Annotated in this window: 45 protein-coding genes, 2 pseudogenes and 1 riboswitch (1 of these 48 running past the window's edge); of the genes and pseudogenes, 25 read left to right on the forward strand and 22 right to left on the reverse strand. The window is 66.6% G+C overall.

The window, feature by feature from the left end:
- Both GFD32_RS14275 and GFD32_RS14280 read left to right on the forward strand, forming a co-directional pair.
- Positions 1-617, forward strand: the 3' portion of a protein-coding gene (locus tag GFD32_RS14275) for a sulfite exporter TauE/SafE family protein (RefSeq protein WP_240455664.1). Its footprint begins 154 nt before the window's first position; 617 of the gene's 771 nt are visible here — the last part of the coding sequence; its start codon lies beyond the left edge, outside the window; the stop codon is at positions 615-617.
- A gap of 99 nt (positions 618-716) precedes the next feature.
- On the forward strand, positions 717-1,145 hold the full coding sequence (locus GFD32_RS14280; protein ID WP_163577274.1) for a hypothetical protein: 429 nt from the start codon (positions 717-719) through the stop codon (positions 1,143-1,145).
- A gap of 10 nt (positions 1,146-1,155) precedes the next feature.
- Here the strand turns inward: GFD32_RS14280 and GFD32_RS14285 are convergent, their stop codons facing one another.
- The 3 genes from GFD32_RS14285 to GFD32_RS14295 all read right to left on the reverse strand — a co-directional run bounded on the left by GFD32_RS14285 (position 1,156) and on the right by GFD32_RS14295 (position 4,692).
- The gene (locus tag GFD32_RS14285) at positions 1,156-1,347 is read right to left on the reverse strand and encodes a DUF2061 domain-containing protein (RefSeq protein ID WP_163577275.1); all 192 of its coding nucleotides are present in this window, start codon (positions 1,345-1,347) and stop codon (positions 1,156-1,158) included.
- Between the two features lie 133 nt (positions 1,348-1,480).
- Positions 1,481-2,395 (reverse strand): LysR family transcriptional regulator, encoded by a 915-nt coding sequence (locus tag GFD32_RS14290; RefSeq protein WP_163577276.1) that lies wholly within the window; start codon positions 2,393-2,395, stop codon positions 1,481-1,483.
- A gap of 149 nt (positions 2,396-2,544) precedes the next feature.
- Positions 2,545-4,692: a TonB-dependent receptor domain-containing protein gene (locus GFD32_RS14295; RefSeq protein ID WP_163577277.1), complete on the reverse strand. Its 2,148-nt coding sequence runs from the start codon at positions 4,690-4,692 to the stop codon at positions 2,545-2,547.
- A 221-nt stretch (positions 4,693-4,913) separates the two neighbouring features.
- On the opposite strand from GFD32_RS14295, the gene GFD32_RS14300 reads away from it, so the two are divergent.
- On the forward strand, positions 4,914-5,156 hold the full coding sequence (locus GFD32_RS14300) for an ABC transporter ATP-binding protein (RefSeq protein WP_163577278.1): 243 nt from the start codon (positions 4,914-4,916) through the stop codon (positions 5,154-5,156).
- Here GFD32_RS14300 and GFD32_RS14305 read toward each other — a convergent pair.
- The 3 genes and pseudogenes from GFD32_RS14305 to GFD32_RS14315 all read right to left on the reverse strand — a co-directional run.
- Positions 5,074-5,847: pseudogene (locus GFD32_RS14305) on the reverse strand (ATP-binding cassette domain-containing protein); the annotation flags it as partial. The gene GFD32_RS14300 and the pseudogene GFD32_RS14305 sit on opposite strands and share 83 nt — an antisense overlap.
- Before the next feature lie 52 nt (positions 5,848-5,899).
- The gene (locus GFD32_RS14310) at positions 5,900-6,961 is read right to left on the reverse strand and encodes a FecCD family ABC transporter permease (RefSeq protein WP_163577280.1); all 1,062 of its coding nucleotides are present in this window, start codon (positions 6,959-6,961) and stop codon (positions 5,900-5,902) included.
- Positions 6,958-7,905 (reverse strand): heme/hemin ABC transporter substrate-binding protein, encoded by a 948-nt coding sequence (locus GFD32_RS14315; RefSeq protein WP_163577281.1) that lies wholly within the window; start codon positions 7,903-7,905, stop codon positions 6,958-6,960. The genes GFD32_RS14310 and GFD32_RS14315 overlap by 4 nt, the downstream gene beginning before the upstream one ends.
- 232 nt (positions 7,906-8,137) lie before the next feature.
- On the opposite strand from GFD32_RS14315, the gene GFD32_RS14320 reads away from it, so the two are divergent.
- The 5 genes from GFD32_RS14320 (at position 8,138) to GFD32_RS14340 (ending at position 14,784) form a co-directional block, all read left to right on the forward strand.
- Entirely contained in the window at positions 8,138-10,189 is a 2,052-nt protein-coding gene (locus GFD32_RS14320; RefSeq protein ID WP_163577282.1) for a TonB-dependent receptor plug domain-containing protein, read from the forward strand.
- 28 nt (positions 10,190-10,217) lie between these two features.
- The gene (hutW, locus tag GFD32_RS14325) at positions 10,218-11,624 is read left to right on the forward strand and encodes a heme anaerobic degradation radical SAM methyltransferase ChuW/HutW (RefSeq protein WP_163577283.1); all 1,407 of its coding nucleotides are present in this window, start codon (positions 10,218-10,220) and stop codon (positions 11,622-11,624) included.
- Between the two features lie 34 nt (positions 11,625-11,658).
- Positions 11,659-12,207, forward strand: coding sequence for a heme utilization cystosolic carrier protein HutX (hutX, locus tag GFD32_RS14330; RefSeq protein ID WP_163577284.1), 549 nt, complete (start codon positions 11,659-11,661; stop codon positions 12,205-12,207).
- A 282-nt stretch (positions 12,208-12,489) separates the two neighbouring features.
- Complete coding sequence (locus tag GFD32_RS14335; RefSeq protein WP_163577285.1) at positions 12,490-13,797, forward strand: D-alanyl-D-alanine carboxypeptidase; 1,308 nt, start codon at positions 12,490-12,492, stop codon at positions 13,795-13,797.
- Between the two features lie 111 nt (positions 13,798-13,908).
- Complete coding sequence (locus GFD32_RS14340) at positions 13,909-14,784, forward strand: DMT family transporter (RefSeq protein ID WP_163577286.1); 876 nt, start codon at positions 13,909-13,911, stop codon at positions 14,782-14,784.
- Positions 14,785-14,795: 11 nt separating this feature from the next.
- Here GFD32_RS14340 and GFD32_RS14345 read toward each other — a convergent pair whose 3' ends face one another.
- Positions 14,796-15,458, reverse strand: coding sequence for a DUF1826 domain-containing protein (locus GFD32_RS14345; protein ID WP_320416221.1), 663 nt, complete (start codon positions 15,456-15,458; stop codon positions 14,796-14,798).
- 106 nt (positions 15,459-15,564) lie between these two features.
- On the opposite strand from GFD32_RS14345, the gene GFD32_RS14350 reads away from it, so the two are divergent.
- The 7 genes and pseudogenes from GFD32_RS14350 (at position 15,565) to thrS (ending at position 22,022) form a co-directional block, all read left to right on the forward strand.
- Complete coding sequence (locus tag GFD32_RS14350; protein WP_163577287.1) at positions 15,565-15,990, forward strand: TraR/DksA family transcriptional regulator; 426 nt, start codon at positions 15,565-15,567, stop codon at positions 15,988-15,990.
- Positions 15,990-17,210 (forward strand): zinc metallochaperone GTPase ZigA, encoded by a 1,221-nt coding sequence (gene zigA / locus GFD32_RS14355; protein WP_163577288.1) that lies wholly within the window; start codon positions 15,990-15,992, stop codon positions 17,208-17,210. Before GFD32_RS14350 ends, zigA begins: the two co-directional genes overlap by 1 nt.
- 3 nt (positions 17,211-17,213) lie before the next feature.
- Entirely contained in the window at positions 17,214-18,287 is a 1,074-nt protein-coding gene (locus GFD32_RS14360; protein WP_163577289.1) for a CobW family GTP-binding protein, read from the forward strand.
- Positions 18,288-18,311: 24 nt separating this feature from the next.
- Complete coding sequence (folE2, locus tag GFD32_RS14365; RefSeq protein ID WP_163577290.1) at positions 18,312-19,208, forward strand: GTP cyclohydrolase FolE2; 897 nt, start codon at positions 18,312-18,314, stop codon at positions 19,206-19,208.
- Positions 19,208-19,615, forward strand: coding sequence for a phosphoribosyl-AMP cyclohydrolase (gene hisI / locus GFD32_RS14370; protein ID WP_163577291.1), 408 nt, complete (start codon positions 19,208-19,210; stop codon positions 19,613-19,615). Before folE2 ends, hisI begins: the two co-directional genes overlap by 1 nt.
- Positions 19,616-19,672: 57 nt before the next feature.
- Positions 19,673-19,852: pseudogene (locus tag GFD32_RS14375) on the forward strand (cysteine--tRNA ligase); the annotation flags it as partial.
- A 148-nt stretch (positions 19,853-20,000) separates the two neighbouring features.
- Positions 20,001-22,022, forward strand: a complete 2,022-nt coding sequence (gene thrS, locus GFD32_RS14380; RefSeq protein ID WP_163577292.1) for a threonine--tRNA ligase — start codon at positions 20,001-20,003, stop codon at positions 22,020-22,022.
- A 38-nt stretch (positions 22,023-22,060) separates the two neighbouring features.
- Here the strand turns inward: thrS and GFD32_RS14385 are convergent, their stop codons facing one another.
- Together GFD32_RS14385 and GFD32_RS14390 are read right to left on the reverse strand one after the other, a co-directional pair.
- Positions 22,061-22,873, reverse strand: coding sequence for a metal ABC transporter permease (locus GFD32_RS14385; RefSeq protein WP_163577293.1), 813 nt, complete (start codon positions 22,871-22,873; stop codon positions 22,061-22,063).
- On the reverse strand, positions 22,873-23,637 hold the full coding sequence (locus tag GFD32_RS14390) for a metal ABC transporter ATP-binding protein (RefSeq protein ID WP_163577294.1): 765 nt from the start codon (positions 23,635-23,637) through the stop codon (positions 22,873-22,875). The genes GFD32_RS14385 and GFD32_RS14390 overlap by 1 nt, the downstream gene beginning before the upstream one ends.
- Positions 23,638-23,777: 140 nt before the next feature.
- Here GFD32_RS14390 and GFD32_RS14395 point away from each other — a divergent pair, with 140 nt between their 5' ends.
- Together GFD32_RS14395 and GFD32_RS14400 are read left to right on the forward strand one after the other, a co-directional pair.
- Positions 23,778-24,773, forward strand: a complete 996-nt coding sequence (locus tag GFD32_RS14395; RefSeq protein WP_163577295.1) for a zinc ABC transporter substrate-binding protein — start codon at positions 23,778-23,780, stop codon at positions 24,771-24,773.
- A gap of 65 nt (positions 24,774-24,838) precedes the next feature.
- Positions 24,839-25,552, forward strand: coding sequence for a ZinT family metal-binding protein (locus GFD32_RS14400; protein ID WP_163577296.1), 714 nt, complete (start codon positions 24,839-24,841; stop codon positions 25,550-25,552).
- Positions 25,553-25,626: 74 nt separating this feature from the next.
- Here GFD32_RS14400 and thiE read toward each other — a convergent pair whose 3' ends face one another.
- From thiE to dauA, 3 genes are all read right to left on the reverse strand, one after another.
- Positions 25,627-26,241, reverse strand: coding sequence for a thiamine phosphate synthase (gene thiE, locus GFD32_RS14405; RefSeq protein WP_163577297.1), 615 nt, complete (start codon positions 26,239-26,241; stop codon positions 25,627-25,629).
- On the reverse strand, positions 26,231-27,040 hold the full coding sequence (gene thiM / locus GFD32_RS14410) for a hydroxyethylthiazole kinase (protein WP_163577298.1): 810 nt from the start codon (positions 27,038-27,040) through the stop codon (positions 26,231-26,233). The genes thiE and thiM overlap by 11 nt, the downstream gene beginning before the upstream one ends.
- A gap of 33 nt (positions 27,041-27,073) precedes the next feature.
- A riboswitch (TPP riboswitch) is annotated at positions 27,074-27,173 on the reverse strand.
- An 88-nt stretch (positions 27,174-27,261) separates the two neighbouring features.
- Positions 27,262-29,013 (reverse strand): C4-dicarboxylic acid transporter DauA, encoded by a 1,752-nt coding sequence (gene dauA / locus GFD32_RS14415; protein ID WP_163577299.1) that lies wholly within the window; start codon positions 29,011-29,013, stop codon positions 27,262-27,264.
- A 183-nt stretch (positions 29,014-29,196) separates the two neighbouring features.
- Between dauA and GFD32_RS14420 the strand changes: the two genes are divergently transcribed.
- On the forward strand, positions 29,197-29,394 hold the full coding sequence (locus GFD32_RS14420) for a CopG family transcriptional regulator (RefSeq protein ID WP_163577300.1): 198 nt from the start codon (positions 29,197-29,199) through the stop codon (positions 29,392-29,394).
- 85 nt (positions 29,395-29,479) lie between these two features.
- Here the strand turns inward: GFD32_RS14420 and GFD32_RS14425 are convergent, their stop codons facing one another.
- From GFD32_RS14425 to GFD32_RS14440, 4 genes are all read right to left on the reverse strand, one after another.
- Positions 29,480-29,932 carry a C40 family peptidase gene (locus tag GFD32_RS14425; protein ID WP_240455667.1) on the reverse strand — a complete coding sequence of 151 codons (453 nt, stop codon included), beginning with the start codon at positions 29,930-29,932 and terminating at the stop codon, positions 29,480-29,482.
- A gap of 151 nt (positions 29,933-30,083) precedes the next feature.
- Positions 30,084-30,821: a dioxygenase family protein gene (locus tag GFD32_RS14430; protein ID WP_163577302.1), complete on the reverse strand. Its 738-nt coding sequence runs from the start codon at positions 30,819-30,821 to the stop codon at positions 30,084-30,086.
- 160 nt (positions 30,822-30,981) lie between these two features.
- Positions 30,982-32,001, reverse strand: coding sequence for an asparaginase domain-containing protein (locus GFD32_RS14435; RefSeq protein WP_163577303.1), 1,020 nt, complete (start codon positions 31,999-32,001; stop codon positions 30,982-30,984).
- Positions 32,002-32,003: 2 nt separating this feature from the next.
- Positions 32,004-33,482 (reverse strand): alanine/glycine:cation symporter family protein, encoded by a 1,479-nt coding sequence (locus GFD32_RS14440; protein WP_163577304.1) that lies wholly within the window; start codon positions 33,480-33,482, stop codon positions 32,004-32,006.
- A gap of 161 nt (positions 33,483-33,643) precedes the next feature.
- Here GFD32_RS14440 and GFD32_RS14445 point away from each other — a divergent pair, with 161 nt between their 5' ends.
- Positions 33,644-34,450, forward strand: a complete 807-nt coding sequence (locus tag GFD32_RS14445) for a helix-turn-helix domain-containing protein (RefSeq protein ID WP_163577305.1) — start codon at positions 33,644-33,646, stop codon at positions 34,448-34,450.
- 15 nt (positions 34,451-34,465) lie between these two features.
- Here GFD32_RS14445 and GFD32_RS14450 read toward each other — a convergent pair whose 3' ends face one another.
- The 6 genes from GFD32_RS14450 to GFD32_RS14475 all read right to left on the reverse strand — a co-directional run bounded on the left by GFD32_RS14450 (position 34,466) and on the right by GFD32_RS14475 (position 43,892).
- Positions 34,466-35,614 (reverse strand): lipocalin-like domain-containing protein, encoded by a 1,149-nt coding sequence (locus GFD32_RS14450; protein WP_163577306.1) that lies wholly within the window; start codon positions 35,612-35,614, stop codon positions 34,466-34,468.
- Entirely contained in the window at positions 35,611-38,112 is a 2,502-nt protein-coding gene (locus tag GFD32_RS14455) for an FtsX-like permease family protein (protein WP_163577307.1), read from the reverse strand. Before GFD32_RS14455 ends, GFD32_RS14450 begins: the two co-directional genes overlap by 4 nt.
- On the reverse strand, positions 38,112-38,792 hold the full coding sequence (locus tag GFD32_RS14460; protein ID WP_163577308.1) for an ABC transporter ATP-binding protein: 681 nt from the start codon (positions 38,790-38,792) through the stop codon (positions 38,112-38,114). Before GFD32_RS14460 ends, GFD32_RS14455 begins: the two co-directional genes overlap by 1 nt.
- 12 nt (positions 38,793-38,804) lie before the next feature.
- A complete protein-coding gene (locus GFD32_RS14465; protein ID WP_163577309.1) occupies positions 38,805-39,983 on the reverse strand; it encodes a UbiH/UbiF/VisC/COQ6 family ubiquinone biosynthesis hydroxylase in 1,179 nt (392 codons plus the stop codon).
- 253 nt (positions 39,984-40,236) lie between these two features.
- The gene (locus GFD32_RS14470; protein ID WP_163577310.1) at positions 40,237-42,045 is read right to left on the reverse strand and encodes an ABC transporter ATP-binding protein; all 1,809 of its coding nucleotides are present in this window, start codon (positions 42,043-42,045) and stop codon (positions 40,237-40,239) included.
- Complete coding sequence (locus GFD32_RS14475; protein WP_205599136.1) at positions 42,042-43,892, reverse strand: ABC transporter ATP-binding protein; 1,851 nt, start codon at positions 43,890-43,892, stop codon at positions 42,042-42,044. The genes GFD32_RS14470 and GFD32_RS14475 overlap by 4 nt, the downstream gene beginning before the upstream one ends.
- Before the next feature lie 340 nt (positions 43,893-44,232).
- Here GFD32_RS14475 and fepB point away from each other — a divergent pair, with 340 nt between their 5' ends.
- From fepB to GFD32_RS14505, 6 genes are all read left to right on the forward strand, one after another.
- A complete protein-coding gene (gene fepB / locus GFD32_RS14480; RefSeq protein WP_205599137.1) occupies positions 44,233-45,258 on the forward strand; it encodes a Fe2+-enterobactin ABC transporter substrate-binding protein in 1,026 nt (341 codons plus the stop codon).
- 26 nt (positions 45,259-45,284) lie between these two features.
- Entirely contained in the window at positions 45,285-46,355 is a 1,071-nt protein-coding gene (locus GFD32_RS14485) for a FecCD family ABC transporter permease (RefSeq protein WP_163577311.1), read from the forward strand.
- Positions 46,352-47,413, forward strand: coding sequence for a FecCD family ABC transporter permease (locus GFD32_RS14490; protein ID WP_163577312.1), 1,062 nt, complete (start codon positions 46,352-46,354; stop codon positions 47,411-47,413). Before GFD32_RS14485 ends, GFD32_RS14490 begins: the two co-directional genes overlap by 4 nt.
- A gap of 237 nt (positions 47,414-47,650) precedes the next feature.
- Positions 47,651-49,771 carry a TonB-dependent receptor gene (locus GFD32_RS14495; RefSeq protein ID WP_205599138.1) on the forward strand — a complete coding sequence of 707 codons (2,121 nt, stop codon included), beginning with the start codon at positions 47,651-47,653 and terminating at the stop codon, positions 49,769-49,771.
- Between the two features lie 72 nt (positions 49,772-49,843).
- Positions 49,844-50,794, forward strand: coding sequence for an ABC transporter ATP-binding protein (locus tag GFD32_RS14500; RefSeq protein ID WP_320416222.1), 951 nt, complete (start codon positions 49,844-49,846; stop codon positions 50,792-50,794).
- Positions 50,781-52,025: an MFS transporter gene (locus GFD32_RS14505; RefSeq protein WP_163577313.1), complete on the forward strand. Its 1,245-nt coding sequence runs from the start codon at positions 50,781-50,783 to the stop codon at positions 52,023-52,025. Before GFD32_RS14500 ends, GFD32_RS14505 begins: the two co-directional genes overlap by 14 nt.
- The last annotated feature ends 408 nt before the right edge of the window (positions 52,026-52,433 follow it).

A 52,433-nucleotide genomic window follows, 5' to 3' on the forward strand; every position in this document is an offset into this window, starting at 1 on the left:
CCGCGGCGGTGATTCCGGTGCACGGCATGGTGCAGCTGGGCTCCAACGTGGGACGGGTGGCGCTCACCTGGCGTCACGTCGACCGTGCCGTGATGGCCGCCTTCGTGCCCGGTGTGGTGCTCGGCGCGCTGCTCGCTGCCTGGCTGCTGGTGCGCCTGCCGCCGGGGGTGCTGGAGCTGTGCATCGCCGCCTTCGTGCTCTACTCCTGCTGGGGCTGGGGGCTACCCAAGCGCGCCCTGGGCGGCGCCGGCACTTTCGTGGCCGGGACGGCCACCACGGTGCTTTCCAACTTCGTGGGAGCCAGCGGCCCGCTGGTGGCGGCTTTCATCAAGGAGGGGCGAGCCGAGCGGCTGCCGCGGGTGGCCACCTTCTCGGCCTGCATGACCGTGCAACACCTGCCCAAGGCGGTGATATTCGGCGCGGCGGGGTTCGTGTTCCGCGACTGGCTGGCCTTCATCCTGGCGATGGTCGCGGCCGGTTTCGTGGGCACCTGGCTGGGCCTGCGGCTGATGCAGAGGGTCAGCGACCGGCGCTTCGATGCGCTCTTCAAATGGGTGCTGACGCTGCTCGCCCTGCGCCTGATCTGGCTGGGTGGCCAGCGCCTGTGGGGGGGCTGAGACCTGCGAGGAAACGTCTCGCGGGCGGCGGGGAGCCGTCTCCCCCGTTCGCGGGTCTCAGGGTCGTGCTTCACCGTTGATTCGATAGAGGAGAGAGCCATGCAGCGTTGGACGAGACGTCTCGCCCTAGTTGCCCTGTTGGGGGTGCTGACCGGCTGTGCCGCTACCCAGGATCCTCGCGATAGGGCCATCGAATTGCGTCCCGGCGAGTCCTACGAGGTGATGGCGCCGGGGGCCTATCTCTTTACCTTCACGTTAGATACCCGTTCGCGGGTGGTGCTGGAAAGCGAGACCCGTCCCGGTGACTTCGTCACCTCGCCGGCCGGCGTGCTGCTCGACGGTGAGGGCCGGGAGGTCACCCGCGACTGGACCAGCGGGCGCGGCAGCAATTTCCGCATCGAAAAGGCGTTGCCGGCCGGCACCTGGTATCTGCGCACCCGCGACCCGCATGCGTGTCTCTCGGTGCGCCACTGCACCGATCGCGACAACCGCTACCGGGTGCATTTCAGGCTGGATGAGATGCCCTGAGAAGGGGTGCTCAGCTCGTCTGGAGGGCGCGCCGACGACCGATACGTTCCCACGCCTTCTCATGGAAGAAGTAGGCCACGGTGTTCGCCGCGGGTTCGATCAGGGCGACCATGCCGCCGAGCACCCAGCTGCCGGTGAGCAGGTAAGTGACGCTGAAGGCCACGCAGAAGTGCACGAGGGCGAAGGTGGCGGTCTTCTTCATGGCATAGCTCCAAGAGTGAGAATCATGTGCATAGCCTAGGGTGGCTTTGGCGATGATTGAAGCGGATTGCCTGGATGGTTTCGATAGCTTCATTCAATGGCTGTGCCAGGCTTCCCGCTCGTCGGTCAGCGGGTCAGACCAAGGCCTCCTGTGGCTGCCACTCTCTGGGTGCGGCCTTGCGCAAGAATTCGAGCAAAGTGGTGATGCGGCGTGGCCGCTGGCCATAGGGATAGAGCAGGGTGACCGGTAACGGCTCCGGCTGCCAAGCCGGCAGGCAGGGGGTGAGTTCGCCGGGATGGTGCTTCTCGCGGGCGGCCACCAGCCAGTCCGGCAGCACGCCGATTCCACGGCCATGGGCGATGGGGTCCATGTGCAGTACGGGTAGGTCGACCCGCAGTCGTGAGCACGGCGGACGAAACTGGAAACAGCCCCGCGTGGCGTGATGCAGAGTCAGGCCCTCGTGGGTGGTGCCCAGCAAGTCGATCCAGGCGTGCTGGGCCAGTTCGCGGGGATGTCGGGGTTCACCGTGATGCGCGAGATAGTCGGGATTGGCATACAGCCGCCGCGTCAGCCGGCCCAGCGGCTCCTGCTTGAGCCCCGAGGCCGGTAGCTCGCCCACCCATACGTGCACGCAGTGGCTGTCCGGCGCGTTGGGCGCATGCTCTCGGGTGTGTAGGGTCAGCTCCACATCCGGATGGCGGGTCAGAAAAGCGTCGATCACCGGGGCTGCCCAGCTACGCGCCAGGGTAGAGTGGACCTCGAGGGTCAGGCGTCCGCTGATCGCCTCGGAGAGTTCGGCCAGCGCCTCGCGGCTGCGGTTGGCCAGGGCCAGCATCTCCTGACAGTAGTCGTGAAACAGCAGTCCCGCTTCGGTGGGAATCAGCCGGTTGGCCTGGCGGCGCAGCAGGGGCTGGCCCAGCCGCGCTTCCAACTGGCTGATGCGCCGGCTCAGTGTCGATTTGGCCAGTCCCTGCTCCTGTGCGCTGCGCGTCAGGCTGCCGGTAGCCATCACCGCATCGAAGGCGGCCAGTTCGTCGAAGTCGTGCATAGGGCGGACGGTTGCGGCTGGTGGTGACAGCGAGTTTGCCATACCAAGCATAATAATGAAAATTATTGTCATTTGAAGGGCGGGAGCGACGAAAACCCCGGCGTGGCCGGGGCGAAGGGTCGAGGTCGAAACAGGATGCGGAGATACCGTCAGAACTCGTAGCGAGCGGAGAGCCAGAGACGGCGCCCCTCTTCGCTGTTGGCGTAGCGGTTACCGTAGGAGTCACGCGGCCCACTGCGTGTCTGCGCGACATAGTGGCCGTAATCGATGAAGTTCTTGTCGAACAGGTTCTGAACGGTGGCGCTGACGGTGAAGGCGTCGGTGACCCGGTAGCTGCCACCCAGATGGAACAGGGTGTATGACTTGAAGTCGCCCAGGTCGTCATAGGATGCCCCGCCGCGGATTTGCTCACGGGCACGATAGCGCTCGCTGCGGTACTCGCCAGATAGCCAGGTACTCAGTCTATCGGTGGCCTGCCAGCGCAGGGTGCCGTTGATGGCGTGCTTCGGGGTGTCGGTCAGTGGCTCGCCTTGCTGCTCGCCACTCTTCTGCTCGCTGTCCGTGTAGGTGTAGTTGAGGTTCAGGTTGACACTCTCCGACAGTTGGACGCGGGTGGCGAGTTCGATGCCCTGGGTCTCGGCCTCGTCGACGTTGATATCCTGGGCGTAGACTCCATCCGGAATCTGGGGGTTGCCGCTGACGACGATATCGGGACCGGCGGCGATCTTGTCATCGAAGCGGTTGTGGAACAGCGTGGCGCTAGCCATGAAGCCCACGCCGTTGTCGTATTGAGCGGAAATCTCGCTGCTGGTGCTCTTTTCCGGCTGCAGGTCGGGGTTGCCGATGGTCAGGATGGTACCCTGGCCGGTTACGCCATTGACTCCGTCGTGCAGGTCGTTGAGCGACGGCGTCTTGTAGCCACGGCTAATGCCACCCTTCAGTGTCCAGTCGTCGGTGGCGCTCCACACCAGGTAGCCGCGCGGGCTGAACTGGCTGCCGAAGGCGTCGTGATGGTCGTAGCGGCCGCCCAGGGTCAGCGCCCAGTCCTCGGCTAGCCACCACTCATCTTCGGTGAAGAGTGCCCAGGTAGTCTGAGAGAACGTCTCGGTAGCCAGCCCGTCGGTCAGCTCGGAATCCATCCACTGGCCACCCAGGGTCAGCATGTGGTCACCAAGCGGCATCACATACTTGCTGTCGAGCACGGTGTTGGTGGTCTCGAGCTCGCGGTCATCGCCGCCCACGATCTCCGGGAAGCCCGCGTACGACTGCCCCAGGGTGCCGGGGATGGTGCGCCCTTTGGTTTCGGTGGTGTTGTGCATCAGGCTCGATTCCAGGGTGCCGGAGGCGAAGCGCCCAGTGTGGCCGATGGCGACCTGGTCGCGCTCGAAGCGCAGCTCGTCGCTGTAGCCGTTGGCCTCGCCTGGTGCAGGTTCGCAACTGCGGGTGCGCCCGTCGAGGGTGCCCAACTGGCAATTATCATTATTGAAGCGCTGGCGGCTGGTCTCGCCGTCGAGCCACAGATCATGATCCTGGTGCGGGGTCAGGGTGAGCTTGGCGCCCAAACTATAGATATCCCCCTCGACAGGGCTGGGGCCACGCTGGCTGACGGGCTGTTCATCGCCGTTATCGTCGATGTAGGTGAGGTTGGACGCGTCGCGGTCGTAGAAACGGCCGCGTACCTGTAGCCCCAGAGTCTCCTCGACCAGCGGGCCGCTGACATGGACGCTGGTCTCGCGGCTGTCACCATATTCGTTGTGCTCGTTGAGGCTGGTTTCGGCCTGTACCGAGCCACTCCACTCGTCGCTCACCTTGCGGGTGATGATATTGATCACGCCACCCATAGCGTCGGAGCCGTAGAGGGTCGACATCGGCCCGCGGATTACCTCGATGCGCTCGATGGCCGAAACCGGCGGCATGAAGTTGGTGGAGGTCTCGCCGAAGCCGTTGGGTGTGACGCTGCCGGCGGTGTTCTGGCGACGGCCGTCGATCAGAATCAACGTGTAGTCGCTGGGCATGCCGCGGATGCTGATGTTGCGACCGCCGGTTTTGCCCACCTGGCCGCCTACGTCGACACCTTCCACACCCCGCAGGGCGTCGGCGATGTTGGTGACCCGTTTCTCTTCTAGTTCCTGACGAGTGACCACCGAGATGCTGGCCGGTGCCTCGGCCATGGCCTGCTCGAAGCCGGCGGCGGTGACCACGATGTTGTCCAACTGCGGGCTCTCCTGGGCCAGGGCGGAGGAGGAGGCGGCCAGGGCCACGGCGCTGGCCAGGGCTTTGGGGGCGATGCGGTTCATGGCATTCCTTGAATGATATTGATTATCAAAAGCGTGGAAATTCTAGGGGAGAAAGTTCACCAGATGATAGGTATTTTCATGAAACGCCATGTTGCATGAACTGGAACGCTGCCGTGGCCCGTGACTAAGCCCGGCATGGTGGGGCCGATCGGCTTGGAGATCGCTCGCTTGCTGCCGTCGCCGCGCTGCTGTTCGCCTCGGCCCTGGCCGACGCCCTGGTGATGGTGCTGCACGACCTCACCAGCGTCAGCCGCTATGCCGATCATCTGCTGGCCCTTTACGAAGGGCGGCTGGTGGCCGCCGGGTCGCCGCGGGAGGTGGTGGCGGAGGCACTGGTACGGCGGCTCTACGGCATCGACTGCACTCGGGTACGCGACCCGGTCAGCGGTGCGCCGCTGCTTGCCGACCTGCGGCGCGCCGGGGCCGGTCGTCGGGAGACAGGCAGGCGGCATAGTCGGGCGTGACGGCCAGGGTGTCGCCCAGATCGCGGACCGAGATCGGCATGTCGTACAGCTCGCTGAGGCGCCGGTGCGTCAGGACCCGGTGCGCTGGGCCTTCGTCGAGGATGCGGCCATCCTTGAGCAGCAGCAGGCGGTCCGCCACGCTGGCGGCCAAGGTAGGGTCATGCAGGATGGCCAATACGCTGACACCTTCCCGGCAGGCCTGGCGTGCCGCCTTGAGCACCGTCATCTGGTGACGCAGGTCGAGGCTGGCCGTCGGCTCGTCGATCAGCAGGTAGCGGCCGCCGCCCAACGCCTGCCCCGCCCACAGCTGTGCCAAGACGCGTGCCATGTGCGTGCGCAGCCGTTCGCCCCCCGAGAGCGAGGGTACCTGGCGTTCTGCCAGTGAGCGGAGGTCCAGGCGCTGCATGGCCCTATCGACGAGGGTATCGGCTCGGTGGGGGGCCAGCTCGCGGGGAATGCCCAGGCGAATCAGTTCGGCGACGCGAAAGGGGGCCCCGATGCTCGGGGTTTGTTCGAGCACGGCGCGTCGTATGGCCAACTGGCCAGGCGCCAGGCTCGAAGGGACGAGGCCGTCCATCCGCAGGAACCCCGTCGGGCGCTGAGCGCCGCTGAGGCAGTGCATGAGCGTGGACTTGCCGGCGCCGTTCGGTCCCAGCACGGCCACGAATTCGCCCGGTGCCAGCTGCAGGCTAACGTCGTCGAGCAGGGGCCGGTCGTCGACGACCAGGTGTAGTCCGCTTGCCTCAAGCATCTTGCCTCCGATGTCTGCGCGTCAGCAGCCACAGGAAGAAGGGGCCACCCAGCAGGCTGGTGGCGATGCCGATCGGCGGCTCCTGCGGCGGGATGGCGAGCCGCACGGCCAGGTCGGCACCCAGCACCAGGCTCACCCCGAGCAGGGCGGCGGTGGGCAGCACCCAGCGGTGGCCATGGCCGACCAGCAGTCTGGCCAGGTGGGGTGCCACCAGCCCGATGAAGCCGATGGGCCCGGCCGCTGCCGTGACGGCACCCACGCTCACGGCGGCGGACAGCGCCATGCGTCGTTTGCAGCGCTCGACGTCCAGGCCGGCATGGAAGGCCTGGCGTTCGCCCAGTTGAAACAGGTCCAGGCCATGGGCATGACGCCAGAACGTCGGCACGCACGCCAGGGTCGCCGCCAGGGCCACGGTGACCACGGGCCAGCTGGCATGCCCCAGGCCGCCCATGTTCCAGAAGGTCAGGTCGCGCAGCGCCTGGTCGTCGGAGACGTAGACCAGCACGCCGATGATGGCGCCAGCGATGGTGTTGATGGCCACGCCGATCAGGATCAGTGTCGCCATCGAGGTTTCGCCGCTGCGTCGGGACAGGGTGAAAACGCAGGCGATCACCAGGCTGCCACCCAGGAAGGCCGACAGCGGCAGGAGGAAAGGCTGCAGAAAACCGGGCAGCTCGGTGGCGAAGAGGCCGCCGAGGACGATGACGCTGACGGCTCCCAGGGAAGCGCCGGCCGTGACGCCGATCAGCCCGGGGTCGGCCAGCGGGTTGCGCAACACGCCTTGTAGAGCGGTGCCGGACAGGGCCAGGGCCACGCCGACGGCGATGCCCAGGGTCAGGCGTGGCAGGCGGATCTGCCACAGGATGCCGGCGTCCAGCGGCTCGCCACCGCCGAGCAGTACGGCCAGCAGACGGTCGCCACTGATGGTGACGGGGCCGAGCAGCAGTTCGGCCAGCGCCATCAGGATGGCGAGAATGGCCAGGCCCGCAAGGATCGCTTGCGGGCGGTGTCGCTCTGCTACGGTGCGCCGTCGCGACAGCGTGGGCGATGTCATGGTCGGTCGTGCGTCGAGGCGAAGCGCTGCGGATGCAATGCCTGGCCCAGTTCGCGGATGGCCTGCGGCGTGCGTGGCCCGAACCCGAGCAGCAGCATGCCGTCCATGGCGATCAGCCGTCCTTCCTTGCCGGCCGGTGTCTGGCCGAGGTCAGGGCGCTCCAGTAACCACTCCTGGCTGTTCTGCCCCGCCACCTGGGATGACATCACCAGCGCCGCTTCCGGCTGCAGGTCGATGACGGCTTCCGGAGAGATGGGGCTGTAGCCGTCGATGCCGCCCGTCATCGGCTCGCCACCGGCACGTCGGATGATATCGGCCACTGCGGTGCCCTCACCGCCGATCATCAATGGGCCCTCGCCGGCGGAGAGTACGAAGAGCACGCGCGGGCGCTGCGTGACGTCGTCGAGCCGGTGCGTCACCTCTTCGAGCTCGCGCTCGAATCGGCCGACGAGCCGTTCCGCCTCCGCCTGGCGCTCCAGAGCGCTGCCCACGAAGCGTATCTTGGCCGGCACGTCGCGCTCGGCATCGCCCGATAGCTCGGGTGCCCGTTCGAGTGCCACGCCCGCATCGCGAATGCGTTCCAGAGCGGTATCCGGCCCGGCGTAATGGCTGGCCAATACCCGGTCTGGCCTCAGCGAGAGCACGCCTTCCGCCGACAGCGAGCGGACGTAACCGATGCTGGGAAGTTCGAGAGCCGCGTCGGGATGGGTGGAGGTACTGTCGACGCCGACGACGCGTTCGCCTTCCCCCAAGGCATAGACGATCTCCGTCAGGTCGCCTCCGGCGACCACCAGCCGTTCGGCCGCGTTGGCGGGCAGGCTGGCAAGAGCGGCCAGCATGATGGCGGCCAACAGCCATGGAAGGCGGTTGGCGGCTTGGTAAGCCGAAGTTGGCGCCAGCGATCGTGTCGCCGCTCCTCGAGTGGAACGTGGAAAAGCCAGCATGGCGATCTTTTCCTGTTAATAGTGAGAAATATAACCGTTCTCAACAATAGGCGGCGAATCTCGATTTGGCAAGTGCGGCGAATCGGCGCAGCGAAACCATCGGGGATTTTTTGATGCAGGCCATAGTTGTGATCGATTCATGTTTGATAAAGATTATTATTTGTATGTAGGCTGTCATATTGCATCGGATGCCGCATGAGCGTGAGGCATTCGTGGTTTCCAGGAGAACGACATGGCGATGTGTGAAACGAGGGAGTGGGGGTTGGCCTTGTGTCTCGTCGCGGCTGGCGCCAGCGTGGCCCATGCCGAAGCGGCGACCGGGGAGGGCGATTCCGAGCCGGCCTCCCTGGACACCCTGGTGGTACTGGGTACCGGCAGCGAGGTGTCGATCTTCGACAACCCCGCTTCGGTGTCGACCGTGGAGGCGGATGACCTGCGGCGCAACGCGTCGTCCAGCGTGGCGGACCAGCTCAGGGACGTGCCAGGGGTCAAGGTGTTCGACGACGGCACGGCCGGCATGAAGCGCATCATGATCCGCGGCGAGACGTCTCGCCGCGTCACCGTGCAGGTCGACGGCCATGCGCTGACCGATCACTCGCCCTACGGCACGCCGCTGCTGATCGATCCGTCCACCATCGAGCGGATCGAGGTGGTTCGCGGGCCCTCCTCGGTGCTCAGCGGTTCCAACGCCATCGGTGGCGTGGTCAACATCATCACGCGCCGGGGCGGCGAACGACCGCTGGAGGGCAGTCTTTCCGCGACGGGATATTCGGCCACCGACGGGTTTCGCACCACCGCCAATCTTCAGGGGGCGCTGGGCGCCGTCGACTGGCGCCTGACCGCGGGGCTCGGCGACGAAGACGACCGGCGAACGCCCGATGGGCGATTGCGGCCTTCGAGCCATGCGCAGGATCAGCTTTCGGCACACCTCGGTTATACCGCCGGCAATCACTATTGGGCGCTCAAGGCGGACCAGTACCGACTCGAGGCGGACGTCTACAATCCGGTTCCCGAGGGGTTCGACGCCTTTTCCATTCGCCTTCCGCAGCGCGACCTGCGCAAGGTCGGCCTGTTCTACGAGGGAGACTCGCCGTTGCCCTGGGTCGAGAGCCTCGAAGCCAGTCTCTATCACCAGACCATCGACCGGCTGTTCGAGAACCAGGCGGCGATGAGCAACGGCATGGAGATCGGCGGCACCAGCGACGATCGCCAGACCACCTATGGCCTGGACGTTCAGGCCGACCTCCGCGTGGCCGACGTCGGCAACACCGTGATCGGTGTTGAGTACGAAAACGACGCGCTCGACACCGACAAGACCTCGGATGTCTTCATGCCTTTTCCGCCGCCCAACGGCCAGCGCACCGTCACGTCGACGGCCGATGAGGCGCGCATCGAGACCTTGTCGGGGTATGCCCAGCAGGCGTGGGAGCTGGGCGAGGCGACCACGCTCTATTTCGGTGGGCGGGTCTATGCGGTAGAAGCCGAACTCGAGGCCAGTGCCGACAAGGCACTGCAAGACAATACCGATGAGCGCGTGCTCGGCTCGCTGAGTCTCGTGCATCGCCCTTCAGAGGCATGGTCGCTGCGCGCCAATCTGGCTCAGGGCTATTCCTATCCCACCCTGCAGCAGTTGTTCCTGACCACGACGGCAGGCGGCATCACCATCATCGGCAACTCCGACCTGTCGCCCGAGACGGCCGAGACCCTGGAGCTGGGAGCCCGCTATCGCGGCGACCGGGTGACCCTGGATGCCACGCTTTTCCATACCCGCGCCGAAGACTACATCGGCGAGGAAGACCTGGGCGGCGGTGGCTCGGGGCCCAGCCAGCGGGGTTACGTCAACGTTCACGAGGCCCGGACCACGGGGCTAGAACTGCTGGCCGAGTACGGCCTGCCGGCCTGGGATGCCTCGCTCTATCTCAACGGCAGCGTGCTGCGACGCGAGTTCGACTATGGCTCGTCGAGCACCACCGACAGCGGCACGCCGCGCTTTGCCGGGCGCGTCGGCATCCGCCACGACTGGGCGGTGACGCCGGTCACCCAGGCCGAGATCGATCTCTTCGTGCGTGCCGAAAGCGAGGCGAAACAGCGTGACGCCGAGGGTGAACTGACCTCCCGGGCCGCCGGATACGGCACCGTCAACGCCTATCTGGGGCTCAGCCATGGCGCGCGCTTCGATGTCGGACTGAACCTGAACAATCTATTCGACAAGGCCTACCAGCCGTATGGCGAGATCCCGGGGGAGGGGCGCAGTGCCAGCCTGACCGGCACGCTGCATTTCTGACCCAGGTGAAAAGTGAAGGGTATCGAAGATGGGACAGTCCACGTGGGATGAGCCGCGCCGTTCGCCGAGGCGCATCCCTCTGTCTGAGCCGGATCACGCGCTGCCCCGGGTCGCCGTGAACCCGCTGCGTCGGGCATTCGACAAGCGAACTCCGGTGATGCCCTGGCGCGACAAGCGGCCGGTGCCGGAGGCGGACGTGCCGGCGATCTGGCAGCGTCTGATGGAAACGCCGATGGCGGTCGGCCCGTGCCTGGCCTACGTACATGTTCCGTTCTGTGCCAATCACTGCCTGTTCTGCGGGTTCTATCGGAATCGCTATCAGCGTGACGACTCCGCACGCTACGTCCAGGCGATCATCGACGAGCTGTGCCGGGAGGCCGATGCGAGTCAGTGGCAGGAAGGCATCGTGGAGGCGGTCTACCTGGGCGGCGGCACGCCCTCGGCCCTGGAGCCCCCGGATCTGGTACGCCTGATCGAGGCGCTGCGCCAAGAGTTGCCCCTGGCGCCCGATGCCGAATTCACGGTGGAGGGACGCATCCTGCATTTCGACGGCGAGAAGGTGGACGCCTGTCTCGATGCCGGGGTCAATCGCCTTTCCATCGGCGTGCAGAGTTTCGACACCCGGGTGCGTCAGCAGCAGGGGCGGCGTGCCACCGGCGAGGCCGCGGAACGCTATATCGAGTCGCTGGTGGCCCGTGACCGGGCCGCGGTGGTGATCGATCTGATGTATGGCCTGCCCGGGCAGAGCCAGAGAGTCTGGCAGCAGGATCTGGAAACCAGTCTCGCGCTGGCGCCCGATGGGCTCGACGTCTACTGCCTGTCGATGTTCCCGGGGACGCCCCTGCACCAGGCGGTCGGTAATGGCCGCGTGGTGCCGCCGGCTTCGCTGGAATGTCGCGCCGAGATGTACGGCATGGCCAGCGAACAACTGGCGGCGGCAGGGTGGCAGCAGATCAGCAACAGCCACTGGGCGGCCACGCCTCGCGAGCGCAACGCTTACAACCGGCTGATCAAGACGGGGGCGACCACGCTGGCCTTCGGCTCCGGTGCCGGCGGCAAGCGAGGAAGCTACAGCTACACCCTCGACGGCGATCTGGAAGGCTACCTGTCGACCGTGAATCGAGGACGCAAGCCCCTGGCCGGCATGCTGCAGGGCGATGCGTTGCAGCCCCTGCGCGATGTCGTCTGCGGGGATCTGGAAGTGGGGGCTCTCGATCTCCAGCGGCTCCCCGCGGTGATGTCCGCCGCCGCCGATGCCTTGCCGGAGCTGCGTCATCTGGTCGACGTGTGGCAGCGGGCCGGCTTGGCCGAACGTCATGGCGACCGCGTGACACTGACCACCGCCGGCTGCTTCTGGAGTTCCAATCTCATCGCCGGCTTCAACCAACGGCTGGCTTCCCTGACGGCCGTGTCGAGCGACGGCGAGTCATCTTGAACCGGACCACTGCCCTTCAACAGGAGAGACTGCAATGTCACACCCCCAAGCCGATGCAACATCTCGCCAAGGCCGCCTGGACGCACTTCGCCAGCAGCTGGCGGAAAGCCAGGACGGCATGCTGGAGGCCCTGGCCGTCCAGCACTCCCTCTCGCTGCTGGAGGTGGTGAGCTGCCTGCCACGGCACTGTTGGCAGCGCGTCTCTGGCGAGCATTTCGTCGAGGTGCTCGGCGAGCTGGCCGGTTGGGGAGCGCTGACGACCATCGTCCACACGCCGGACGTGATTCTCGAGTACAGCGGCCCCTTTCCCGAAGGCAAGCTTGGCCATGGGTTCTACAACCTGCAGGGCGGGCACGCTCTCAGCGGCCACCTGAAGCCCGACCGCTGTGCAACCATCGTCTTCCTGCGGCGCCCTTTCATGGGCCTGGAAACGGCCTCGGTGCAGTTCTTCAACGAGGCGGGCGATGCCATGTTCAAGGTCTACCTCGGCCGCGATGAGGCGCGCCGGCTGCGAGCCGATCAGCTCGAGCGTTTCACCGCTCTGGGGCAGCGCCTGGCATCTGCCGAAGCCGTCGGTTCATAAGCGCCGTTCTGCTCTCCGTGGCGAGCCATGGGGTCGGTCTGCTGCTGGCCCGGCTCGCGTGATGGGCCAGCAGCGTCGACCCTCTCGCGCCTTCGAGTTGCCCGGTTGCTCGACAGGCCAGGTCACGAGCTTGATGCGGCATGGTTGCCATTCGATAGTATGGCTATGCTACCTGCGGCTATTCGTTGCAGCCAATTGACCAATTTTTGTCCATACTGGTGCAGGCCCCACCTGAAAGAAGAAGGGCAGTAGGGAACCACCAAGGGAACAGAGGTGCCAGCCATGCCACCCGCCTACCGAAATCCTGTCGGCACGCTTCTTGGCGTGCTGTTCGGCTGCCTGATGTTGCTGAGCGTCGGGCAGGTCCACGCCAATCCGCGCTATGCGGCCATCGTGGTCGATGCCGAGAGCGGCGCCGTGCTGCATGCCGCCAACGCCGATGCCACTCGCTATCCGGCATCGCTGACCAAGATGATGACGCTCTACCTGCTGTTCGAGGCCCTCGAAGATGGCGGCCTGACCCTCGACCAACCGCTGCCGGTTTCGACCTATGCCGCTTCCAAGCCGGCCTCCAAGCTCTATCTCAAGGCGGGGTCGACCATTCCCGTGGAGACGGCCATCGAGGCGCTGGTGATCAAGTCGGCCAACGACGTGGCGGTGACGGTGGCCGAGGCGCTGGGCGGCAGCGATGAGCACTTCGCCAGCATGATGACGCGCAAGGCGCGCGAGCTGGGGATGTCGGATACCGTCTTCCGCAATCCCCATGGCCTGCCCGACGCGCGCCAGGTCACCACGGCGCGGGATATGGCCACCCTTGCGCTACGGGTGATGAAGGACTTCCCCCAGCATTACCACTACTTTTCCCGAACACGCTTCCACTGGAACGGCAAGACCATCACCGGCCACAATCGCCTGCTGGACGATTACCCGGGTGCCGACGGTCTCAAGACCGGTTTCATTCGCGCTTCGGGCTTCAACGTGGCCACGTCGGCGGTGCGCCACGACCGGCGCATCCTCACGGTGGTAATGGGCGGCTTCACGGCGGCCTCTCGCGATGCGCACACGGCCGACCTGCTCGATCGCGGCTACCTGCGCCTGGCGATGCAGCGGCGTGGCGACTGGGTCGCCCAGGCCGACCTGTCCGGCGATCGCATGGCGTTGCCCGAACCGATGCCGGCAACGCAGCCCACCCGACAGCTGGCTTCGGCCGAGGCTGATTCATCCTGGTCGCAGGCGCTGGCCGCTCGCGAGGCATCGTCCATGCTGACCGAACCCGATACCGAGATGGGCTCTGCCGACGACCCCATCCAGGCGCTGCTGGCACGCAACGACGCGACATCGTCCGGTGGGGCCTGGGCCGTGCAGGTCGGAGCCTTCAGCAATGCCGACCAGGCGCGCAGCCTGGCGGCGCGGGCGGCCGACCGTCTGGCCAGCGTAGTCCAAGGGGTCCGCGTGGCGGTTGCCGAAGCGCAGGACGCACCGCAGCTGTTCCGTGCGCGCCTGGTCGATCTGCAGGAAGGCGATGCCCACACGGCGTGTCGCAGTCTGCGTCAGCAGGGCATGGACTGCATGGTGGTGGCACACAACTGACGTCGGCGCCCTTGCTGCCCACCGCCTAACCCGTTAGCTTGGGAACCAATCAGCCCCGCCGACCTCCGGTCGGCGGGGTGGTTTTTTGGTCGGGCCAGCCGGGAGGTCGTGATGTCACCGTCGTTCAAGGGGATACTGTTCATGTGCGCCGGCGTGCTGTGCCTGGCCATCGGCGATGCCATCGCCAAGTGGCTGGGCGAGGTGCACTCGCCGCTGCAGATCATCTTCTTTCGGACGCTGGTGTCGTTGCCGCTCATCGCCCTGCTGGCCCACTTCGGTGGCGGCCTGCGCAAGCTGCGCACCCGGCGTCCCGGCGTGCATCTGATACGAGGGCTGATCTACACCGGCACCATGGGCTGCTTCGTGCTGGGGCTGACGATGCTGCCCCTGGCCGAGGCCACGGCCATTGCCTTCGCCGCACCGCTGTTCGTCACCCTGCTGTCGGTACCGTTGCTCGGCGAGCGCGTGGATGGACCGGTCATGGCCGCCTCGCTACTGGGGTTCGTGGGTGTGCTGGTGATCGTGCGTCCGGGCGGCGAGAGCTTTCATCCCGGCGCCCTGGCCATGCTGGGGGCCGCCGTCTTCTATGCGCTGCTGATGGTCACGTCGCGCCGCTACGGAGGGCGCGAGCACCTCTGGGCCATGGTCTTCTACATGAACCTGGTGCCCTTGGTGGTTGCCGCCCTGAGTCTGCCGCTAGTGTGGCGGACCCCCTATCCCGAGCACTGGCCGGCCTTTCTCGCTGCCGGCGTGTTCGGCGTGGGTGCCACGGCCTGCATTACCATGGCCTTTCGGCATGCCCCGGCGGCCATTGCCGCGCCCTTCGACTACACCGCCATGCTGTGGGCGGTACTGCTCGGCTGGTGGTTCTGGGGCGAGATGCCCGACCTGTGGGTGTTCGTCGGCAGTGCCCTGATCATCGGCAGCGGCCTGGCCATCGCCTACCACGACCGCCGTACCACGCTGAAGCGGCGTCCGACGCTGTAAAGCGCCTTCCCCTAGGCGGGGTCCAGCGTCAGTAGCAGGCGCTGCTGGCCATCTTCCAGAGCCGGACTGCGGTGAACCGCGCCCCGCTCCTCGTTGCCGACCCAGCCGCTGCCCTTGAATAGCGCCAGGTCGCCGGTGTCGAGCCGTTGAACGGCGGCCGGGTCGGCGATGGTCTCCGGCTTGTCCGATCGTGGAGCTCCGAGCCCCTGGCGGTTCACGGCCCACTCGGGCAGCCACTCGCTGCCAGGGCCATGGTAGGTCGTGACCAGGCGCACGGGTAGGTTGTCGCAGTGAAAGCGCGGGCACATGGCTTCCTCTAACCGGCGCAGGCGCAGCCCCACGTTGTCGGTGTCAAAGAGATAGGCCACGGCCTCGGCCAGGGTCACGATGTCCTCGATCAGCGCGCTGCAAGCACCGGGAGCATGAAGCCGGTTCAGCAGCTCGATGCGCAGGGTGTCTCCGGGTGTGCCAAGCCAGGAGAAAGATAACGCTCTGTCGGCTTGGCACTGGGCTCTCACGCCGGCCTGCACGTCGTCGGGCAGCCGGCGCCGCAAGATGGCGATGTTGATGTCATCCTCGAAGATCCGGGGCAGGGCGGTGATGTCGTCGCCTTCGACGACATGGGCTGTCTCCTGGGGAGACGGTGTCGCCAAGCATTGAGCGGCCATCGTCATGGGGTCAGTCTCCTCGAATGTGTAGAGCGAGTCTTATGAGGTTGCATATTTGTTATGTTATAACGTATTTTTTCTGGTTCTTGAAGAAGACGCTTGAGGGAGTCCAATGCCATCTGCCGAAGAGGTGCGCCTGCTGGCGATGCCGGATGACGCCTACATGAACGACGAGCAGTTGGCCTTTTTCCGCCGTCGGCTGCTCGATGAGAAGGCCCGCATCGAGGAACACCTGGGGGAGGTTCGTGCCGCCATGGCCTCCCATGATCGCGGCAGCGATGCGCTCGACCAGGCGGCCTTCGAGGAGGAGTTGCGCCTACAACTGCGACAGGCCGATCGCGAAACCCGGCTGCTGACCAATATCGAAGCCGCCCTGAGGCGGATCGAAGAGGACGATTACGGTTACTGCGAAGAGACCGGTGAGCCCATCGGGTTGCCGCGTCTGCTACTGCGCCCCACTGCACGGCTCTGTCTGGAGGCCAAGGAGCGTCAGGAACGGCGCGAGCATCACTATCGCAAGGCAAGAGGAGAGAACTGATGGAGCAAGAACGCGAAGCGCTGCCGGTGACCGTGCTTTCCGGCTTTCTCGGTGCCGGCAAGACGACGCTGCTCAATCATATCTTGGCCAATCGCGAGGGGCGTCGCGTGGCGGTGATCGTCAACGACATGAGCGAGGTCAACATCGATGCCGCCTTGGTGCGCGGCGTCCCCGGCGAGGCGGACGAGGTGACGCTCAATCGGGCAGAGGAACAGCTGGTGGAGATGAGCAACGGCTGCATCTGCTGCACCCTGCGCGAGGATCTGCTGGTCGAGGTCAGTCGTCTTGCTGGCGAAGGCCGCTTCGACACCTTGGTGATCGAGTCCACCGGCATTTCCGAACCGCTGCCGGTTGCCGAGACCTTCACCTTCGAAGACGAGAACGGCCGTAGTCTCTCTCAGGTGGCGCGACTGGATACCCTCGTCACGGTGGTGGACGGGGCCAACTTCCTCGCCCAATACCGGGAGGCGCAGTCGCTGGCCGAGGCAGGCGAAAGCCTCGGTGAGGAGGACGAGCGCAACGTCGCCGATCTGCTGGTCGATCAGGTCGAGTTTTGCGATGTCCTGCTGATCAGCAAGACCGATTTGCTCGACGCGCGTCAGTTGGACGAGCTGATGGCGGTACTGCGCTCGCTCAACCCCGATGCCGAAACGATTCCCATGGCGCATGGCCAGGTGCCGCTGGAGAAGGTGCTGGAAACGGGCTGTTTCAGCTTCGAACGCGCCCAGCAGGCGCCGGGCTGGTTGAAAGAGCTGCGCGGCGAGCACGTGCCGGAAACCGAAGAGTACGGCATCTCGAGTTTCGCCTACCACGCCCGGCGGCCCTTCCATCCGCAGAAATTCTTCGACCTGCTCCACGGCGACTGGTTTGGCAGCAAGCTGCTGCGCTCCAAGGGCTTCTTCTGGTTGGCCACGCGGCCGCAGTTCGCCGGCCAGTGGAGTCAGGCCGGCGGCATCGCCCACTACGGCTTCGCCGGCCTGTTCTGGAAGGCCGTCCCCGAGTCGCACTGGCCCGATGACCCAGCCTATCGTGCGGCTATTCAGGAAAAGTGGCAGGAGCCCTTCGGCGACATGCGCCAGGAGCTGGTGTTCATCGGCCAGAACCTCGACGCGGCGCAGATTCGCCAGGCACTGGATGCCTGCCTGCTGAGCGAGGAGGAGCTGTTGGCCGGCAAGGACGCCTGGCAGGCGCTGCCCGACCCCTTTCCTCCTTGGGAGTGAGCCATGCTGACGGCAGACCTCATCCCGGTCACGGTGCTGACCGGCTTTCTCGGCAGCGGCAAGACCACGCTGCTCAACGAGCTGGTGCGCCAGCCTGCCATGCGCGATGCGCTGGTGGTGATCAACGAGTTCGGGGATATCGGGCTGGATCACCGGCTGGTTGCCGAAGGCGACGAGCACAGCGTGGTGGAGATGAGCAGCGGCTGCCTCTGCTGCACCATTCGCGGCGACCTGAGCCGAAGCGTCCAGCAGGCCTGGGAGGCGCTCGCGAGCGATGGCGGCCGGCCGATCTCGCGGATGATCATCGAGACCACCGGTCTGGCCGACCCGGCTCCGATCCTGCAGACGCTGATGACCGACCACTGGCTCGCCCATCGCTTCCGCCTGGATGGTGTGGTGTGCCTGGTGGATGCTGCCAATGGCGTCTCGACCCTGAACGCCCATCGGGAGTCTCAACGCCAGGCCGCCATCGCCGACTGCCTGCTGATCACCAAGGCCGACCTGGTCGACGAAGCCCGTCTGGCTCGGCTCACCGAGCGGCTGACCGAGATCAATCCGGCGGCCGAGCAGTTGGATGTGCAGCACGGTGCGGTCGACGCCGCACGGCTGACCGCCAAGCGCCTGCCTGTCTCGGATAATGCTGACCGGCAGGTGGAAGGCTGGCTCGGGGCCGGCGCCTATCTGCAGGTGTCACCCATATCGAGCCTCACGCCCTCTGTCAGCGACGCTCCTGCCCCGCTGCTCGCGTCTGACGGCGACGCCCCTTTGAGTCGACACGGCGAGCAGATCCGCTCCTTCTGCTTTCGCGTGGAGACGCCCATTGCCCCCGGGGTGCTGGAAGACTGGCTGGACCTGCTGATGAGTCTGCTCGGCGAAAAGATGCTGCGCATCAAGGCGATCGTGAACGTCGCGGGGCAGGCACAGCCGCTGGCGCTGCACGGCGTGCAGCATATCTTTCACCCGCCGGTGGCCCTGCCGTCGGAAGCCTGCCCGGACGGCGTCTCGCGCTTCGTGTTCATTACCAGCGGCGTGGCGCCCGAGGCCGTGACCCGGTTATTCGACGACTTCGATGCTTAGCAGAAACGCCCAAGCGAGCCCTACATGGAACAACACACTCTGACAGATATCGCCGCCGCACCCGCCACGCGTCTTGGCACGCTGAGTTGGGTCGGGATGGAGGGCATCGCCCTGCCGCTGAAGGTGGCCGGCCAGGCCATCGCCGGCCGCGCTTCGGCGGGCGTCAGCCTCGATGATCCAACGGCCCGCGGCATTCATATGTCGCGTCTCTACCTGGCACTAGCCGAGCTGGAGGGGCAGGAGCTCTCACTGTCGCGGGTGGCCGGGGTGCTCGACGCCTTCCTGGCAAGCCATGAGGGGCTATCCCGCCAGGCCTTTCTCGACCTGGAGGGCGAGGCGCTGTTGCGCCGCCCGGCACTGATCAGCCCGTTGTCGGGATGGAAGACCTACCCCTTCACCCTGTGCTGCCGCCGCGACGCTCAGGGCCTGCACGTCATCCTCGAGCTGAGCGTGGGCTACTCCTCCACCTGCCCATGCTCAGCGGCCCTGGCCCGCCAGCTGATTCAGCAGGCTTTCGACGAGGACTTCGTCGAGATGCCGGTAACCCGCGAAGCGGTACACGCCTGGCTGGGCAGCGAGCAGGGCGTGCTGGCCACCCCCCACAGCCAGCGCAGCCAGGCCCATCTATCGGTGCGTTTGGCGATAGGCCTCGATGAGCTGCCGCTGGAGGCGCTGGTGGAGCGCGTCGAGAAGGCCCTCGGCACGGCCCTGCAAACGGCGGTAAAACGCATCGACGAGCAGGCCTTCGCCCTGGCCAACGGCCAGAACCTGATGTTCTGCGAAGACGCGGCGCGCCGCCTGCATCAGACCCTGCGCGACCTGCCCGGCATCGGGGGCTTCGCCCTTCGCGTGGTGCACGCCGAGAGCCTGCACGCCCACGACGCCGTGGCACGCAGCCAGTGGAACTGGCAGGAGGCGTGATGGATATCTGGCTACAGCTGGAGCAGGCCGAGCGCGGCGAGCGGCGACCGTTGGAGGCGGTGCTAGCCGCCATTCCCTGGAACGCCGACGGCCTGATCACCGCCATCGCCCAGCAGCACGACAGCGGCGAGGTGCTGATGCTGGCCTGGATGAACCGCGAGGCGCTGTTGGAGACCCTGACCACAGAGAGGGTCTGCTACTGGTCGCGTTCGCGGCAGACCCTGTGGCGCAAGGGCGAGAGCTCCGGGCACCGCCAGCGGCTGATAGAAGCGCGCCTGGACTGCGACGGCGATGCGTTGCTGCTGCAGATCGATCAGCAGGGCCCCGCCTGCCACACCGGGCGCCCCAACTGTTTCTACAACGCCATTCGCGACGACTCGGTGGAGGTCATCTCTGCGCCACTGTGACCTGACGCATGAATGCAACGCCACGGGAGCACGATGCAACTCTTCAATACACGGACTCGCCGCCGCGAGGAGATGCTGGCCGGGGCCCGGGTGGAGGTGGCGCCCTACAAGCGCAACCCGCTGGACTTCGTGCTGTGGAAACCCTCCTCTCCGGAGCAGCCGGGCTGGGAGAGCCCCTGGGGGCGCGGACGCCCCGGCTGGCACGTGGAGTGCACCGCCATGATCGGCGAGCGCCTGATGCGCGCCCGCCGCACCCTGCTCGACCACTATCGGGCCCTGTCCGAGCTGGGTGCCGAGGTGCGCGATACACCCGAAGGCCCGAGCTGGCAGCCGACGCTTGCTTAGAACGCGTCCCTGACCCGCCCCCTACAAACGAGAACGCCCCATGACCGAGACGCCTCCTTCCGCCGCCGGCGAGCCCCTCGCCATCACCCTGCCGGACGAGCGCGAGCTCACGCTGGCGTCACCCACCAGCGTGGCCGAAGTCGCCACCGCCATCGGCCCTGGACTGGCCCGCCAGGCACTGGCCGGCAGGGTCGACGGGGCGCTGGTGGACGCCTGCGACCCCATCACCCGGGACGCCCGGGTGCAGGTGATCACGCCAAGCGACCCCGAGGGGCTGGAGATCATCCGCCACTCCTGCGCCCACCTGGTGGGCCACGCCGTCAAGCAGCTCTACCCCGATGCCGAGATGGTGATCGGCCCGGTCATCGACGACGGCTTCTACTACGACATCGCTATCGAGCGCCCCTTCACGCCGGAGGACCAGGCGGCCATCGAGGCGCGCATGAAGGTGCTGATCGCCCGGGAGTACGACGTCATCAAGCGGCGGATTCAGCGGGAAGAGGCCCTGCGGATCTTCCGTGAGCGCGGCGAGAGCTACAAGCGGCGGCTGATCGAGGAGATGCGCGACGAAACCACCCTGGGGCTCTACTTTCATCAGGAGTACGTGGACATGTGCCGCGGCCCCCACGTGCCCAATACTCGCTTTCTCAAGCATTTCCGCCTGACCAAGCTGTCGGGCGCCTACTGGCGCGGTGACGCTCGAAATGCGCAGCTGCAGCGGATCTACGGTACGGCCTGGGCTGACCGCAAGGCGCTCAAGGCCTACCTCAAGCGCTTGGAGGAGGCGGAGAAGCGCGACCACCGCCGCCTGGGGCGCCAGTTGGGGCTCTTTCACTTCCAGGAGGAGGCCCCCGGCGCAGTGTTCTGGCACCCCGGCGGCTGGACCGTGCTGCAGACCCTGATCGCCTACATGCGCCGCCGCCAGGCCGCCGGCGGCTACGTGGAGATCAATACGCCGGACATGATGGACCGTGGCCTGTGGGAAACCTCCGGCCATTGGCAGAACTACCAGGAACACATGTTCACTACCCAGACCGAAGATGGTCGCTCCCTGGCGCTCAAGCCGATGAACTGCCCTGGCAGCGTGCTGCTCTATCGTCATGGCCTGAAGAGCTACCGCGACCTACCCATCCGCATGGGCGAATTCGGCAAGGTGCACCGCTACGAGCCCTCCGGCGCCCTGCACGGCCTGCTGCGGGTGCGCCACTTCACCCAGGATGACGCCCACATCTACTGCACGCCGGAGCAGATGAACGCGGAGTGCCGCCGGGTGGTGGCGCTGGTGCTCGACATCTACCGGGAGTTCGGTTTCGAGGAGGTGCGCCTCAAGCTCTCTACCCGGCCGGAGAACCGCATGGGCAGCGAGGCCATCTGGGACCGCCTGGAGGGGGCCTTGACCGACGCCCTGGAGGCGATGGACCTGGCCTACGAGCTCAACCCCGGCGAAGGCGCCTTCTACGGGCCCAAGCTCGAGTTCGTGCTGCGCGACGCCATCGGACGCGACTGGCAATGCGGTACCCTTCAGGTAGACATGAACCTGCCCGAGCGTTTCGGGCTCGATTACGTGGACGAACAGGGCCAGCGCCAGCGTCCCGTGCTGCTGCACCGCGCGCTGTTCGGCTCCCTGGAACGCTTCCTCGGCATCCTGATCGAGCATCACGCCGGCAAGCTGCCCGCTTGGCTGGCGCCGCAGCAGGCGGTGGTGATGTCGATCACCGAGTCCCAGGCGGGTTATGCCGAGACGCTGACCGAGGCGCTTTGCGACGCCGGGCTACGCGCCGAGGCCGACGTGCGCAACGAGAAGATCGGCTACAAGATTCGCGAGCAGACCCTGCAGCGGATTCCCTTCCTGCTGATCGTCGGCGACCGGGAGACGGCCGAGGGCAGAGTGACCCTGCGCCACCGAGAGGGCACCGACCTCGGCACGCGCGGCGTGGAGGATGCTATTGCCCTGCTCGAAGAGCAGTGTCAGGCCCCCGACCGCGAAGTCCAGCGCCACGAACAGGCGGCCCGTCTGCAGCGCCTGCTCGCCCCGGCGGGCGCCGAGAAGACCTCCGCATGAACTGGATCGGCGATCCATGCCACAAGGCTGATGGGCCGTTACGTCGACCTGCTAACCCGTAGCCGACGTTTGAACTGTCCGGCCAGGCTGGACAGGGCAAACAGGATGGCGGCGAGGCTGACGATGGTCGGGCCGGTGGGCGTGTCGAGCCAGTAGGCCGCCTGCAGGCCACCGGTGGTCGAGGCGACTCCGATCACCGCGGCGAGCAGTGCCATGGCCTCTGGGGTGCGGCAGAAGGGCCTGGCCGCGGCGGCGGGAATGATCAGCAGGGCGGCGATCAGCAGCACTCCCACCACCTTCAAGGCCACGGCGACGACCACTGCGAGGGAGAGCGTCAGCACCAGCTGCTCGCGCCTGGGATCGACGCCGCTGGCCTGGGCGAGGTCTTCATCCAGGGTGGCGGTAAGCAGCGCCGACCAGCGCCATCCCACCATGCCGACGACCAGCAGCGCTCCGGCACCAATGATCGCCAGGTCGCCCTTGCCGACGGCCAGGATGTCCCCGAACAGGTAGGCCATGAGGTCGATGCGGACCCCGGAGAGGAACGATACCGCCACCAGCCCGAAGGCGAGAGCCGAGTGCGCCATGACGCCGAGCAGGGTGTCCATGGCGTAGCCCCGGCCGCTGAGCAGCGAGACCAGGGTGGCCATCAGCAGCGACACCACCAGCACGCCGGCGAAGATGGAGGTGGAGAACAGCAGCGACAGCGCCACGCCGAGGATGGCGGCGTGAGCGGTGGCATCGCCGAAATAGGCCATGCGCCGCCACACCACGAAGCACCCTAGCGGGGCGGCGGCGAGCGCCACGCCAAAGCCGGCCACGGCGGCGCGAACCAGGAAATCGTCGAGCATCAGGGGGTGGCCTCCAGGGAGTTGGCGCCGGCCGCCGGTGGCGCGGGTGTGCCGGAAGAGGGGGCGTGATCATGGGCATGGCGATACAGCGCCAGGGCATCGCCGGTATCGGGGCCGAACAGCGCCTGGTAGGCCGGCGAGGCGAGAACCCGTTCAGGCGTGCCTTGGCAGCAGACATGGCGGTTCAGGCACACCACGCGATCCGAGGCGCGCATCACTACGTGCAGTTCGTGACTGACCATCAGCACCGCGCAGCCCAGCTCGCGCCGCACGCTCGCGATCTGGCGGTAGAAGTCGGCCGTGCCGCGGTGGTCGAGGCCCTGGGTGGCCTCATCGAGGAGCAGCAGGTCGGGATCCTCCAGCAGTGCCCGGGCGAGCAGGATGCGCTGAAACTGCCCGCCCGAGAGGTCCGTCACCTGCTGTCGATCCAGGCTGGGAACACCGGCCTGCTCCAGGGCCTGGCGCACCGTCTGCGTCGAGTGGCGGTGCGGTAGGTTCAAAAAGCGGGTGACCGTCATCGGCAGGGTGGCATCGATGGCCAGCCGTTGGGGTACGTAGCCGATGGTGAGGCCCGGCTGGCGCACGAGCCGGCCGCGGGCGGGGCGCACGGCACCGATGATGGCGCGCAGCAGGGTCGACTTGCCGGAGCCGTTGGGGCCGACCAGGGTGACGATCTCGCCACGGTCGAGGTGCAGGTCGATGCCCTCGAGGACGGTTCGCCCGCCGAGGGCGACGTGAAGATCGTCTATCGACAACAGGTGCATGGCGTCCCTCCGCTATCGTCGCCGTCAGGCCGTTGCACGGCAGGCATGAAGATGCAGGCTTGACATTGATAAGTATGTTATATCATAACAATTAACGTCACAATCGCATGCTTCTCGCGGTGGAACCTTTGGAGAGATCGATGACGATAAACAAGCTGCTACGCCCTCTTTGCCTGCCTTGGCTGTTGGTACCCGCCGTTGCGGTTGCCGAAGTGCCCTCCGTGGCCGTGGACATCCCGCCGGTCCACTCGCTGGTCGACCGAGTGATGGGGGAGCTGGGATCGCCCGATCTGGTGATCCAGCCAGGTGCCTCACCGCACGGTTACTCCATGCGTCCGTCCGAGGCCGAGGCGCTGTCGCGTGCCGATGTCGTGTTCTGGGTCAGCGACGACCTGACGCCCTGGCTGGCCAGGGCTCGGCAGTCGCTGGCCGAAGACGCGCTGAAGGTGGAGCTAATGGAGGCTCCCGGCACGCGGCGTTTGGAGTATCGCCAGGGGGCGACGTTCGAGGCCCATGATCATGCGCACGACGAACATGCGCATGACGACCACGACCACGATCACGACCATCAGCATGAGACCGGTCACGACCATGATCACGGTCATTCCCATGAAGGCCTCGACCCCCACGGCTGGCTCGATCCGGTGAATGCCCAGGCCTGGCTCGAGGCCATCGCCGAGTCGTTGGCCGATCTCGATCCCGACAACGCCGACGTCTACCGCCAGAACGCGGCCGAGGGACAGGCCGAGCTGGAAACCCTGATCGACGACCTGAACGGCCATCTGGCGGACGCCCGCGATGCCCGCTTCATCGTCTTCCACGATGCCTATCAGTATTTCGAGAGCCGTTTCGACGTGCCGGCGGTGGGGGCGATCGCTCTGGGCGATGCCTCTGACCCGAGTCCGGCGCGCATTCGCGAGATCCAGGAGCGGGTCGCCGAACTCGGCGTTCAGTGCGTATTCCGCGAACCGCAGTTCAACCCGGCGCTGGTGGAGAGCGTGTTCGAGGGCAGCGGCGTCGAGACGTCGATCGTCATCGACCCCCTGGGGGTGGACATTCCGCTCGGTGTCGACCTCTATCCGCAACTGCTGCGCCAACTGGCCAACGGCGTGACGCGCTGCGACTCGAGCGCCTGATGGCAGTGCCTCGTCATTCACCCCAACCCAACCTGCATCAATCGATCACGAAAGGAGCGTTAACCATGGAACTGACTTTTCCGAAGACAATGAGTGTCGTCGCCATCAGCCTGCTATCGTTGGCGGGAACGCCGTTGGCCTTCGCCGATGGCGACAGCTCCCCTTCCGGCGACGAGCATGCGCACGACCACGACCACGACCACGACCACGACCACGACCATGAGCACGATCATGGCCATGACGATGACATCGACTCGGGGTATTTCGAGGACAGTCAGATCGAGGATCGGGCGCTGTCCGACTGGGAAGGCGACTGGCAGTCGGTCTACCCCTACCTTCAGGACGGCACTCTCGACGAGGTCTTCGCCCACAAGGCGGAGAATGACGACGGGAAAACCGCCGAGGAGGTCATGGCGTATTACGAAACAGGGTACCGGACGGACGTCGAGCGCATCGTGATCGACGGGAATTCCGTCTCCTTCTACGAAGGGGGGCAAGAAAGAACCGGCGAGTACGTCTACGACGGGTACGAGATCCTGACCTACGAAGCCGGCAATCGAGGGGTACGGTTCATCTTCGAACTCGAAGACGGTGGCGATGCGTTACCTCGCTACATCCAGTTCAGCGATCATGCCATCTACCCGACCGACGCCGACCACTTCCACCTCTACTGGGGCGACGATCGGGAAGCGCTGCTGGAAGAGGTCACGAACTGGCCGACCTACTATCCTTCGCACCTGGATGGCGAGGGCATCGTGCGGGAAATGCTGGCGCACTGAATGCCCGGCTCACGAGGGTGGCCCGAACGGGCCATCGCTCTCCCATGGCCGCCGCATCGCAATGAAGCGGCGGCCTATTTCGTGAAGAACGCCCGGGCGGTAGCCTCCGGGTCGGGTTGGCCACAGATGGCCGAAACGACGGCCGCGCCCTGGGCGCCGACATCGCGCACCGCCGTGGCGTGTTCCGCCTTGAGTCCGCCGATGGCCACGGCCGGCAGGGGGCTGGCAGCAACCAGTGAAGCGAGCCCCGCGAAGCCCAGCGGTTCGGCGTGGTCGTGCTTGCTGGGGGTGGCGAACACCGGGCCCAGGCCCAGGTAGTCGAGCCTGTCGGCGTCGACCCGGGCCATCTGCTCGTGGGTCTGTACCGAGAGGCCGAGGATCGCCGCCTCGCCCAGCGCGGCGCGGGCCTCGGCCACGTCGCCGTCGTCCTGGCCGATGTGCAGGCCGTCGGCACCGCTCTCCACGGCCACCGCCAGACGGTCGTTGACGATCAGTGGCACCTTGCTGCCGGCCAGGGCCGCCTTCAGGCGCCGCGCCTGGTCGATCAGTACGCCGTCGCTGGCGTGCTTGTCGCGTAGCTGAACCAGCGTCACCCCACCGCGCACCGCGGCCACCACCGTCTCCACCAGGCCGCGTTCGGTGCACAGCCGTGGGTCGGTGACCAGATAGAGGGAGAGATCAAGGCGCATCGGTTACCTCCAGGCACTGTCGTGCGGTCAGGGTTTCGGCCTCCAGGGCGTGGAGCGCATCCAGGAACGCCGGCATGAAGCTGCCGGGGCCGCCAGCGTTTTCGCCGGCCAGTTCGCCGGCCACGGCGTAGCAGGCCAGGGCCGCCGTCGTCGCCTCGAAACGGTCGTCGCTGCCGGCCAGGAAGGCCGCCACCACGCCGGTGAGCGCGCAGCCAAGGGTGGTGACCCTGGGCATCAGGGAGTGGCCGCCGCGAATGCGCGCAATCCGCCGGCCGTCGGTGACCAGGTCTTCCTCGCCGGTGACGGCAATCACGCCACCGGTATGGCGGGCCAGGGCGATGGCGGCGCCGAGGGCCGACTCCGCGGCGTGGGTGCTGTCCACCCCGCGGCCGCCCGCACCCTGATCGGCCAGGGCGATGATTTCCGAGGCGTTGCCGCGAATCGCGTCGGGTGACAGGGCCAACAGCCGGGCAACGCTCTCGCGGCGATAGCGGGTGGCGCCTACGGCCACCGGGTCCAGCACCCAGGGCTTGCCGGCCGAGCGTACGGCGCCGGCCGCATCGACCATGGCGTCCACCCAGTGTGGCGACAGGGTGCCGATGTTCACGCTCAGGGCGTCGGCCAGGGCGGCGAATTCGGCCGCTTCCTCGCGAGCATGCACCATGGCCGGCGAGGCGCCGATGGCCAGCAGCACGTTGGCCATGCTGTTCATGGCCACCAGGTTGGTGATGTTGTGGACGAGCGGCACCGTCTCGCGCAGGCGGGCGAGGTGAGTCGCAGGTTCGATCGCAAAGGTCATGTGGGCCTCCCGGGCGCGGGAGAGGCAGACGGCGAGCGCCGCTGCACGACTCCCTACGCCGGCATTATCCGGGTCAGGTTCCGAGGGTACGTCTCAGCCGTGGCCATGCGCCACGGCGCCCCTGTCGTCATGCCGTCACTATCCGCATGGATTGCGCGGCTGTAAAGGCCTCCGCGGGCAGAGTCCGTGCCGCGCTGGGGCACTGCGTCGTCGAGCACGCCTCAGGCGGCCCGAGCGAGCCAGCGCAGGGCCACCCTGCGGGCGTGCGACAGCTCGCGGCAGTACGTCAGCCGGCCGGCGGCCTTGCGGATGCCCGCCCGGCGCAGCTTGACGAGGATTCGCGTCGGCAGGCCGACCAGCACCAGTGCGATCCCTTCGCGGTGCATCTCGTCGATCAGGGCCTCGAGCGCCACGATCGCCGTGCCATCCATGCTCGGCACGTCATGCATGTCGAGGATGACGACCCGTACCCGACGATCCACGAGATGCAGCGACGTGAGTGCCTTCTCGGCAGCGCCGAAGAACAGCGGACCATTGATGTCGTAGAGGGCGATCTCGTCGGGCAGCCCATCGAGGCTGGGGGCTCCTGAGTCGATGCGCTGGGTCTGCGTCAGTAGTGACATGCGCCGGATGAACAGCGCAGCGGCCAGCCCGATGCCAACGGCCACCGCCAACACCATGTCGAAGAGTACGGTCAGGGTGAAGCAGGTCACCAGGATGGCCACGTCGCCCGGCGGTGCCGAGCGCAGCGTGTGCAGGAAGTGGCGCGCCTCGCTCATGTTCCAGGCGACGATGAACAGCAGAGCCGCCAGCGCAGCCATCGGCACCAGTCCCAGTAGGCCCGCCAGGGCGACCACCGAGAGCAGCACGACCAGCGCGTGCACCACTGCCGCGATCGGCGAACGGGCACCGCTGCGGATGTTGGTGGCGGTGCGGGCGATGGCGGCCGTGGCAGTGATGCCGCCGAACAGTGGCGCCACGATGTTGCCGAGCCCCTGGCCGATCAGTTCGGCGTTGGGGTCATGTCGGGTGCGGGTCAGTCCGTCCGAGACGACGGCGCACAGCAGCGACTCGATCGCCCCCAGCATGGCGATGGCGAATGCCGGGCCGAGCAGCGCGCGAATCAGCGCGAAGTTCAGTATCAGGGGCTCGCCGTCCGCACCCGGAAACCGCCAGGGCGCGGCGAAGCTCGGTGCGATCGGTGGGATGCCCACCCCCGTCTCGCCATGGACCTCCCAACTGAAACGCGAGGCAATGGTTTCCACCGCATTGCCCGTGGCCGGATCGCCGAACATCCGGTTGATTGCGTAGACGACGACCGCTCCGGCGACCAACCCGACCAGAGGAGCCGGCACCGGCACGCGCAGGCGCGGCCACAGCAGCATGACGCCCAGCGTGAAGGCTCCGACCCCCAGCTCGAACGGATCCAGGCTGGGCAGGGAAGCGGCGATCCGGCCCAGGTTGTCGATGAAATGCTCGCCGAGTTGCCCGACCTCCAGGCCCAGGAAGTCGGGCACTTGCAGTACCGCGATCACCACTGCGATTCCCGCCGTGAAGCCCAGCACCACGGGATAGGGCACGTACTGGATGAGGCGCCCCATGCCAGCGATGCCGAGAACCACCAGGATCAGGCCGGCCATCATCGTGGCGATCAGCAGACCGCCCAGCCCGTACTGTTGGACGATGGGGAAGAGTATGACGACGAAGGCCGCCGTAGGGCCCGAGACATTGAAACGCGAGCCGCCAGTCAGAGCGATGATGGCCCCGGCGACGATCGCCGTGTAGAGCCCATGCTGCGGGGGAACGCCAGTGGCGATGGCCAATGCCATGGAAAGCGGCACGGCCACGGTGCCAATGGTCAGGCCGGCCAGGATGTCGTGGCGCAGGTCGGCAAGGCCGTAGCCGTCTCGCAACGCGGCGCGCAGGCCGGCGGCGATGCTGGGAAGGGAGAGCGACGGCCGATGGCGTGCCATGGGCTGGATCCTCGTCAGGTGCGCCCAACGCCGCGATCGAGCCGATGACGCATGCCGGGCGAGAGTTGTATCGTATGCAAATCACATTAACATATCGTTTGCATTGTCGACAAACCTCTCCACCGTTGTTCATGTCAGTGCCAGGTATTAACATTCAATGTTAATAATGGCGGGAGACATGCGATGGAAAAGAAGACGGCACGTTTGACCCTGTTGATCGACCCCCACAAGAAGCGCGCCTTCGAGCAGCTCTGCGCCGCTCAGGACCTGACACCGTCTCAGGTGGTACGCCAGATGATTCGTGAGTACCTTCGCGATCACGGCGTTGAGTACGAGACGGGTGCCAATGCGAACCCGAGGGCCTCCATGGAGCGGAAATGAGGTATCGCCAGCTGGGCTGACGCGAAGGGGGCGTCGTCGGGGGCTGTTGTGTGTCGTTCGCCTGTTGGGGGGCAGTGGCCGACGCTCAGGGCGCAGGGCCGGCGGCGCCCAGAAAACGTTCGCGCCAGTAGGCCAGGGTCAGCGAGGTACGCTCCACCCGGCGGCCGCGTCCGGGGGCATGGATCATCTCGTCGTTGCCCAGGTAGATCCCTACGTGGCTGGCCTTGCCGCCACGGCCGGTGGCGAAGAACAGCAGGTCGCCGGGGCGCGCCGAGTCGACCGAAGGCAAGGCCTCGAACTGCTGCTCGGCAGTACGCGGCACCTGAATGCCGGCGCGCGAGTGCGTCATCTGCACCAGGCCCGAGCAGTCCAGGCCGCGTGGGTCGCTGCCGCCAAGCCGGTACGGCGTACCCAGTGCCCGCTTCGCCTCGGCCAGGATCAGCGCCCGCTCCATGCTCAGACCCTCGGCATCGCGGGTGGAGAGTTCACGGCTGGCGCAGCCCGAGAGTGCCAGCATGGCAAGCCAGACCACCAGCATCAGCCGAGCGTTCCGGCAGGGTACGACGCTGTGGTGAAGGAGCGCTGAGCGTTGAGCTGTCATGATGGGTCTCACGAGACGGTAACGACCGTTGTACACTTTACGTCGCCGCGCGCCCGCTTGCCCAGCACCGCCGGCAGGGGTTCTGCCGTCAGGCGAAGGCGTAGACATCCATGGCCAGTACGCCGTGCTCGACGCTGTGGTGGCGCCGCTCGGCCCGGCCGCCTGCCCCTAGTGCCACCAGCAGCGGCTGGAAATGCTCCGGGGTGGGGTGATTGCGCCTGGCCTGGGGCGCGCTTTGCCAGTCGAGCAGCGCGGCTCGGTCGCCCTCCACGAGGCGGGCGTGCACCCAGTCGGCGAACTCGCCCACCCAGGCCGGCATTGCGGCGTCCGGGGCCTGCAGCTCGCCCAGGTTGTGGGTCAGGCTACCCGAGCCGATCACCAGCACGTTCTCATCACGTAGCGCCGTCAGCTTTTCGCCAAGCTCCATCAGGGCCTGATTCGACCAGGTCAGCGGCAGCGACAGCGAGACTACCGGTACCTCGGCGTTGGGAAACATCAGCGACAGCGGGACCCAGGCGCCATGGTCGAGGCCGCGCTCGGTGGGCACGGCGTTGAGCGCCCGGGCCAGGCGCATCGCCAATTCCGGCTCGCCGGGAGCTGGGTACTGGATCTCGAACAGCGCCTGGGGGAAGCCGCCGAAGTCATGAATCGTCTCGGGACGCGCGCTCGTGCTGACCGCGAGGCGATCGGTGGTCCAGTGGGCCGACACCACCACCACGGCCTCGGGGGCCAGGGCCTGGCCGAATTCGCGCAGGAATGCGTGGGCCGGCGTCTCGGTCAGGGCCAGCATGGGCGAGCCGTGGGAAATGAACAGGCTGGGCAGCATGGCAGATCTCCTGGGACATGGGCACGCTCGGCCGGATGAGCAGGCGTCGTATGACCTTAGACTGCTCGAGCGAAGTGGCGGCTCAGCGTCACGATACCGCTCACCGGCCTGGCCTGCACCATCAGAGCCAGAATCAGCACGCCGGGAGTTGGCGACTCCGTCACGGTAGTGTGCTCATCTCGCCGCGCAGCGGGCGGGACAGGGCGTCGCGCAGCACCTGGCCGCGCTTTGCGCGGCCTAACAGCACCTCCAGCTTGGCGATCGCCGCTTCGGGGGTGATGTCATGCCCGGCGATGATGCCGATGTCGTTGAGTCGCCCGCCGCTGGCGTAGGCGCCCTGCTGTACGGAGCCCTGCCTGCATTGCGTCACGTTGACGATGGCCAGGCCGCGTTCGACGGCTTGGCCAAGGCAGGCGAGCAGCTGACCGTCGAGTCCCGGCGGGTTGCCCATGCCGTACGTCAGCAGCACCAGACCCTGCAGCTGCGGATCGTCGAGTTGCCGGGCGACCTGCCCCGCTGCCAGCCCAGGGTGGCAGTGCAATACGCCGACACGGCCTGCTTCGAAGGCGGCCGGGGTCAGGTTGGGAGCACCAGTCGGCAGCGCAGGGAGTTCGGCGAGGCGCAGCGCGATGCCCGCCTCGCCGAGCCAGGGCGCGTTGGGCGAGTCGAAGGCATCCAGGCCCTGGGCGCGACATTTGCGTGCGCGGTTGCCGCGCAGCAGGCGGTCATGGAAGGCGATGCACACCTCGCGGGGAGTGCATGGGTGCCCGGCCGCCTGCAGGGCCAGGAGGACGTTGTTCAGGGCGTCGCTGCGCGGCTCGCCCAGCGGGATTTGGGCGCCGGTGAGCACCACCGGCTTGTCCAGGGCGTCGAGCAGGAAGGAGAGTGCGGCGGCGGTGTAGGCCAGGGTGTCAGTGCCGTGCAGGATCACGAAGCCGTCGTAGTTCGACCATGCCGCGGACAGAGCGTCGATCAGCCGATTCCAGGCCGCGGGCGCCAGATCGGCGCTGTCGATCGGCGGGTTCAGGGCCTGCAGGTCATGGTTGGGTAGGCGATCTGACGGTTGGGCCGCCAGCGCCGCCTGCAGCCTCTCGGCGAAATGCGGCGAGGGCACGTAGCCCCCCGACGAGGGTTCCATGCCCAGGGTGCCGCCAGTGTAGAGGACCAGCAGGCGAGCCATACTCACGCCTTGGTTGCAGGAGCGGGTTGGGCCTGGGCGCCGCTGGCCCGTAGACGTTCCCGGTCCTCCGGCTCGAGTTCCCAAGCCTGCGGATAGAGGTTCAGGTCGGAATGCTGGCTGGCGTCGAAGATCGGCTGAGAGACGCCCTGGCGGCGCTGATCGTCATAGTCCTTGAGGATGCGAAGGCCCTTCTTGAACAGCAGGATCAGTGCGACCAGGTTGGTCACCGCCAGCAGGCCCATGGTCACGTCGGCGAAGCCGAATGCCGTGCCCAGGTCGGTGGTGGCTCCCCAGCACACCAGCAGGACGATGGCGACGCGGAAGGCGTTGAACAGGTTCTGATTGTTGCGGCTGAAGAAATTCAGGCTGTTCTCGCCCAGGTAGTAGTTGTAGAGGATGGTGCTGAAGGCGAACAGCAGCAGCGCTACGCTGACGAAGGAGCGGCCCCACTCGCCGACGTGGTCGGCCAGCGCCGCCTGGGTGAGAGCAATGCCCTCGACGTTGCCTCCGGCTCCGGGGTCATAAACGCCGCTGAGCAGAATCAAGAAGGCGGTGGATGAGCAGATGATGACTGTGTCGATGAATACTGAAAAGGCCTGCACGATGCCCTGGTTGGCCGGGTGCGGAACATAAGCCACGGCGGCCACGTTCGGTGCGCTACCGAGGCCGGCCTCGTTGGAGAACAGTCCGCGTTTGAGGCCCATCATGATGGCCGCGCCGATGCCGCCACCGATGGCCGGCTCGAGACCGAAGGCGCTCTTGACGATCAGGGTCACGATCTCGGGCACGCGGTCGACATTCATGCCGACGACGATCAGTGCGATCGCCAGGTAGCCCACGGCCATGAAAGGTACCAGCACCTCCGAGATGCGGGCGATTCGCTTGATGCCGCCGAAGATGATCAGGCCAACCAGCATGGCCAGGGCGATGCCGCTGTAAAAGACCGGCACGCCGAAGGCGTCGTTGAAGGAGGTCGAGACGGCGTAGGACTGCAGAGCGGTGAAGGCGAAACCGAAAGTCAGCAGCAGCAGCGCCGAGTAGAAACCGGCCAGCCAGCGCCAGTTGCGGCCCAGGCCCTTGACGATGTAATAGGCTGGGCCACCGCGATAGGTGCCGTCATCTTGAGGCTGTTTGAAGGTTTGAGCCAGGGTGCATTCCAGGAAGCTCGTGGCCATGCCCATCACCCCGACCAGCCACATCCAGAATACCGCTCCCGGGCCGCCCAGGGTGATGGCCACGGCGACGCCGGCGATGTTGCCGCCGCCTACACGGCCGGCCACCGACAGCACCAGCGCCTGAAAGCTGCTGAGGTGGCCGTGCTCGTCATGACGGAAAGCCTGGCCGGATCCCAGTATCTGGAACATGCGGCCGAAGTAGCGAAACTGGACGAAGCGTGAGGCGACGGTGAAGCCGATGCCCACGGCGACCAGCAGGACGAGAAGGATTTTGCTCCAGAGGAGCTCGTTGAGCAGATCGAGCATGATGGTCTCCGCTGTTGTCTTGTTGGTAGCGCTTCGCAATTGAAGCAGCTGAGCCGGCCGCGGAAACTTGGCGCAACGATGCACAGCGGTGCATACTTGGCGCACTCGGAGTGCACCAGTCTGCACCATCGAGTCCGGTTCAGTGGCCTGGAGCCAGCGGCATGCAAGACGATTTCGTAGCCAATCTGCGCCTGCTGTGTGGGTATTACCCCTCCATTGCCGAGGTCTGCCGGCGGCTAGATATCAACCGAGCCCAGTTCAATCGCTACCTCAGCGGACGCCACCGTCCGCGCCACGTCACCCTGCAGCGCATTTGCGACTTGTTCGGTGTCGAGTCGCACGAACTCGACCTACCCCATGCGGAGTTTCGCACTCTGGTTCAGGCCGGCCGCCATGCTCGCTCGGCGGCGTTTGGGTTGCCCACGGAATGGCCGAGCGAATTGCTGTCCCAGGGGCAGGAGGGGATGGCGCGATACCTCGGGTGCTACTTCGAGTATTACCACTCGATGTCCCAGCCCGGTTGGCTGATCCGCACGCTGGTCTGTCTGGAGGCTCGTGAGCAGGGTGTGGTCTACCAGCGTACCGAACGCATGCGGGTACGCTCCGGTGCTCGCACTTGCCACAACCGTTATCATGGTCTTGCCGTCCGTTTGGCAGATCGCCTCTTTCTGGTCGATCATGAAACGCTCAACGGCAACGAAGTGACCCAAACCATCCTGTTTCCCAGCTTCCAGAGCCAGGTGCATCGTCTGACCGGTTTGAAGCTTGGAGTCGCTGACAACAGCGAACGCATGCCCTGCTGCGTTCGTGTCGTCTACGAGCGCCTGGGAGAAAGGATGAGCGTGCGACGCGCGCTCTCGCAATGCGGTTTGGTGGCACCTGACGATCCCACGCTCGACCCTGAACTCCGCGACCGTCTGCGCAACGACATCGCCCCGGGCGAGCAGCACTTCCGCGCGCGGCATTGAGCCGGTGCGCTCGCCTCAATACCCGGTCATCTCCAGATAGCCTTCGCCCAGCGCCTCGCCGCTTTCGCGGTCGGTCACCGTCACCTCACCTTCCCAGTAGGGCACGGAAGTGCGCATCCAACGTTGGCTATGAGGCGCCTGGACGACCGCGTCGATGTCCTGGCTCGGCACTTCGAGGTGCCAGCGGGTGGGCAGCTCGCGCCCCTCGACGCTGGCGCTGGCCAGCGGCGTGAGGGTGAGCTCGTCCGGAGCGAGCGGCGTGGTCGTGCCGTCGGCCGCGACCCAGGTGCCCGAGCGGTAGTCGCTGCCGGCCTCACCGCTGCCACGTAGCTGAAAGGCCATCAGCTTGTGGCCGTCGTCGAGATGCAGCGAGAACCAGTCCCAGCCCTGCTGGCGCTCGTCGAGCAGTTGACTGCTCCACTCGCGGTCGAGCCACGCCCGGCCGTGCACCGCGCGGGTCTCGCCGTCCAGCGTTACCTCGCCATCGACCCGCCAGAACGGCTGGCTATAGTACATCGAGCCCTGGCCGTCGACGGCCTTCTGGCTGAAGCCGCCGTTGCCGTGCAGCACCAGCGGACCCTCGGCGGTGAGCTCGAGCCGGTAGCCGAAGCCGCCACGCTCGTCGTTCTCGTGCGCGTCGAGCGTGAGCCGGTCGAAAGTGTCCGCCTCGATGCCTTCGCTTCGTGCGCGTAACGTCCAGTCGTCGAGCCAGGCCCGGAAAGGGCTGGACCGCACGCCGGCCTGGCCATCATCGCGAGCCGAATGGCTGCGCGCGAAGCGCTCCGCCACCCGATGGGTGCTGCCCTGCGACACCCCAAGGTGCGCCATCCACAGCTGGTCGGCCGCCCAGGGTGTGGGCGTCGGGCGTGCATCGGGTGGCACCAGTGCCTGGCGGAACAGCGTCCACTGGGCACCCAGGGGCTCGCCCGCTTCATCCTCCAGGTTGGCGGTGAGATACCACCACTCGATGCGGTAATCGGGGTGTGGGCCATGGTCGTCGGGGAAGTGCAGTGGCGTGCCGGGGCGCGCTTGGGCGAAGTCGCCGGCGGCCTCGCCCAGGCCGGCAAAACCGGCGTCCTGGTCGGCCTTTCGGTCGGTATCGCAGCCACCCAGCCACAGCGCGGCCAGCAGGGCGCAGAGAGGGGCCAAGAGACGCCAGCTCATGGGCGTTCCTCCTCGGCGAGCAGGGCGCGAGGCGGCGTGCGCCACAGCTGCAGGGCCGGCAGGGCGGCGGCGGCGAGCGCGACGCCTACGGCGGTGGCGAGCGTCAGTGCCATCTCGCCAGGAAAGAGGTGCAGCGGCAGCCGCCAGCCGAAGGCGGGGACGTTGATCACCGCCACCAGTCCCAGGGCCAGCAGGCTGCCGAGCGGCAGCGCGAGCAGGCCGGTGGCGAGTGCCGCCCCGCCGAGTTGAGCGAACTGCACCGCCGCCAGGCGTGCCCGCGGCACTCCCAGTGCCCACATCGGCGCCAACTGTCGGCGGCGCTCCCTCGCCTGGGCGAGCAGGCTGGCCAGCAGCGCCAGGGCGGCCACAGCGAGAGTCAGGGCGCTCAGCGCGCGAGTGATGGTGAAAGTGCGCTCGAAGATCGTCACTGCCAGCCGCTTCACCTCGCGTTGGTCGACCAGTGCATCGCGGCCGAACGCGAAGCGCTCGAGCAGGGCATTGTCCAGCGCCTCGCCGCTCGCCCCCGCGTTGAGCACGATGCCGATGGAACTCGCCTCGCCGCCGAAGCGTGCGGCGAGCTGCGGCGTGGCGAGCAGCACCTCGCCGCGGGTATTGCCGTAGTCGGGGTAGACCGCTGCCACGGCGAGCGTATCGCGGCGCCCTCCGGCGTTCACAACGATCTCGTCGCCCGGGGCGAGCCCCTCGGCAATGGCCAACTGCTCGTTGACGAAGGCCGCCCCCTCGCGGAAGGCCTGCCAGGCAGCGTCGCGGCCGGCCTGGGTATCGAGCAGCGGCCAGTGGGGCGTTAGCGCTGCCCCGGGGGTGATGCCGTAGAGACTCACCGGCCGGTCGAGCGGGCGAGCGGTGCCATTGCGCTCGGCCTCGCGCAGGGTTCCTTCGGCATGGCGGGTGGGCAGCGTCTCGGCCACCTCGGCGCGCTCGTCGAGCCATGCCGCGACGGTGGCGAAGCGTTCCGGTGGCGGGCGCAGGTAGAGATCGGCGACCAGGCGCTGGTCGAGCCAGTCGAGGAAGGTGAGGCGAAAGCCCCCCACCATGCTGCCGATGCCCAGGTTGGCGGAAAGCGCGATGAGCAGTGCCATCATGGCCAGTGAGAGTCGCGGCAACTGAAGCTGCAGGTCGGCGCATGCCCACTGCGCCAGCGGCCGGTGACGGAGCAGCCGGGCCAGGCCGGCGATCAGCAGCCCCAGTAGCGGTGGCAGCCACAGGGCGCTGGCCAGCAGCAGCGCGGCGATCAGCGCGAAGCTGGCGATGAGCCCCTCGCCGGATGGTTGACGGCTGAGCCAGATCCACAGCGCGAGCCCAACCACGGCAACCAGCGCCCCGGCCAGTGTCAGGCCGCGCAGCTGTCGCACGAAGCCCGCACGCCACGCCTGGGCCTGGCCGAGGCCCAGTACGCTGAGCCGTGCCGCTCGCCACAGCACGCCGCTGCCGGCGAGGAAGAGCCCGCCGAGGGTCACGCCCAGCCCACCCAGCCAGTAGTGCCAGGGGAGCCGTAGTTCGGCGGCGACCTGGGCTCCGTAGAGGCTCTCCAGGGTGGCAGCCACGTCGGGCAGCAGCAGCCGGGCCAGCCACACCCCGCTGACGATGCCGGCAAGCGCTCCCAGTGCACCGAGCAGCACCAGCTCGAGTGCCAGCAGCCCCACCAACTGGCGAGCGGAGACGCCGAGTGCACGCAGCGTGCGCAGCAGCCCCAGGCGCTGCTCCAGCGCCAGGCCCAGTGCCGCCTGGACGATGAACAGCCCCACTACCAATGCCAGCAGCGCCATGGCGGTGAGGTTGAGGTGGAAGCTCTCGGTGAGCTGGCCCGGTTCGAGCCGAGTGTCGGCGCGGGTCAGCAGGAAGCCGGATGGTGCCTCGTGCAGGGCCCCTGGCGCCGCGACCAGTCGGCTGAGCGTTTCGCCGTGCTCGAGCAGTTTCGCCGCCGCAGCGATGTCCATGACCAGGGTGTCAGGCGGCAGTCTCGACACCAGGGCCAGCGGTGGCAGGCGCCGGCCGTCGGCCAGTCGCGGCTCGGCACCAGAGGCTTCGCTGGCACTCTGGCCCAGCGCAGCGAGGCTATCCGGGGCGAGGCGGGTCTGCCAGGGCGGGGTGAGAAAGCCGCTGAGCTCACCGCGGCTGCCGGCGGTGGCGAAGGCGCTGTCGCCGGGCAGGGTGAGCGGATCGATGCCGATCAGCGTCAGGCGCGAGCCGTCCGGCGCCTCGACCTCGCCTTCCAACAGCGGCGAGACGGGCAGCCCGGCGCGGCGCAGGCGCAGGAAGTCGTCGCGGGTCAGGGGCTCGCCGTCGCGGCGTTCCAGGCGATCCAGACCGGTGGCGAACATCGCCTCGGCGCGGGCGTAGCTGTCGCGGGCCGAAGCGTTGATCGCCTGCACGCCGCTCCACAGCGCGCTGGCCACCCACAGGCCGAGCAGCAGCAAGACCAGCTGACCGGGGTGGCGGCGGTAGTGGGAGAGCAGCGTAGCCAGCGCGGTGAGCATTACTTGGCAGGCTCCGTGAGCGTTGCTGGCCCTAGCCGCCCATGGGTCAGGCGCAGGCAGCGGTCGAGCGGAGCCGCGACGCGGGGGCTGTGGGTGACCACCAGCAGGGCGCTATCGGCTTCGCTCACCAGCTCACGCAGCAGGGCGAGCACGGCGTCGGCGGTGGTTTCGTCGAGGTTGCCGGTAGGCTCGTCGGCGAGCAGCAACGACGGGCGCGGTGCCAGGGCGCGACCGATGGCCAGGCGTTGCTGCTGGCCGCCGGAGAGTTGCTCCGGGTAGCGTGTCTCGAGTCCCGCCAACCCCAGGCGCTGCAGGAGATACGTCGACCAGTCAGGGCGTTCGCGTCCAGCCAGGCGCGCCTGCAGGCGCAAGTTGTCGGCCACGTTCAGGCTCGGCACCAAGTGGAACTGCTGGAACACCAGCCCCAGGGTGTCGCGGCGCAGCCGCGCCCGGGCGGGTTCGCCGAGCGAGGAGATCGCCTGGCCGGCGAGCCGAACCTCGCCATCATCGGGCCGGTCGAGCCCCGCGGCCAGGTGCAGCAGGGTCGACTTGCCGCTGCCCGATTCGCCCATCAGCGCCAGGCTCTCGCCGCGGCGAAGCGACAGATCGACGCTCCGCAGCACCGGCAGCGGCCCTTGAGGCGTGGCGTAGGCCTTGCGGACCTGACGGAATTCCAGCATGACGGGTGTCCTTCAGATGCCGAGGGCGCGGCGCATTACCCCCTGCTTGGCGATGCCGAGACGCTCGCCGACTCCCAGGCCGGCGGAACCGGCCTGGCGCAGCGGCGCCGGGCCGGTGAAGAGGCGGTGGAAGGTCTCCATGGCGGCCATCATCGCCAGGGTCTGGGGGCGGCGGATGCGGGCATAGGCGGCCAATGCCTGTCGGCTGCCCGGATCCTCGCCAGCGGCATGGGCGGCGGTCACCTGCCTGGCCAGCTCGGCGGCGTCCTGCAAGCCGAGATTGAGCCCCTGGCCGGCCAGCGGATGGATGACGTGGGCGGCATCGCCGACCAGGGCGAGGCGGCGGCGCGTGTAGCGCTCGGCGTGGCGGCGGCGAATGGGGAAACTGGCGCGCCCGAGCACGGTGTCGATGCCGCCCAGGCGGGCAGGAAACGCCGCTTCGACGGCCCGGCGCAGCGATTCGTTATCCAGCGCTTCGCGCTCGCGCGTGGCCGCGTCGGTGTCGTACCACACCAGCGAAGCGTGAGGGCCGGGCAGCGGCAGCATGGCCTGGGGCCCGGTGGGTGTGAAACGCTGCCAGCTCACGTCCTGCTGGGGCCGGCAGGTGCGGACGTTGACGATCAGTGCCCGCTGCCGGTAATCCGCATCCCGGGTGGCGATGCCAGCCAGCTCGCGGGTACGCGACCCGGCCCCGTCGGCGCCGACCACCAGCCGAGCGGCCAGCAGGCGACCGTCTTCGAGTTCGACCAGTGCGTGCTGTCCGCCGCGGATCAGTGCGGTGGGGCTGGCATCGCAAAGCGTCGTGACGCTGGGCAGTTCGGCCAGGCGCTGCCACAGGGCGCGGCGAATCATCCGGTTCTCGACGAAGTGGCCGAAATCGGCGAGCCCCAGATCGGCGGCGCTGAAGCGAATATGACGACGCTCGGCAGCGTCGCTGGCCTCGATATGGCGAAAGGGACAGCGGCGCGCCTCGGGAATGAAGGGCCAGGCACCCACGCTTTCCAGCAGCCGCTGTGAGGCCAGATTCAGCGACGAGACGCGCAGGTCGAAGGGTTCGCCGTCGGCGATGGACGCCGGTGGCGCGCCGCCCTCGATCAGCGTCACCGTCATGCCCACCTGGCCTAGCGCCGCTGCCACGGCCGCCCCGACCATGCCGCCGCCGATGATGATCGCGTCCTGCGTCTCGTCCATGCGTGTCTCCTGGTGGGTGCGTCACGCCATCAGGATACCGCGTCAGGGGGCTGGCAGTGGAGAGTGTCGGCCATGCTCAGGTGAAGAGGCGCTCGAATTCCGTTGAAAAGTCCTGGGAGGCGGGTTGCCTGGAAAGCATCTCAAAAACATCTGATGTCATGCGGTATCGTCCAGCGAGTGGGCCTGAGCCAAGGCCATGCCAGGGAGATCATCGACAAACAGCTCGCCACGATTCGTGAACACTGGGACGATATCAGACCGCAGCGCCTGCCCCGGTGGCGTTGACGTGCCAGTTCTTGACTCTCTGCTGCGCTTCCCACATGCACCGATAGCGGCCGGAGACGGCCAGAAGCTCGTCATGGCGGCCACTCTCAACCAGTCGGCCGTCCTCCAGCACCAGGATCTGGTCGGCCCCGACGATGGTCGATAGGCGGTGGGCGATCACCAGCACCGTCTTGTGGCTCACCAAGGCGTCGATGGCGCGCTGAACCGAGATCTCGCTCTCGGTATCCAGGGCCGCGGTCGGCTCGTCGAGAATGACGATAGGGGCGTCCTTGAGAAGGGCGCGGGCGATGGAAATGCGCTGCCGCTCGCCCCCGGATAGGCGTCCACCGATGTCGCCCAGGCGGGTCTCCCAGCCCTGCGGCAGGCGGGCGATGAAATCCAGGCAGTGCGCGGCCTCGGCCGCCGCCCGGACCTCGCCGTCGGTGGCATCGGGGCGAGCCATGCGGATGTTGTTCATTACCGTATCGTCGAACAGGTAGACGTCCTGGAAGACTACCGATATCAGGTCATTCAGACGGTCGACCGGAATGCTCCGCAGATCCACGCCGCCGATTCGAACGCTGCCGACCTGTGGATCGAAGTGGCGCAGGAGCAGCCTCGTCAGGGTTGTTTTGCCCGACCCCGATGGTCCGACCAGGGCGGTCAAGCTGTGTTCTGGCAGCGTCGCGCTGAACTCACTGATCGACGGACTGCCAGCACCGGCGTACTGGAAGGTGACGCTTTCGAAGGCGACGTCGTGGCGCGACGGCACGTCGGCGGGCTCGCGTTGCTCCAGGGGCTCTATGGCGAAAAGGGCCGAGATACGCTCCAGGGCCGATTCGATGAGCTCGAGGATCGCCGTGTAGAGGATGAATGTGGACAGCGGCTCGAAGAAGCGCGCCATGATCACTAGCAGGGCGGCGAGCACGGCGACGTCCAGCGAGCCGTCGAGCACGAACAGCACGCCCACAGCCAGTACGAACAGCAGGCCCAGCTCGACGATGCTGGCGACGAGAATGTTGGGCTTGGCACCCTTGCGGTGCCCGTAGGCTTGGATCTCCTCCAGCCGCTTGAATGTCGTGGCCAAGCGGTCGGCCTTGGCGCCGGCCTGGCACGCAGCCCGCAGCACCGGCAGCCCCTGCATGTATTCGAGGACGTCGGCGTTGGCCTGTTGATGCGCCTCACCCAGGATGCGCTTGCCGCGCCCCAAGGCCGGGCGCCGCCAGCGATAGAGCGGCACGATGGCGGGAAATACCAGCAACAGGGCTACGCCCATGCGCCAGTCCACGGCCAGCAGCGCGACCGCCGTGGTCAGGGGGGTGACCACGGCGATGAAGATCAGATTGAGGATGGTCAGAGTGGTCAGCAGGTTTTCATCGACGTTGTTTAGCACCGTGGAGTTCATCTCGCCGGTACGCTTGTCCTGAAGAACTTCCAGCGGGATTCGGCGTAGCTGTTCGCCCAAACGGGTACGCAGGCGGTGGGTCGCCTGCGCCATCTGGCCGTCGAAGTCGAAAGCCTGGGCCCGCCAGCGCAGCACCGAACTGAACACCATCAGTCCCGTCGACGCCCCTAGCCAGGACAGGGCAGTGGTGATGTCGCGCTGAGTGAGCATGGCGGTGAACAGTGGAACGATGCAGGCCAGCGCCAGGCCCTGTACGACTGCCGCGGCCAGCAGCCCGATCAGGCTGCGTCGCATGCGGGCGGCCCCGGGCCCGACGGTGTCGATCAACTGTCGGTAGGTCGTACGCCAGGGTGTCGGGCCGGTCCTGTGTTGACGAGTTGCGCTTTCGTTCATGGCGTCGAGTCCTGATTCGTGACAGAAGCCTGTCCGGCCTTGCCCAGCGACCAAGACTGGGCCATCTCATAGCTGCGCCATAGGCGGGCATAGGTGCTGCCCTGCGCGACAAGGTCGTCATGCTGGCCGCCTTCGACCAGACGCCCGCGATCGAACACCAGGATCTGGTCCGCGTCGCGGATGGTCGCCAAGCGGTGCGCCACCATGATGACCGTCTTGCCCTGCATCAGCCGGGACAGTGCTTCGATCAGGGCGGCCTCGTTTTCCGGGTCGGCGAAGGCTGTGGCTTCGTCCAGAACGAGGATCGGCCGGTTCTGCAGCAGGGCGCGCGCGATGGTGATGCGCTGCCGCTGCCCCCCCGATAAAAAGATGCCGCGCTCTCCGACCTTGGTGTCGTAGCCCTCAGGCAGCGCCATGATGAAGTCGTGCGCCTGGGCCGCCTTGGCCGCGGAGATGATGTCGTCCATGCCGGTATCGGGGGTCCCCAGACGGATGTTGGCGGCGATGGTGTCGGCGAACAGAAAGGTATCCTGGAAGACGAAGGCGACGTGCTGCAGCAGGTCGTTGGAGTGCATCCGCCGCACATCGACCCCGCCGACCAGGATGCGCCCGTCGGTAACGTCCCAGAAACGCGGGATCAGCCGGGCCACGGTGCTCTTGCCGGCGCCTGAGGGGCCGACCAGGGCGGTGACCGTGCCGGGGCGCACGTCGAAACTGACGTCGCTGAGGGCCTCGGCGTCGGTGGCCCCATAGCTGAAGCTCACGCGGTCGAAACGCACGCTGGCGTCGTGTGGCCGTTCCCCCACACCTTCGGGGACCGGCAGAACCGGCGCGGCCATCACCTCCTGGATACGGACGATGCTGAGTTTGACCTTCTCGATCATGTGGCGGAGCATCATGGCCGGCATTATCGCTTCGGCCATGCCGGTGCACAGCAGCAGCGCGGCCAGCCAGCGCACTGGATCCAGCTCCTCCTGCCAGACCAGAACGGCCCCCAGCCACAGCACCACCGCCAGGGTCGGCATCGGGCTCAACATCACCCACGAGAAACGGGCCGGGAAACCCGATTCCCGATACCAGCGCGTCAGGACGGACAGATAGGCATTCAGGGCCTTCTCATAGCGCCCGAAGATTGCATGCCCGGTGTCGAAGGTCCGGACCACGGGCATCGCCTGGACGAACTCGACGACCGCCGCGCTCACCCGTTCGCGGGCGTCGTTGTACAGGCGGGCCATCTCGCCGCGCCGGCGCAGGGCCGGGCGCAGGATGCCGAAGGCCAGCACTACAACGGCCAGGGCTGCCAGCGCGAGCCGCCAGTCGAGCCACACCAACAGGCCGAAGGCGACCACTGGCGTGACGTAGGCCCGCGCATACAGCGGCGTGCTGTCGGCCACGAACACGTGCAGGGCCTTGACGTCATCATGAATGACCTTGGTCAGCGCGCCCGCGCCCTGACTCTGCACGTATCCCAGCGACACTTGGGCCAGGCGCTCGCTGAGCTGCATGCGCAGGATGCGCTCCAGCCGGAACGCTGCATAATGCGACTGGTTGAAGGCGCCCAGGCGTGCCATGTAAGTGCCGATAGCGCAGGCCAGCACGCCTGCCATCTGTGCCCCTGGCCACTGGTCGGGAGCCTCGATCAACGCTTTGACCGTCAGCGCCAGCAGGGCCATGGTCACCAGGCCCAGCAGCGATGAGACCGCCGCCAGTGCCATGCCATAGCGAATCTGCCCGCGCACGGGGCGCATGATCGACCACGCGTCTATGCGGCGGCGCGACAGCGGTGCAGCGCCATCTGGTGCGGCTTCCGATGGGGGCTGGGAGGCTTCGGCTTGCGATGCGTTCATGATCCAGGTCTCGTGCCGGGCGCGCGACGGTCACTACCGGTTTCGAGGCCGCGCTACTGTTTCGTTCACACATGTTAATGCGACTCAATCTCTTTATCAACTTTGCATGTCTCTGCCGTCACTTCCTTTTTGACGCGTCATCGGCTAACCCCTCCGCGTGTGAAAAAAGATCCTCCATTCGCTCCTCGGCCACTGGCGGCCTTCGCCAGGGCATGCCGGTTTGAGAATGTTCTTCATTTCCATATTGAATCGATATCCATTTCTGAGCTAATGTCATCGGCCATAGCCCCGCTATGGGCTGGCCGAACCGTTGCCCGACCAAGTCCGTCAGGAGGAAAGCGTGCCTTTCGGGAAGAAGATGTTGTCCCTGATGTCGCGGATGGCGGCGGTCATGGCACTGGTGGGTGTGGTGGCGGTATATGCGCCGCATACCGCACATGCTGGGCAGGAGACCGATGTCACAACCGGCTGGCCTCGCACCGTGAGCAATGCCGACGGGAGTCGGACGACCATTCCGAACCGGCCGCAACGCATCCTGTCGACTTCGGTGACCATCAGCGGAACGTTACTGGCCATCGATGCACCGCTGGTCGCGACTGCAACCACCACCAACGGGCACTTCTTCGCTCAGTGGGAGGCGGTCGCTCAGGCGCGCGGGGTGGAGAAGCTCTGGCCCGCCGGGAGCGTCGATCTGGAGGCTGCCTACGCTGTCGGTCCAGACCTGATCGTCGTATCGGCCGGGGGCGGCGATTCCGCCCTCGCTCAGGTTGAAGAGCTGCGGCAGATCGCACCCACCATCGTCCTGGATTATGGCGGCCTGACCTGGCAGGAGCTTGCTACGCGCCTCGGTCAGGCCACCGGCCTTGAGTCGCGGGTCGCCGAGAAGCTGGCCAATTTCGATGCCTATCTCGCCGAATCGCGGAAGCGTATCGCCGTGCCGCCCGGCCGGGCCAACATCATCAGCTACAACGGTCCCGGAACGCTCAACCCCATTGCCACCAGCGACGGTGCTCATGGCCGGCTGCTCACCGCGCTAGGGTTCACCATGGAGTCGCCGCCGCAGGAATGGCACGGCGACGCCAATCCCGTCAGCGGCTTCGTCCGCGCTCAGTACGAGCATCTGACCGAATTGACGGCGCAGACCACTTTCCTGCTCAGCGCCGACGACGACCGCGCCGAGGCCTTCATGCGCGACCCTATCCTGGCTAACCTGCCATCCGTGCGTAGCGGCCAGGTGTATGGCCTTGGCGTCAACTCCTTCCGCATCGACTTCTTCAGTGCCCGCGAGATCGTGGATGGCCTTGTCGCGCGTTTCGCCCGCGACGATGACCAGAGCACTGTTCAGACGACTGATGGCGGAACGTAACGCCGTGGCCGAACGCCGTGGCCTAAATGGGGGCAGCGATTTTCACCCACAGTATCGGACCGAAACAAAGCCAGCAGGAAGTCGTCCCACGTGCCCTTCGGGCAAGGCGCCGCTATTGGGGGCTGGCGCTTTGCGCGGTGCTGCTGGCGGCGCTGGCGGCGGCTAGCGTCTTCATTGGCACTCGCTCAATCCCGCCCCGGGTCACCGTGCAGGCGATCATCGCCTTCGACCCGGCCAACAGCGAACACCTGCTGGTGTGGCATCTGCGTCTTCCCCGCGCCTTGCTAGGTATCGTCGTCGGCTGCGCGCTTGGCGTGGCCGGCGCCATTATGCAGGCCCTGACCCGAAATCCGCTGGCCGATCCCGGCATCCTGGGCGTCAATGCCGGGGCTACGCTGGCCATCGTAGCGGCCATCGCCTTCTTCGACATTATCGACGTTTCCGGCTATCTGTGGTTCGGTCTGGCTGGCGCCGCGCTGGCTGGCGTCGCCGTCTACCTGCTGGGCGGCATCCGCCAAGGTCTCAATCCCGTACGGCTGGTACTGGCCGGCTCGGCCCTGAGCGTCGTTCTGCTGGCGCTGACGCAGATCATTACGGTCAACAGCAACGAGCAGGTCTTCGACCAGTTCCGCCACTGGGTCGTAGGGTCGCTGCAGGGGCGCGGATTCGATGTCCTCCTGCCGACCGCCGTACTCACCGCTCTGGCCCTGGGGGCTTCCATCGCCCTGGCGCGGATGCTCGACGCCCTGGCGCTGGGCCATGATTCCGGCAAGGCCCTAGGGGCCAGCCCACGGGTGGTATGGATCGCCTCTGCCCTGATCGTGATCGTCCTGGCTGGCACGGCCACCGCCGCGGCCGGCCCCATCAGCTTCATCGGCCTGACGGCGCCCCACGTCGCGCGCTTCGTCGTCGGGCCTGACCATCGATGGCTGTTGCCGTTCTCGATGGCGTTTTCGGCGTTGATGGTGGTGGGCGCCGACATACTGGGACGACTGGTGGGCCATCCCGGCGAGGTGGCGGTGGGGATCATGGTTGCCCTCATCGGCGGGCCCTTCTTCATTGTTCTGGTGCAGCGCTGGCGCATGGTACGGCTATGAGCAAGGCGCTCCCCTCCCTGAAAGCTCCTCCGAACACCCGGCTGTGGCGATACGGCGGCTGGTCGCTGCTCTATTCGCCGCGGGCGCTTGTCGTTGGCACCGTCCTCGCGATGCTCATGGTGGTGACGGCGGCCCTGGTATTGACGCTGGGCAAGATGGATATCGGCCCCGGCCACGTCCTCGCCGTTCTGCTTGGCAAGGGCGACGGCGGCCTGCACGACCACATCATCCTCAACATCCGCCTGCCACGTGTACTGACAGCGCTGTTCGTCGGCGTGGCGCTGGGGATTTCGGGTGCCGTGTTCCAGTCGGTGTCGCGTAACGCCTTGGGCTCTCCTGATGTCATCGGCTTTACCACCGGCGCAGCGACCGGGGCGCTGGCCCAGATCATTTTGTCGGGCCCAGATCCACTATGCATAGCCATGGCTGCTGTAGTGGGCGGCGTGCTGACTGCAGTGGCGGTTTACGCTCTGGCGCGCCAGGGCGGCGTGGTAGGCAGCTATCGCCTCATCCTCACCGGCATCGGCGTGGGCGCCGTGCTGACTGCCCTCAACGGGCTGATGCTGGTCCGGGGCGATCTGGACGATGCGGTGATGGCCAACCTCTGGCTCGCCGGCTCCCTGCATGCGCGGACCTGGGACCATGTATGGCCGGTGATGATTGGAACGGCACTGCTGGTGCCTGTGGTCCTGGCTGGCGCATCGGCCCTTCGGATGATCGAAATGGGGGACGACATCGCCAGCCAATTGGGCATTCGCGTCGAGCGGGTGCGTCTGACGATGATTTTTGCAGCCGTGGTCCTGGCGGCGCTGGCCGTCGGCGCGGCCGGCCCAATTGCCTTCGTCGCGTTGGCCGCGCCCCAGCTAGCCGCCCGACTGTGCCGCGGCACCGGACTGCCGGTCCTGTCGGCCGGCCTCATGGGGAGCGTCCTGCTGCTCGCTGCCGACCTGCTGACCCAGTCGCTGCCCCTGGCCGTCAGCGTCCCGATCGGTCGCATGACCGGGATCGTCGGCGGCATTTACCTCATCTGGCTGCTGACCCGCAGCCGCCAGTTGTAAGGGGGCTTCCTCGTCCGGGCAGCAGCTGAAGCGGATTCGCTAATATACGATTGCGGATCATTTGCATTTGTTTATCAACCTCACTATCCTTCCCCTGTGCCTACCCCTGATGATTGCTTGGGCGCTCGTTTGAGTCGCCCATAGATGTTCCGCCCCGTGTTCCAGACCCGGCGATGGCCAGCCGGCACAAGAACCAGGGCGCAAGCCAATCAACTCTCTAGGTGGAGGAGGTTATCGATGAGAGCGAAACACTCCGGGCCGGGGCGCTGCGCGCTCGGCGCCGAAACCCAGCGTGTGACGGCATTATCCGGCGTCATGGCTGGCGTATTGATCCTAGTGGTTGCCGGAGACGTTCGGGCGCAGACGGTCGAAGAGCAGCAGGATGACGCCTCCCCGACCGGCGTCGTCTATGCACTGCCCACGATCAGCGTCACGGGGGAGAAGGTCGACCGGTCCATCCTGGAGACGAGTTCCAGCGTCGAGGTCTTCGATGACTGGCGCATCGAGTCGACGCCTAACGCCACCTACGTCGACGACGTGCTTTCCCTGACCCCTAACGTGATCGACACCGGTGGCGGCAACGACCTGCCGACGGTGCGTGGCATCGATGGATCCGGGCCGGCGACTGGGGCGGTCGCCTTCCTGGCCGGCAGCCGTCCGCGCCTGAACCTCTCCATCGACGGTCGTTCCCTGACCTACACCGAACAATCCCGAGGGCCGCGCTCGTTGTGGGACGTCGAAAAGGTCGAAGTTCACCGCGGCCCCCAGAGCCTTCTCCAAGGGCGTAACTCTATCGCCGGCGCGGTGATCGTCGACACCAAGAACCCGACTCCATACTGGGAAAGTGCGGTGAAACTCGGTGCCGGCGGCCAGGAGACCCGCGAGGCCGCCGCCATGTTGTCAGGCCCTCTAGTCGACGACCAATTGTCGTTTCGCATCGCCGTCGACCGCCAGCAGCGCGAGAGCTTCGTCGACCTGCCAAGCTATGATCCGGTCGGTGACCCGCGTGAGTTCGAGAGCACGACCGCGCGAGCCAAGCTGCTGCTTGAGCCTAACGGGCTGCCGGATATGTCATCGATGCTTACCGTCTCCCATTACGATAGCCGGGCCCCCCAGAACGAGGCGCAGCCGACACCGCCGGGGCATCCCCGCTTCGACCCGTCCAAGCCAGTGATCGAGGTCGAGTCGACCAGCGGTATCTGGGATCTGTCGTGGGAACAGTCCGAAACCCTCTCCTTCGAGAACAAAGTCGTCTACACCTCCTTTTCCAATGATCGCTTGGCTGCCCCTGGCCTTCCGTCGGCGAATATCGAGGGGAAAGAGTTGTCCATCGAGCCGTTGGCGCGCTTCACCGCCGACAACGAGCGCCTGCGCGGCATGGCGGGGCTACGCTACTTCCACAGCAACCAGGACGAATGGGTCGACAACCTGCCGCCGCGGCCGGTCTCGGCCTACACCTTCGACGACACGACGCGAACCGGTTCCGGTTTTGCGGAGCTGACCTACGCCGTGATGCCCGAGGTGGACGTCACCCTGGCTGGGCGCTACGAGCAGGAGCATCGGGAGCGGTCGGGGTCCAACGCCAACCGCACCCGGACCATCGACTTCGACGAAACCTTCAGCGCATTCCTGCCCAAGCTGGACATAGCCTGGAAGCCCAGCACCAGTCAGACCTACGGCTTCAAGGTCGCGCGCGGCTTCAACGCCGGCGGCGCGGGCGTCACCTTCACGACCGGGAACTCGTACACCTATGACGAAGAATACGTCTGGAACTACGAGCTGTACGGCCGCCAGCGGTTGGCCGACGGTCGCGTCGAGCTAACCGGGAACCTGTTCTACAACACCTATGATGATTACCAGTTGCCCATCACCCTCGGGCCGGGCGACATCGAGATTCGCAATGCCGAGAAGGTCGTGACCTACGGTCTCGAGGCGGGCGCCCGTTGGCAGCCGGTTCCAGAGCTGGAGCTGTTCGGTTCGGCCGGCGCGCTGCGGACCGAGATCAAGGAAGCCGTCGCCGGTCTCGATGCGAAGGGGCACGACCTGCCGCGCGCGCCAAAGCTCTCCGCCAGCATGGGTGCAGCGTGGATGTTTGCCGAGAATTTCGACCTTAGCGGCAACGTCACTTATACAAGCCATTACTTCTCCGGCGTGGACAACGATGACCGGGGCAATATCCAGGCGCACTGGTTGGCAAATGCCGAGCTGGGCTACGACTTCGACATCGGCAGGGTCGCGGTGTATGCCCAAAACCTGTTCGACTCCGACGACCGGCTCCTGGTGTTCAACAATGACGAAACCACGCCTCTTCTCCAGCAGCCGCGCGTCATCGGTGCTTCGCTGACGTTTCGCTTCTAAGCTTGCCGCGGTTCCATGCCAAGAGCTGCGGAAAACCAATCGGTACCCGCTGGGCAACAGGAGATCAAGACGGTGGGAACGACGCGCAGCCATTGGCTGCGCTGCTTCCGGACCGTTGAGGCCACTGCCATGACTGCACTTGAAGCACCCGACGTTGCAGCGCCCGCCCGCCTACAGGCACAGGGCCTGAGCCTTGGCTACGGACAGCACATCATCTGCCGAGACCTGTCGGTGCGCATTCCCGATGGACGGTTCACGGCTATCGTTGGCCCCAACGGCTGTGGCAAGTCGACCCTGCTGCGCAGTCTGTGTCGGCTCATGCCGCCGCTGGCTGGGCGGGTCTGCCTGGATGGCAAGGACATCCACCGCCTGCCCACGCGCCAACTCGCCCGACAGTTAGGGCTGCTGCCGCAAAGCTCCCAGGCACCGCCCGGCATTACCGTCGTCGATCTGGTGGCGCGCGGGCGCTATCCGCACCAGGGCCTGTTCCGCCAGTGGAGTGACGAGGACGCCACGGCCGTCAGCCAAGCCATGGCGGCGACAGGTGTAACGGAGCTGTCCGAACAGGAGGTCGATCAGCTATCCGGTGGGCAGCGCCAGAGGGTGTGGGTGGCCATGGTCCTGGCGCAGCAGACGCCGCTGCTGCTGCTCGACGAGCCGACGACGTTTCTGGACATCGCTCACCAGATCGATCTCCTGGAGTTGTTCCGCGCCCTCAACCGGGTCGCCGACCATACCCTCGTCGCCGTCCTTCACGACCTCAACCAGGCTTGCCGATATGCCGATCACCTGATCGTCATGGCCAACGGCGGCATCGTTGCCGAAGGGGACCCGGCGACACTGATGACCGTGGAGTTGGTATCGGAGGTTTTCGCGCTGGACTGCGTGATCATCGAAGACCCCGTGAGCCACACGCCCCTGATGATCCCCCGCGGCCGGTCCGCGCAGACGCAATCCACCGGAGGCCCCCTCGTCTCTTTGGAACACCCGACCCTGAGAGGGAGGCAGCATGCGGAAAAGTGATTCCGCGGCCGGTCCGGACAGGATGCCGTTCGGTCTGAAACCGCTGATGTTTCAGTCTTTCGTTTGCACCATGGCGATCATGACCTTTGCGGCCCTGGCCGGACCGATCGGCCGCAGCCTGGGGCTGGCGCCGTGGCACATGGGGATAGCGGTCACGGTGGGAGGGCTCGCCTGGATATTGACCGCGCGGGCGTGGGGCGGCGCCAGCGACCGCCACGGGAGGCGGCCGGTGCTGCTCGGCGGCCTGGGCGGGTTCGCGGTCTCCTACGCCGGACTGTGCCTGGTCACCGCACTGGCGCTGGAGGATGGCATGCCGGCGCTGATGGCGCTTGCCGGGCTGGTCGCCGGGCGCACTTTGGCCGGCGCCTTCTTTGCCGCCGTGCCGGCCGCTGGCGCGGCGCTGATCGCCGACCACGTGCCGCCTGCCCGGCGCGCCGCGGCCATGGCGGCCCTCGGCATGGCGAGCGCGTCCGCCATGGTCATCGGCCCGGCCGTGGCTGGCTTGATCGCGCCCTATGACTTGGTGCTGCCGTTGTTGGTGGCTGCTGCGCTGCCGGTAGTGGCCTTCGGCACCTCCTGGTGGTTGCTGCCACGCACCGGGCAGCCGCATCGGTCGGCCGCCCTACAGCCGCCGCCACGCCTGACAGATCGGCGCCTGCGGCGGCCGGTGATCCTGGCGTTCGTCGGCATGTTCGCCGTCGCAACCGCCCAGATGGTGGTCGGCTTCTACGCCATCGACCGGCTGGGGCTGGCGCCGCAGGAGGGCGCTCGGGTCGCGGGTATTGCCCTGACCTGTGTCGGCATCGCCCTGATGCTTGTCCAGGCCATGATTCGCTTCCTCTACTGGCCGCCGGAAGTTCTGATCCGCTTCGGCGCAGCACTTGCCGGCCTGGCGTTTCTGGGTACCGTTTTCGCCGTCACGCCCTTCTTGCTGTACCTATGCTACTTCCTGTCCGCGGCCGGTATGGGATTGTTGTGGCCGTCCATTTCGGCGATGGCCGCCAATGCGGTGGAACCGCATGAACAGGGAACCGCGGCTGGTACCGTCAGCGCAGCCCAGGGACTGGGGACCGTGCTCGGCCCGTGGCTGGGTACGATGATCTATACCGTTGATGTGACGGCCCCCTATATGTTGATAGCGGTATTGCTGCTAGCGCTGGTTCCAGGAGGCACACACCGAACCGCTGGAGTCAGAGAAAGCACCCATGAAGCGTCCAAACCAGGGGAGTGACGCCTCCTTCCCGGGGCTGGATGCTCGTCTTGCGTCTTGCCTGTGTCTTCCTTCGATGGTTACGGCCGCAACTCGGTAGCCCAATCGTCATCATGGGGCACATCTGATGCAATTGCCGCTCCCGCCGGGTCTGACAGGCTTCGATCTACAGCTCCATCTTCTGCATATCCACCGTGACTAGCGATGCGGCCGGAAACCCCCGTAGCAAGCCAAACCTTTTGGACGGAGGGAAAAGCATGACTGGCCAGTGTGAAACCGGCGCAACGCCGAATGCCTCACTTTGAAGTGGTCCAATTGGAGCGGACACCCCGATAAGCCTCATAATGGAGGCAGTGGAGGTGTTCATGACCAAGAAGACTCGACGTCGGTTTTCCGATGAATTCAAGGCGGATGCGGTGAGCCTGGTGA

It is taken from the genome of Halomonas faecis (assembly GCF_010993975.1).
In the GTDB taxonomy this organism is placed as follows: Bacteria; Pseudomonadota; Gammaproteobacteria; order Pseudomonadales; family Halomonadaceae; genus Halomonas; species Halomonas faecis.

What these genes read in the sequence shown, in the direction of transcription:
- GFD32_RS14280 (WP_163577274.1), top strand. Translation starts at nt 717, where the DNA reads ATGCAGCGTTGGACGAGACGTCTCGCCCTAGTTGCCCTGTTGGGGGTG.
- GFD32_RS14285 (WP_163577275.1), bottom strand. Translation starts at nt 1,347, where the DNA reads ATGAAGAAGACCGCCACCTTCGCCCTCGTGCACTTCTGCGTGGCCTTC.
- GFD32_RS14290 (WP_163577276.1), bottom strand. Translation starts at nt 2,395, where the DNA reads ATGCACGACTTCGACGAACTGGCCGCCTTCGATGCGGTGATGGCTACC.
- GFD32_RS14295 (WP_163577277.1), bottom strand. Translation starts at nt 4,692, where the DNA reads ATGAACCGCATCGCCCCCAAAGCCCTGGCCAGCGCCGTGGCCCTGGCC.
- GFD32_RS14300 (WP_163577278.1), top strand. Translation starts at nt 4,914, where the DNA reads ATGGTGCTGCACGACCTCACCAGCGTCAGCCGCTATGCCGATCATCTG.
- GFD32_RS14310 (WP_163577280.1), bottom strand. Translation starts at nt 6,961, where the DNA reads ATGACATCGCCCACGCTGTCGCGACGGCGCACCGTAGCAGAGCGACAC.
- GFD32_RS14315 (WP_163577281.1), bottom strand. Translation starts at nt 7,905, where the DNA reads ATGCTGGCTTTTCCACGTTCCACTCGAGGAGCGGCGACACGATCGCTG.
- GFD32_RS14320 (WP_163577282.1), top strand. Translation starts at nt 8,138, where the DNA reads ATGGCGATGTGTGAAACGAGGGAGTGGGGGTTGGCCTTGTGTCTCGTC.
- hutW (WP_163577283.1), top strand. Translation starts at nt 10,218, where the DNA reads ATGGGACAGTCCACGTGGGATGAGCCGCGCCGTTCGCCGAGGCGCATC.
- hutX (WP_163577284.1), top strand. Translation starts at nt 11,659, where the DNA reads ATGTCACACCCCCAAGCCGATGCAACATCTCGCCAAGGCCGCCTGGAC.
- GFD32_RS14335 (WP_163577285.1), top strand. Translation starts at nt 12,490, where the DNA reads ATGCCACCCGCCTACCGAAATCCTGTCGGCACGCTTCTTGGCGTGCTG.
- GFD32_RS14340 (WP_163577286.1), top strand. Translation starts at nt 13,909, where the DNA reads ATGTCACCGTCGTTCAAGGGGATACTGTTCATGTGCGCCGGCGTGCTG.
- GFD32_RS14345 (WP_320416221.1), bottom strand. Translation starts at nt 15,458, where the DNA reads ATGACGATGGCCGCTCAATGCTTGGCGACACCGTCTCCCCAGGAGACA.
- GFD32_RS14350 (WP_163577287.1), top strand. Translation starts at nt 15,565, where the DNA reads ATGCCATCTGCCGAAGAGGTGCGCCTGCTGGCGATGCCGGATGACGCC.
- zigA (WP_163577288.1), top strand. Translation starts at nt 15,990, where the DNA reads ATGGAGCAAGAACGCGAAGCGCTGCCGGTGACCGTGCTTTCCGGCTTT.
- GFD32_RS14360 (WP_163577289.1), top strand. Translation starts at nt 17,214, where the DNA reads ATGCTGACGGCAGACCTCATCCCGGTCACGGTGCTGACCGGCTTTCTC.
- folE2 (WP_163577290.1), top strand. Translation starts at nt 18,312, where the DNA reads ATGGAACAACACACTCTGACAGATATCGCCGCCGCACCCGCCACGCGT.
- hisI (WP_163577291.1), top strand. Translation starts at nt 19,208, where the DNA reads ATGGATATCTGGCTACAGCTGGAGCAGGCCGAGCGCGGCGAGCGGCGA.
- thrS (WP_163577292.1), top strand. Translation starts at nt 20,001, where the DNA reads ATGACCGAGACGCCTCCTTCCGCCGCCGGCGAGCCCCTCGCCATCACC.
- GFD32_RS14385 (WP_163577293.1), bottom strand. Translation starts at nt 22,873, where the DNA reads ATGCTCGACGATTTCCTGGTTCGCGCCGCCGTGGCCGGCTTTGGCGTG.
- GFD32_RS14390 (WP_163577294.1), bottom strand. Translation starts at nt 23,637, where the DNA reads ATGCACCTGTTGTCGATAGACGATCTTCACGTCGCCCTCGGCGGGCGA.
- GFD32_RS14395 (WP_163577295.1), top strand. Translation starts at nt 23,778, where the DNA reads ATGACGATAAACAAGCTGCTACGCCCTCTTTGCCTGCCTTGGCTGTTG.
- GFD32_RS14400 (WP_163577296.1), top strand. Translation starts at nt 24,839, where the DNA reads ATGGAACTGACTTTTCCGAAGACAATGAGTGTCGTCGCCATCAGCCTG.
- thiE (WP_163577297.1), bottom strand. Translation starts at nt 26,241, where the DNA reads ATGCGCCTTGATCTCTCCCTCTATCTGGTCACCGACCCACGGCTGTGC.
- thiM (WP_163577298.1), bottom strand. Translation starts at nt 27,040, where the DNA reads ATGACCTTTGCGATCGAACCTGCGACTCACCTCGCCCGCCTGCGCGAG.
- dauA (WP_163577299.1), bottom strand. Translation starts at nt 29,013, where the DNA reads ATGGCACGCCATCGGCCGTCGCTCTCCCTTCCCAGCATCGCCGCCGGC.
- GFD32_RS14420 (WP_163577300.1), top strand. Translation starts at nt 29,197, where the DNA reads ATGGAAAAGAAGACGGCACGTTTGACCCTGTTGATCGACCCCCACAAG.
- GFD32_RS14425 (WP_240455667.1), bottom strand. Translation starts at nt 29,932, where the DNA reads ATGCTGGTGGTCTGGCTTGCCATGCTGGCACTCTCGGGCTGCGCCAGC.
- GFD32_RS14430 (WP_163577302.1), bottom strand. Translation starts at nt 30,821, where the DNA reads ATGCTGCCCAGCCTGTTCATTTCCCACGGCTCGCCCATGCTGGCCCTG.
- GFD32_RS14435 (WP_163577303.1), bottom strand. Translation starts at nt 32,001, where the DNA reads ATGGCTCGCCTGCTGGTCCTCTACACTGGCGGCACCCTGGGCATGGAA.
- GFD32_RS14440 (WP_163577304.1), bottom strand. Translation starts at nt 33,482, where the DNA reads ATGCTCGATCTGCTCAACGAGCTCCTCTGGAGCAAAATCCTTCTCGTC.
- GFD32_RS14445 (WP_163577305.1), top strand. Translation starts at nt 33,644, where the DNA reads ATGCAAGACGATTTCGTAGCCAATCTGCGCCTGCTGTGTGGGTATTAC.
- GFD32_RS14450 (WP_163577306.1), bottom strand. Translation starts at nt 35,614, where the DNA reads ATGAGCTGGCGTCTCTTGGCCCCTCTCTGCGCCCTGCTGGCCGCGCTG.
- GFD32_RS14455 (WP_163577307.1), bottom strand. Translation starts at nt 38,112, where the DNA reads ATGCTCACCGCGCTGGCTACGCTGCTCTCCCACTACCGCCGCCACCCC.
- GFD32_RS14460 (WP_163577308.1), bottom strand. Translation starts at nt 38,792, where the DNA reads ATGCTGGAATTCCGTCAGGTCCGCAAGGCCTACGCCACGCCTCAAGGG.
- GFD32_RS14465 (WP_163577309.1), bottom strand. Translation starts at nt 39,983, where the DNA reads ATGGACGAGACGCAGGACGCGATCATCATCGGCGGCGGCATGGTCGGG.
- GFD32_RS14470 (WP_163577310.1), bottom strand. Translation starts at nt 42,045, where the DNA reads ATGAACGAAAGCGCAACTCGTCAACACAGGACCGGCCCGACACCCTGG.
- GFD32_RS14475 (WP_205599136.1), bottom strand. Translation starts at nt 43,892, where the DNA reads ATGAACGCATCGCAAGCCGAAGCCTCCCAGCCCCCATCGGAAGCCGCA.
- GFD32_RS14485 (WP_163577311.1), top strand. Translation starts at nt 45,285, where the DNA reads ATGGGGGCAGCGATTTTCACCCACAGTATCGGACCGAAACAAAGCCAG.
- GFD32_RS14490 (WP_163577312.1), top strand. Translation starts at nt 46,352, where the DNA reads ATGAGCAAGGCGCTCCCCTCCCTGAAAGCTCCTCCGAACACCCGGCTG.
- GFD32_RS14495 (WP_205599138.1), top strand. Translation starts at nt 47,651, where the DNA reads ATGAGAGCGAAACACTCCGGGCCGGGGCGCTGCGCGCTCGGCGCCGAA.
- GFD32_RS14505 (WP_163577313.1), top strand. Translation starts at nt 50,781, where the DNA reads ATGCGGAAAAGTGATTCCGCGGCCGGTCCGGACAGGATGCCGTTCGGT.